Annotated in this window: 55 protein-coding genes, 1 tRNA gene, 1 pseudogene and 2 other annotated features (1 of these 59 only partly in view); of the genes and pseudogenes, 46 read left to right on the top strand and 11 right to left on the bottom strand. The window is 27.3% G+C overall.

The window, feature by feature from the left end; translation table 11 throughout:
- From CSBG_RS10315 to CSBG_RS10295, 5 genes are all read left to right on the top strand, one after another.
- Positions 1-832: the 3' portion of an FAD-dependent oxidoreductase gene (locus CSBG_RS10315; RefSeq protein WP_008679281.1), read on the top strand. The gene continues 392 nt to the left of window position 1, outside the view; only the last 832 of its 1,224 coding nucleotides appear in the window; the start codon falls outside the window, past its left edge; it ends in the stop codon at positions 830-832.
- 23 nt (positions 833-855) lie between these two features.
- Entirely contained in the window at positions 856-1,806 is a 951-nt protein-coding gene (locus tag CSBG_RS10310) for a TDT family transporter (RefSeq protein WP_008679278.1), read from the top strand.
- A gap of 247 nt (positions 1,807-2,053) precedes the next feature.
- Positions 2,054-3,004 (top strand): TDT family transporter, encoded by a 951-nt coding sequence (locus CSBG_RS10305; RefSeq protein WP_008679277.1) that lies wholly within the window; start codon positions 2,054-2,056, stop codon positions 3,002-3,004.
- 154 nt (positions 3,005-3,158) lie between these two features.
- On the top strand, positions 3,159-4,085 hold the full coding sequence (cysK, locus tag CSBG_RS10300) for a cysteine synthase A (protein WP_008679276.1): 927 nt from the start codon (positions 3,159-3,161) through the stop codon (positions 4,083-4,085).
- Positions 4,086-4,348: 263 nt separating this feature from the next.
- Positions 4,349-4,780 carry an Rrf2 family transcriptional regulator gene (locus tag CSBG_RS10295; protein ID WP_008679274.1) on the top strand — a complete coding sequence of 144 codons (432 nt, stop codon included), beginning with the start codon at positions 4,349-4,351 and terminating at the stop codon, positions 4,778-4,780.
- 25 nt (positions 4,781-4,805) lie between these two features.
- Here CSBG_RS10295 and CSBG_RS10290 read toward each other — a convergent pair whose 3' ends face one another.
- The gene (locus CSBG_RS10290) at positions 4,806-5,429 is read right to left on the bottom strand and encodes a biliverdin-producing heme oxygenase (protein WP_008679273.1); all 624 of its coding nucleotides are present in this window, start codon (positions 5,427-5,429) and stop codon (positions 4,806-4,808) included.
- 494 nt (positions 5,430-5,923) lie between these two features.
- On the opposite strand from CSBG_RS10290, the gene CSBG_RS10285 reads away from it, so the two are divergent.
- Both CSBG_RS10285 and CSBG_RS10280 read left to right on the top strand, forming a co-directional pair.
- Positions 5,924-6,298, top strand: coding sequence for a hypothetical protein (locus CSBG_RS10285; protein WP_147568004.1), 375 nt, complete (start codon positions 5,924-5,926; stop codon positions 6,296-6,298).
- Between the two features lie 123 nt (positions 6,299-6,421).
- A complete protein-coding gene (locus CSBG_RS10280; protein ID WP_161956076.1) occupies positions 6,422-7,036 on the top strand; it encodes a peptidoglycan recognition family protein in 615 nt (204 codons plus the stop codon).
- Positions 7,037-7,052: 16 nt separating this feature from the next.
- Here the strand turns inward: CSBG_RS10280 and CSBG_RS10275 are convergent, their stop codons facing one another.
- Positions 7,053-7,301 (bottom strand): TIGR03905 family TSCPD domain-containing protein, encoded by a 249-nt coding sequence (locus CSBG_RS10275; protein WP_008679269.1) that lies wholly within the window; start codon positions 7,299-7,301, stop codon positions 7,053-7,055.
- A 206-nt stretch (positions 7,302-7,507) separates the two neighbouring features.
- Between CSBG_RS10275 and CSBG_RS10270 the strand changes: the two genes are divergently transcribed.
- Positions 7,508-8,404: a YncE family protein gene (locus CSBG_RS10270; RefSeq protein WP_008679267.1), complete on the top strand. Its 897-nt coding sequence runs from the start codon at positions 7,508-7,510 to the stop codon at positions 8,402-8,404.
- Here CSBG_RS10270 and CSBG_RS10265 read toward each other — a convergent pair.
- Positions 8,401-8,934, bottom strand: a complete 534-nt coding sequence (locus CSBG_RS10265) for a DUF4364 family protein (RefSeq protein ID WP_008679265.1) — start codon at positions 8,932-8,934, stop codon at positions 8,401-8,403. The genes CSBG_RS10270 and CSBG_RS10265 overlap by 4 nt on opposite strands.
- Positions 8,935-9,107: 173 nt before the next feature.
- Between CSBG_RS10265 and CSBG_RS10260 the strand changes: the two genes are divergently transcribed.
- Both CSBG_RS10260 and CSBG_RS10255 read left to right on the top strand, forming a co-directional pair.
- Positions 9,108-9,815: a polysaccharide deacetylase family protein gene (locus CSBG_RS10260; RefSeq protein ID WP_051005318.1), complete on the top strand. Its 708-nt coding sequence runs from the start codon at positions 9,108-9,110 to the stop codon at positions 9,813-9,815.
- 111 nt (positions 9,816-9,926) lie between these two features.
- Positions 9,927-10,592 carry a single-stranded DNA-binding protein gene (locus tag CSBG_RS10255; RefSeq protein ID WP_008679262.1) on the top strand — a complete coding sequence of 222 codons (666 nt, stop codon included), beginning with the start codon at positions 9,927-9,929 and terminating at the stop codon, positions 10,590-10,592.
- Between the two features lie 50 nt (positions 10,593-10,642).
- Here CSBG_RS10255 and dapD read toward each other — a convergent pair whose 3' ends face one another.
- Positions 10,643-11,356 carry a 2,3,4,5-tetrahydropyridine-2,6-dicarboxylate N-acetyltransferase gene (dapD, locus tag CSBG_RS10250; RefSeq protein WP_008679260.1) on the bottom strand — a complete coding sequence of 238 codons (714 nt, stop codon included), beginning with the start codon at positions 11,354-11,356 and terminating at the stop codon, positions 10,643-10,645.
- Between the two features lie 153 nt (positions 11,357-11,509).
- Between dapD and CSBG_RS10245 the strand changes: the two genes are divergently transcribed.
- From CSBG_RS10245 to CSBG_RS10215, 7 genes are all read left to right on the top strand, one after another.
- A complete protein-coding gene (locus CSBG_RS10245) occupies positions 11,510-12,046 on the top strand; it encodes a cob(I)yrinic acid a,c-diamide adenosyltransferase (protein ID WP_008679259.1) in 537 nt (178 codons plus the stop codon).
- Between the two features lie 231 nt (positions 12,047-12,277).
- On the top strand, positions 12,278-13,414 hold the full coding sequence (locus CSBG_RS10240) for an aminotransferase class I/II-fold pyridoxal phosphate-dependent enzyme (protein ID WP_008679258.1): 1,137 nt from the start codon (positions 12,278-12,280) through the stop codon (positions 13,412-13,414).
- A 472-nt stretch (positions 13,415-13,886) separates the two neighbouring features.
- Entirely contained in the window at positions 13,887-14,804 is a 918-nt protein-coding gene (locus CSBG_RS10235) for an ABC transporter permease (RefSeq protein ID WP_008679257.1), read from the top strand.
- A 14-nt stretch (positions 14,805-14,818) separates the two neighbouring features.
- Entirely contained in the window at positions 14,819-15,778 is a 960-nt protein-coding gene (locus tag CSBG_RS10230; protein WP_008679256.1) for an ABC transporter permease, read from the top strand.
- 12 nt (positions 15,779-15,790) lie between these two features.
- Positions 15,791-16,798: an ABC transporter ATP-binding protein gene (locus tag CSBG_RS10225; protein ID WP_035285300.1), complete on the top strand. Its 1,008-nt coding sequence runs from the start codon at positions 15,791-15,793 to the stop codon at positions 16,796-16,798.
- Positions 16,798-17,781, top strand: coding sequence for an ABC transporter ATP-binding protein (locus CSBG_RS10220; RefSeq protein ID WP_035285297.1), 984 nt, complete (start codon positions 16,798-16,800; stop codon positions 17,779-17,781). The genes CSBG_RS10225 and CSBG_RS10220 overlap by 1 nt, the downstream gene beginning before the upstream one ends.
- A gap of 56 nt (positions 17,782-17,837) precedes the next feature.
- Positions 17,838-19,484, top strand: a complete 1,647-nt coding sequence (locus tag CSBG_RS10215) for a peptide ABC transporter substrate-binding protein (RefSeq protein WP_008679254.1) — start codon at positions 17,838-17,840, stop codon at positions 19,482-19,484.
- A 36-nt stretch (positions 19,485-19,520) separates the two neighbouring features.
- Here CSBG_RS10215 and CSBG_RS18560 read toward each other — a convergent pair whose 3' ends face one another.
- The 4 genes from CSBG_RS18560 to CSBG_RS10200 form a co-directional block, all read right to left on the bottom strand.
- Positions 19,521-19,685, bottom strand: coding sequence for a hypothetical protein (locus tag CSBG_RS18560; RefSeq protein WP_008679252.1), 165 nt, complete (start codon positions 19,683-19,685; stop codon positions 19,521-19,523).
- Positions 19,686-19,842: 157 nt separating this feature from the next.
- The gene (gene dapB, locus CSBG_RS10210) at positions 19,843-20,598 is read right to left on the bottom strand and encodes a 4-hydroxy-tetrahydrodipicolinate reductase (protein WP_008679250.1); all 756 of its coding nucleotides are present in this window, start codon (positions 20,596-20,598) and stop codon (positions 19,843-19,845) included.
- A gap of 10 nt (positions 20,599-20,608) precedes the next feature.
- The gene (dapA, locus tag CSBG_RS10205) at positions 20,609-21,487 is read right to left on the bottom strand and encodes a 4-hydroxy-tetrahydrodipicolinate synthase (protein WP_008679249.1); all 879 of its coding nucleotides are present in this window, start codon (positions 21,485-21,487) and stop codon (positions 20,609-20,611) included.
- A complete protein-coding gene (locus CSBG_RS10200; protein ID WP_008679247.1) occupies positions 21,487-22,479 on the bottom strand; it encodes an aspartate-semialdehyde dehydrogenase in 993 nt (330 codons plus the stop codon). The genes dapA and CSBG_RS10200 overlap by 1 nt, the downstream gene beginning before the upstream one ends.
- Before the next feature lie 375 nt (positions 22,480-22,854).
- Between CSBG_RS10200 and CSBG_RS10195 the strand changes: the two genes are divergently transcribed.
- The 3 genes from CSBG_RS10195 to hslO all read left to right on the top strand — a co-directional run bounded on the left by CSBG_RS10195 (position 22,855) and on the right by hslO (position 24,950).
- Positions 22,855-23,106, top strand: coding sequence for a small, acid-soluble spore protein, alpha/beta type (locus CSBG_RS10195; RefSeq protein ID WP_008679245.1), 252 nt, complete (start codon positions 22,855-22,857; stop codon positions 23,104-23,106).
- A 214-nt stretch (positions 23,107-23,320) separates the two neighbouring features.
- Entirely contained in the window at positions 23,321-24,055 is a 735-nt protein-coding gene (locus CSBG_RS10190) for a class I SAM-dependent methyltransferase (RefSeq protein WP_008679242.1), read from the top strand.
- 13 nt (positions 24,056-24,068) lie between these two features.
- Positions 24,069-24,950, top strand: a complete 882-nt coding sequence (gene hslO / locus CSBG_RS10185; protein WP_008679240.1) for an Hsp33 family molecular chaperone HslO — start codon at positions 24,069-24,071, stop codon at positions 24,948-24,950.
- A 36-nt stretch (positions 24,951-24,986) separates the two neighbouring features.
- Here the strand turns inward: hslO and CSBG_RS10180 are convergent.
- Positions 24,987-25,061 (bottom strand) — tRNA-Cys (locus tag CSBG_RS10180).
- Positions 25,062-25,159: 98 nt separating this feature from the next.
- On the opposite strand from CSBG_RS10180, the gene CSBG_RS10175 reads away from it, so the two are divergent.
- Both CSBG_RS10175 and CSBG_RS10170 read left to right on the top strand, forming a co-directional pair.
- Positions 25,160-25,834: an HD domain-containing protein gene (locus tag CSBG_RS10175; RefSeq protein WP_008679239.1), complete on the top strand. Its 675-nt coding sequence runs from the start codon at positions 25,160-25,162 to the stop codon at positions 25,832-25,834.
- Between the two features lie 215 nt (positions 25,835-26,049).
- Complete coding sequence (locus tag CSBG_RS10170) at positions 26,050-26,568, top strand: hypothetical protein (RefSeq protein WP_008679238.1); 519 nt, start codon at positions 26,050-26,052, stop codon at positions 26,566-26,568.
- A gap of 219 nt (positions 26,569-26,787) precedes the next feature.
- Here the strand turns inward: CSBG_RS10170 and CSBG_RS10165 are convergent, their stop codons facing one another.
- Positions 26,788-27,489, bottom strand: coding sequence for a DUF6873 family GME fold protein (locus CSBG_RS10165; RefSeq protein ID WP_008679237.1), 702 nt, complete (start codon positions 27,487-27,489; stop codon positions 26,788-26,790).
- A 137-nt stretch (positions 27,490-27,626) separates the two neighbouring features.
- On the opposite strand from CSBG_RS10165, the gene ytxC reads away from it, so the two are divergent.
- The 16 genes from ytxC to CSBG_RS10090 all read left to right on the top strand — a co-directional run bounded on the left by ytxC (position 27,627) and on the right by CSBG_RS10090 (position 46,389).
- Entirely contained in the window at positions 27,627-28,517 is an 891-nt protein-coding gene (gene ytxC / locus CSBG_RS10160) for a putative sporulation protein YtxC (protein ID WP_008679236.1), read from the top strand.
- Positions 28,518-28,557: 40 nt separating this feature from the next.
- Positions 28,558-28,692 (top strand) — a sequence feature (ribosomal protein L20 leader region).
- Between the two features lie 257 nt (positions 28,693-28,949).
- Entirely contained in the window at positions 28,950-29,147 is a 198-nt protein-coding gene (rpmI, locus tag CSBG_RS10155; RefSeq protein WP_008679235.1) for a 50S ribosomal protein L35, read from the top strand.
- A 20-nt stretch (positions 29,148-29,167) separates the two neighbouring features.
- A complete protein-coding gene (gene rplT / locus CSBG_RS10150; RefSeq protein WP_008679234.1) occupies positions 29,168-29,527 on the top strand; it encodes a 50S ribosomal protein L20 in 360 nt (119 codons plus the stop codon).
- Positions 29,528-29,719: 192 nt separating this feature from the next.
- Positions 29,720-31,060, top strand: coding sequence for a TrkH family potassium uptake protein (locus tag CSBG_RS10145; RefSeq protein ID WP_008679232.1), 1,341 nt, complete (start codon positions 29,720-29,722; stop codon positions 31,058-31,060).
- Positions 31,061-31,073: 13 nt separating this feature from the next.
- The gene (locus CSBG_RS10140) at positions 31,074-31,742 is read left to right on the top strand and encodes a TrkA family potassium uptake protein (RefSeq protein WP_008679230.1); all 669 of its coding nucleotides are present in this window, start codon (positions 31,074-31,076) and stop codon (positions 31,740-31,742) included.
- Positions 31,743-31,755: 13 nt separating this feature from the next.
- Positions 31,756-32,538: an RNA methyltransferase gene (locus CSBG_RS10135; protein ID WP_008679229.1), complete on the top strand. Its 783-nt coding sequence runs from the start codon at positions 31,756-31,758 to the stop codon at positions 32,536-32,538.
- Positions 32,539-32,605: 67 nt separating this feature from the next.
- Positions 32,606-32,833: a binding site (T-box leader), on the top strand.
- A gap of 46 nt (positions 32,834-32,879) precedes the next feature.
- Positions 32,880-33,899, top strand: a complete 1,020-nt coding sequence (gene pheS, locus CSBG_RS10130) for a phenylalanine--tRNA ligase subunit alpha (RefSeq protein WP_008679226.1) — start codon at positions 32,880-32,882, stop codon at positions 33,897-33,899.
- An 18-nt stretch (positions 33,900-33,917) separates the two neighbouring features.
- Positions 33,918-36,296, top strand: coding sequence for a phenylalanine--tRNA ligase subunit beta (gene pheT / locus CSBG_RS10125; RefSeq protein ID WP_008679224.1), 2,379 nt, complete (start codon positions 33,918-33,920; stop codon positions 36,294-36,296).
- 159 nt (positions 36,297-36,455) lie between these two features.
- Positions 36,456-37,265: a DUF368 domain-containing protein gene (locus tag CSBG_RS10120; RefSeq protein WP_008679222.1), complete on the top strand. Its 810-nt coding sequence runs from the start codon at positions 36,456-36,458 to the stop codon at positions 37,263-37,265.
- A 206-nt stretch (positions 37,266-37,471) separates the two neighbouring features.
- Positions 37,472-38,329, top strand: coding sequence for a cell division protein ZapA (zapA, locus tag CSBG_RS10115; protein ID WP_008679220.1), 858 nt, complete (start codon positions 37,472-37,474; stop codon positions 38,327-38,329).
- Between the two features lie 168 nt (positions 38,330-38,497).
- Positions 38,498-40,849 (top strand): U32 family peptidase, encoded by a 2,352-nt coding sequence (locus CSBG_RS10110; protein ID WP_008679219.1) that lies wholly within the window; start codon positions 38,498-38,500, stop codon positions 40,847-40,849.
- Between the two features lie 10 nt (positions 40,850-40,859).
- Positions 40,860-41,219 (top strand): hypothetical protein, encoded by a 360-nt coding sequence (locus CSBG_RS10105; RefSeq protein ID WP_008679218.1) that lies wholly within the window; start codon positions 40,860-40,862, stop codon positions 41,217-41,219.
- Positions 41,220-41,239: 20 nt separating this feature from the next.
- Positions 41,240-43,597 (top strand): endonuclease MutS2, encoded by a 2,358-nt coding sequence (locus CSBG_RS10100; RefSeq protein WP_008679216.1) that lies wholly within the window; start codon positions 41,240-41,242, stop codon positions 43,595-43,597.
- Between the two features lie 91 nt (positions 43,598-43,688).
- Entirely contained in the window at positions 43,689-44,138 is a 450-nt protein-coding gene (locus CSBG_RS10095; protein WP_008679214.1) for a DUF523 domain-containing protein, read from the top strand.
- A gap of 2 nt (positions 44,139-44,140) precedes the next feature.
- Positions 44,141-45,187 carry a hypothetical protein gene (locus CSBG_RS17745; RefSeq protein ID WP_008679212.1) on the top strand — a complete coding sequence of 349 codons (1,047 nt, stop codon included), beginning with the start codon at positions 44,141-44,143 and terminating at the stop codon, positions 45,185-45,187.
- A 74-nt stretch (positions 45,188-45,261) separates the two neighbouring features.
- The gene (locus CSBG_RS10090) at positions 45,262-46,389 is read left to right on the top strand and encodes a D-alanyl-D-alanine carboxypeptidase family protein (RefSeq protein WP_008679210.1); all 1,128 of its coding nucleotides are present in this window, start codon (positions 45,262-45,264) and stop codon (positions 46,387-46,389) included.
- 136 nt (positions 46,390-46,525) lie between these two features.
- On the opposite strand, the gene CSBG_RS10085 is transcribed toward CSBG_RS10090, so the two are convergent.
- A complete protein-coding gene (locus CSBG_RS10085) occupies positions 46,526-47,989 on the bottom strand; it encodes an aminotransferase class I/II-fold pyridoxal phosphate-dependent enzyme (RefSeq protein WP_008679209.1) in 1,464 nt (487 codons plus the stop codon).
- Between the two features lie 205 nt (positions 47,990-48,194).
- Here CSBG_RS10085 and CSBG_RS10080 point away from each other — a divergent pair, with 205 nt between their 5' ends.
- The 8 genes and pseudogenes from CSBG_RS10080 (at position 48,195) to CSBG_RS10045 (ending at position 57,668) form a co-directional block, all read left to right on the top strand.
- Positions 48,195-48,791 (top strand): 50S ribosomal protein L25, encoded by a 597-nt coding sequence (locus CSBG_RS10080; protein WP_008679208.1) that lies wholly within the window; start codon positions 48,195-48,197, stop codon positions 48,789-48,791.
- A gap of 120 nt (positions 48,792-48,911) precedes the next feature.
- Positions 48,912-50,640: pseudogene (locus CSBG_RS10075) on the top strand (phospho-sugar mutase).
- A 380-nt stretch (positions 50,641-51,020) separates the two neighbouring features.
- Positions 51,021-52,055, top strand: coding sequence for a tetratricopeptide repeat protein (locus CSBG_RS10070; RefSeq protein WP_051005317.1), 1,035 nt, complete (start codon positions 51,021-51,023; stop codon positions 52,053-52,055).
- Between the two features lie 265 nt (positions 52,056-52,320).
- Positions 52,321-53,055, top strand: coding sequence for a WecB/TagA/CpsF family glycosyltransferase (locus CSBG_RS10065; protein ID WP_008679205.1), 735 nt, complete (start codon positions 52,321-52,323; stop codon positions 53,053-53,055).
- Complete coding sequence (murJ, locus tag CSBG_RS10060; protein WP_008679204.1) at positions 53,048-54,580, top strand: murein biosynthesis integral membrane protein MurJ; 1,533 nt, start codon at positions 53,048-53,050, stop codon at positions 54,578-54,580. Before CSBG_RS10065 ends, murJ begins: the two co-directional genes overlap by 8 nt.
- Before the next feature lie 9 nt (positions 54,581-54,589).
- A complete protein-coding gene (locus tag CSBG_RS10055) occupies positions 54,590-55,870 on the top strand; it encodes a glycosyltransferase (RefSeq protein WP_008679203.1) in 1,281 nt (426 codons plus the stop codon).
- 2 nt (positions 55,871-55,872) lie between these two features.
- Positions 55,873-57,021, top strand: coding sequence for a glycosyltransferase (locus tag CSBG_RS10050; RefSeq protein ID WP_008679201.1), 1,149 nt, complete (start codon positions 55,873-55,875; stop codon positions 57,019-57,021).
- A gap of 2 nt (positions 57,022-57,023) precedes the next feature.
- Positions 57,024-57,668 (top strand): cyclodeaminase/cyclohydrolase family protein, encoded by a 645-nt coding sequence (locus CSBG_RS10045; RefSeq protein ID WP_008679199.1) that lies wholly within the window; start codon positions 57,024-57,026, stop codon positions 57,666-57,668.
- Positions 57,669-57,671: the final 3 nt, after the last annotated feature.

Genomic DNA, 57,671 nt, shown 5'->3' with positions numbered 1-57,671 from the left:
TATAAAAATTAAAAATATTGCGAGAAAAGTGAAAAATATTGTAATTTTAGGTGCTGGACTTGTTGGTGTTGATGCGTTAGCAGGATTGTTAGATTACAATGTAAATATAACATTGATTGAAATGGGTGATAGACTTCTTCCTCTCCAATTAGATAAATATGCTGCAAATATATATGAAGAAAGATTAAAAAAAGAGGGAGTAAATTTAAAGTTTGGTGTTAGGGCGGAAAAAGTAATTGTAGATGATGAAAATAATCCTATTTCTATAAAACTTAATACTGGAGAAGAAGTACCATGTGAGTTAATAATCGCTTGCACGGGAGTTAGATCAAATATAGGATTTTTGAAAGATAGTGGAATAGAATGCGATAAATTTGGCCTTATAATAAATGCAAAAGGTGAAACAAATGTTAGAGATGTTTATGGTGCAGGGGATATAACAGGAAGAAATCCAATATGGCCAACAGCAGTGAAAGAAGGGATGATAGCTGCAAATAATATGGTTGGTAAAGAAACATTTATGGAAGATTATTTTGGAAGTAAAAATACAATGAATTTTTGCGGAGTAGCTACTATGTCATTAGGTATGGTTGTAAAGCCAGATGAAAGCTATGAAGAAATAACTGATATTGATGGAAAAGATTATAAAAAGATAATTTATAAAGATGGAGCAATTTATGGAGCTATAGTTCAAGGGGATTTATCATACGTTGGAGTTTTGACGCAACTTATAAAACAAAAAATAAATGTGGATAGAGTTAAAAAACCTTTATTTGATATTGATTATTCAGACTTTTTTAATGAAACAGAAAATTTAGAGTTTGTATACTAAAGATAAATAAAAAGGAGTATATTATGGAGAATAAATCTCTGTTAAAAAAGATAAAAAATATGCCTGTACCAATTTTGCCAACAATGGTTGGAGCAGCTACCTTATCTAATGTGTATCAGACTTTGGGATATACATGGATAAGGCACATAACAATGGTATGTGCAACTATAATATTAATTGCTTATGTTATAAAGATAACAATTTATTTTGACACATGTAAAAGTGAATACAGTAATACAGTTCCTTCAAGTTTATATGCAGGATTTACTATGATATTAATGATATTAGGATCTTATTATTTTGATTTTAATGAAATAATAGGAAAAGGGCTTTGGTATATTGGTATAATATTACATGGAATACATATAATAATTTTCACATATAAAAATGTATTTTCAGGAGTAGATAAAGAAACATTTGTTCCAAGCTGGTTTGTAACATATAATGGTATAATGGTTTCAACAGTGGTGGGAATTCCTATGAATGAACCTTTTATTTGTAAGATTATAGTGTATTATGGAATTGTAGTTTTTTTATTAATAATGCCCTTTATGATTTCTAGATTAAGAAAAGAGCCTATAAATGATGCATTATTTCATACTCAAGCTATTTTATTAGCACCATCTAGCCTTTGTTTAGTAGGTTATTTAAATTTTATAGATAATCCTAATAAGATATTTGTATATATTCTTTACTCAATAATATTTTTAACATTATTATTTATTTTATATATGTTACCTAAGTTTTTTTCTTATAATTTTACGCCTGGGTTTGCAGGTTTAACATTCCCTATGGCAATAGGTATAGTTGCATCAATTAAAGCATCATCATTTTTTATAAAATTGAATAATGATTTTTTAGGGTATACTATAAAAGAAGTAAGTGGAATACAAATATATATTACTACAACCATAATAGCATATGTTTTGTATAAATTTATACACATACTATTTAAAAGTTTAAAAACTAATTAAATAAGAATATTACACTTCATTAAGCTAGATATTATTATAGTTAAAAGAAGTGTAGTATTTTTTTTGTTTTAACAAAAATGATACTTTGTGATAAATATCACGGAAATTATATTTATTAGTGATATAATGCTAGTGTTGAATTATGATAAAAGATCTTTTATACATATATAAGTGAAAAAATTAACAATAAGTATTGAAATTAAAATGTGAATTTAACAGAATAATTAAAACTAGCTTAGGAGGAATTATGAAAAATAATTTAATTTTTAGAAAAATAGAAAATTTACCTATTCCAATAATACCTACAATGGTAGGAGCAGCAACATTATCAAACATTTACTCATCGTTAGGATATACTTGGGTAAGGCATTTAACGATGTGGATAGCAACTGGTATTTTAATAGCATATTTAGTTAAAATTTTAGCATTTTATCCTACTTGTAAAAAAGAGTATTCAAATACAGTTCCAGCTAGTCTTTATGCAGGAATAACTATGATAACTATGATATTAGGTGGATATTACTTTGACTATAATAATTCTTTTGGAAAAATGCTATGGGTTATAGGTGTTCTATTACATACAGTACATATAATAATATTTACATATAGAAATGTTATTAAGGGAGTAAATAAAGATACATTTGTTCCAAGTTGGTTTGTAACTTATAATGGGTTAATGGTTTCAACAGTAGTAGGTTCTGTAATGAAAGAACCTTTAATAAGTAAGATAGTACTATATTATGGGATAATGGTATTATTAGTAATATTACCATTCATGATTATAAGATTAAAAACTATACCTTTAAAAGAGACATTTTTTCATACACAAGCAATATTATTAGCACCATCAAGCCTTTGTGTAGTTAGCTATATAAATGTTGTCGAAGAGCCTAATAAAATTTTATTATATTTATTATATATTTTAGTGTTTAGTACACTTTTATTTGTAGTGTACAAGCTACCCAAATTTTTCTCTTATAAATTCACTCCAGCTTTTGCAGGATTAACATTCCCAATGGCAATAGGTACTTTAGCTTCAATTAAAATGTCAGGCTTCTTAATTAATGATGGATATGAAATGATAGGAAATATTATAAAGCAAATATCAGGAATACAGATATATATTACTACAGGAATAATAACATTTGTTCTATTTAATTTTTTTACTATGTTTATGAAAAGTATTAAAGAAAATTAAAATATGTTTAATTTAAAAGAAATTGTATAATAATAATGATACAATTTCTTTTTTTATAATTTAAAAAAGATATTCACAAATTAATGAAAATAGAGTATTATATAAGTATAAAATAAACATATCGGAATAGTGGGATATATAAGGAGAGGTTAAAATGAAAATAGCAAAAAGTTTAGTTGAATTAATAGGGAACACGCCATTACTAGAATTATCTAATTATAATAAGGAAAATAACACTTTAGCAACTATTATAGGTAAATTAGAATATTTCAATCCAGGTGGTAGTGTAAAAGATAGAATTGGATATGGAATGATAATTGATGCAGAAATAAAAGGGATTTTAAATAAAGATTCAGTAATTATAGAACCAACAAGTGGAAACACAGGAATAGCTTTAGCATTTGTTTCTGCTGCAAAGGGATATAGATTAATATTAACTATGCCAGAAACTATGAGTTTAGAAAGAAGAAATCTTTTAAAGGCATTAGGGGCTGAATTAGTTCTTACTCCTGGATCAGAAGGAATGAAGGGAGCTATAGCGAAGGCAAATGAACTTAAGGGCACAATAGAAAATTCAGTTATTCTACAGCAGTTTGAAAATCCATCTAATCCTGAAATTCATAGAAAAACTACTGCTGAAGAAATATTAAGAGATACAGAGGGAAATGTTGATATATTTGTAGGCGGAGTTGGTACAGGTGGAACGATTACTGGAGTAGGAGAAGTTTTAAAAGCTAAAAATCCTAATGTAAAGATAGTAGCTGTTGAGCCGACAAATTCTCAAGTTATTGCAGGGGGAAAGCCAGGACCACATAAAATACAAGGAATAGGGGCAGGATTTATACCACAAAACTTGAATATTTCAATAATAGATGAAGTAATTGCAGTAGAAAATGAAGCTGCCTTTAAAGCATCTAAAGATATTGCTAGGACAGAAGGACTGTTAGTTGGAATTTCAGCAGGAGCAGCTATAGTAGCAGCTACAGAGCTTGCAAAGAGAGAAGAAAATAAGAATAAAAATATTGTTGTTTTATTACCTGATACAGGAGAAAGATATTTATCAACTGATTTATATAAATAATTATAATAAAGTCATTGCTATTTATAGTAGTGGCTTTTATTATTAAATATATGAGTTATAGTAAAGATTAAGTTCTTAACTAAAAGCTGCAATAATGGATAGAATTTAGATAAAGATATTATTTAGTAATAGGAAATTATAATCTATGCTTTCAATTGTACTATTTGAATTGAATAAATTTAATAACTATTTATTTGATATTATATTTTTGTTTGGATATATATTAATTGAAATATATAAAATAAAAAGAAAAAGGTGATTATGTGAAAATTTCAACTAAAGGAAGATATGGTTTACGAGCATTAATTGATTTAGCTATAAATATAGATTCTGAAAATGTAAGTATAAAGACAATATCTGAAAGACAAAATATTTCAGAAAGATATTTAGAACAAATATTTTCTTTATTAAGAAAAGGTGGGATTATAGTTGGTCGAAAAGGAGCTCAAGGTGGATATATATTGGGAAAAAATCCAAGTGAATTAACAATTAGTGAAATTTTAAAAGTTTTAGAAGGTGAAAATATATTTATAGATATAAATGAAGAAGAAGAAAATGAATTAGAAAATTTTATAAATAAAAATTTATGGAAAGATATAAATTGTTTAATAAGTAAATATTTTTCTGCTATAACATTAGAAGATTTAGTAAATGAGTATAAGAAATCAAAAGATACAATTATATACTATATTTAAAAAGAAGTGGCTTTGCCACTTCTTTTTAAAAGCATTTAGAATCTAGCTCATTTGAAATTGCCATATTATAAATATATGAATTACAAATTTCAATGATAAACTCTTCTTTTTCCTCGACAGTAAGAGTAAGGGTATTTAGCATATTGTGATAATTCATAACATAAGCTTTCATATCTCCAAGATCCTTATAAGAGTAATAATTTAAACCATCATTATTTATATTATAATGATCTTTTAGTAAACTATAAAATATTCTACCACCAAATAAATCTGCTAAAAATCTTGTATATGCATGAGCAATTATTAATTTAGGATTTTTTGCACAAGCGTGATTAATTTTATCTACATATGCTATAGTAGAGGATAGAGGTTTAAATGATGTAGTTGATATAATATTTTTTAAATCTTCTTTAATAAAGTCAGATCTATATAATTCTGGTGTTGCAAATGGAGCAATAGTTTCTATATCCTTTAAATTCTCTAGATTATTTTCAATAGCTTGATATACGTAATATAAGTTGTAGATATATTCGGCATAACTTTCAATAGTAGCATTTTTATTAAGAAGTCTTTTTGTGAAACCGGTATTTTCGGTTGCTTTGTGTAATACATTACTTCTGTCTCTAATTTCCATCATTAAATTATTCATTATAGTCACTCCTTTAAAATAACAATTAAATAAAAATTATTATTAATTAATTCTTTATATTAATAATAATTTTTAATGGTTAAAATATCAAACTCTTTATATCCTTATAATCCTTTAGATTTTTTCTTGAAAAGCGAAATTATGGAATTAGCATTTTATATCTTGAACATAGTTCATAATAGTCAATATATGAACCGTGTTCATATATATTGTGAAAAATTTTAAAAAGTAGTATTTCTAATTAAAAATTTATTTAATTGTTATAGAAGAAAACTTTTAAATTATATAAATATATTTATATGATAATACATTTATAAATATATTAAATTATAAAAAATTATATATGCAATAAATGTTAATTTCTTTAAAGATAATTGTAAAATTTTATAATATTAATAATTTAAATAAAGCCTAGGAGTTTAATAGTATATTGTAAAAAATGGTTAAAATGCTATAATGTAATTGATTTCAAAGAAGGGTGGATGATGATTCTTATGATTAAAAAGAATTCAAAAACTTTATCAAAATTTATAACTATTTGTATTATTAGCTTGATGGTTACTTTTAGTTTAGGAGAAATTATTTCTAGTTTTCAAGGGTATAATTTTAGAGATGTGATTTTTGTTGAAGGCATAATAATATTAATGATGGGTATATTTTCTGCGGTAGGAGGAAATCCTATGAGTTTATCTCTTCAAGATTTTGGTCAAATTAATCCACAGTGGCTAGCTAATATAAGCTTAGAAACAAACGAAATCGATAGAGGAAGAATAATTGATTCATGTAAAGTTAATATAAATATTGATATTACAACTATATCTTTAGTAATTGTAGGATCAATATCTTTACTAATAAGTTTTATTTTGTAGAAGTGTATAAAGTTAAGGTGAATATTCTAGTTTTAGAATATTTACCTTTTTTTTATAATAATATAATAATGAAAAATAATATATGATTATAAAAAGGTAATAAATTTGAAATTAAATAAGATTTTGTTATTAATAATTATTCAGATTAGTTCTTTAGTTATATTAGTATTATTTAAAGAAAATTTAAGAAGCTATTTTAAGATAAGCTATAGAACTTTTTATAATGTAAATATTAGTTATGATGATATAAAATTATTAGAAAAAGATTTAAATATTATATATAGAGATTATAAATGGAAAGAAAGATTAGAATTAACTAATAATCCTAATAAGATAATATATCATCATTCTGCAAGAGGTGAATGGAGTCCTGAAGAAATAAATGAATATCATAAATCTAAAGGATGGAAAGGAATTGGATATCATTATTATATAAGAAAAGATGGAAGTATATATTCTGGAAGACCAGAAAACGCCGAAGGTGCACATACAAAAGGAGAAAATAACAGTTCAATTGGAATTTGTTTAGAAGGAAATTTTGAAGATGAGTATCCAACAGAAGAACAATTAGAAAGCTTATATAAACTATCATTATATACATCATTAAAATATGATATTTATAAAATAATAGGACATAGAGATGTTTATAAAACTCTTTGTCCAGGTGAAAATTTTCCGATTGAAGATATTAGAGACAAAGTAATAACTTTGATTGAAAATTATAATAAGAAGGAGTGATTTACACTCCTTCTTATTATGCAGATTTTTTATATTCTTCTAATGCTTTAGATAATTGATCAGGACAAGATGTACCTTTGCCTTTACAATCAATTCCTTTTAATTTATCAATGGCTTCATCAATTTTCATGCCTTTTACTAAAACTGATATACCCATAAGGTTACCAGCACATCCTCTAACAAATTCAACATTTTTAATAATATTATTTTCTACATCTAAATGTATTTCTGTAGAACAAACCCCATTAGTCTTATAAACAAACATTGTATATCCCTCCTAAATATTGTACAAGTAGTATTATATATCTATATCAAGTAGAAATGAAGAGAAAATGTGGAAATTTGAAATAAAAGATAAAAAGTTGTCCCGTTTAACTAAATAAATCATATATTGTAAATGTACATAGTATTTATGGAAATTATTATAAAATATATTAATCTATATTTAATTTCTAGAAAGGAAGGTGCTATATGAACTCTTTAATTGTATGCAATACAGGTAGTGATTCTATAAGTAAAGTATCTATAGATGAAGATTTTGGTAAAGAAGAATTAGTAACTGAAGAAATGTTCTTAAGAAAGATAGACAAGCCTTTAGGGCCTAGTAGCATTTGCTTAAATGATAATATAGCTTATACTGCCAATAGTTATAGTAACTCAATATCTTTAATAAATATGAATACATTTAAAGAGGAAAATAGTATTTACGTAGGAGCTCATCCAAATGACTTGGCTATTGACAAAAATTATTTATATATTGCATGTTCAGAATCTAATTCAGTTGTCATTTATGATATAAAAGAAAAAAAGATAGCACTAGATATAGCTGTTAATAGTTGGCCTCATAATATAGAAATATGTAAGAGTTTTAATTTATTATTTGTTTCAAATTTTCAGAGTAATAATGTATCTATTATAGATGTGACTACAAATAAGGTTATAAAGGAGTTAAGCACATTAGAATATCCAACAAAGCTTAAAGTTTCTAATGATAAGAAGTTATTATATGTATGTGAAAGCTGTATGGGTGATGATAAAGAGGGATATATTGAGGTATTTAATATAAAGACATTTGAATCTTTAAATAGAATAAAGGTCGGGAAATCACCTGTAGATATTTTAGAAGATGAAGAAATTATTTATATTTGTAATTTTGGGGACGGAACTCTTACTATAATAGATAAAAGCAACTATAAGAAATGTAGAAAAATGAGCTTAGGTGGTATGCCTAAATCAATAATTAAATTTGGTAAAATAGCTTTTGTATCTGATTATTTAAATGGAAGAGTTATATGTATAAACTTAAATGAAAATAAAATAAAAGTCATAACAGTAGGTAAGGAACCTAATGCTATGACTTTGTATTAGTCGTCATCACTAAATAAAGAGTTCATGATTTTAGTATAAATATCAGAAGGGTTGCTTTTCCATCTATTGCATAATGATAATGCTTGTTTTTTAGAAGGAACAGATACCTTTAAAGAAATTAAAAGATTTTCATTTTCTAATGCTTGTAAATCTACTATAAAAGCATTATCTTTACCTAATGTATAATCACTATGAATAGTTAACTCCTTTTTTATAGAGTCAATCATGGAAAGAAGATAGTCATCGATTATCTTCTTTTTCATAGTTGAAATTCTATCAGAAAAGAAAGAAAGAACATTTGATCCTTTTTCAGTTATATAAATTAAATTTTTATCATTTACCATGTCATATCTTAAAAATTCTGACGAAACAAGTTCACTAATATATTGTTGAAGAGTGAAATAATTTATAAAGTTATTTTCTAATATAATTTCAGTAAGTTGAGTATTAGTAATGGGAGACTTTAAAGATTCCATTACATATAAAACTAGTAATTTGTTTTCTGCTAATTCTGCTGAGTTTTCGTACATATTAAACCTCCATTTTAGAAAGTATAAATTAATTATATCATAAATTTTACTAAGTTGTTATTATAGTCATTAATATTATTTTTCAGAATATAAATAAGTGATAGCAATTTAAGGAGTTTTTTGTGAAAAGGAGATATAGAGTAGTAATAAGTTTATTATTATTATTATGTACAATGGTTTTGTCTATTTTATTTAAAGAGGATTTTAGGGAGGTTTCTTTAGAAGCTTCTAATGATAAGCCCATTTATAGAGTTAATAAGGATGAAAAGGTTATATCATTAACTTTTGACATAAATTGGGCTGAAAAAGATGAAATTTATAACATATTAGAGGTACTAGATAAATACAATGTAAAGGCAACCTTTTTTATAATGGGAGGTTGGGTAAATTATAGTGAAGAAAATAGAGAAAAGCTTGTGAAGATAAAGGAAGGGGGGCATGAAATAGGAAACCATAGTTATATTCATCCTATGTTTACAAAGATAAATGAAACGAGGATGAAAGAAGAACTAGATAAAACAGATAAAATAATAGAGGAAACTGTAGGAGTTAAGCCTAATTTATTTAGATTTCCAAGTGGCGATTATAGTAAAAAATCTTTGGACTTTGTAAGTAGCCAAGGATATAAATGTATTCAATGGGATGTAGACTCAGTTGACTGGAAGCAAGCTAGTGCAGATGAAGAGTATAATAGAGTTATGAAGAGAGTAACTTCAGGATCTATTTTACTTTTTCATAATAATGCAAAGTACACACCAGGAAATCTAGATAGAATAATAAAAAAACTAAGTGAAGATGGATATAGCTTTGCTCAAGTTGGTCAAATGATATATGAAGATAATTACTATATTGATGATAAAGGTGAGCAAATAAAAAAATAAATTAAAAAATATTGAAAAATGATGATATAATGTATTATAATGGAAATATATCCAGTGGGGTTAAAAAGTATAACTAACTAAAATTATTACTAAGGGAGAGAGGGGTTAGAGATGGACAACTTGATGTTAAATAACAAGATTTATTTAGAGGGAAAAGTAATATCAGAACTAGAATTTAGCCATGAAATGTATGGGGAAGGGTTTTATACATTTTCAATGGAGGTTATGAGACTTAGTGATTCAGTTGATGTTTTAAACATAACAGTATCAGAAAGATTAATAGCTAATATGGATTTATCAATTGATAAGGAAATAATAGTAGATGGACAATTAAGATCATATAATAAGTTTGTTGATGGATCAAATAAACTTATTTTAACTGTATTTGCTAGAAATATAGAACCTTGTATTGAAAGAAGTAAGAATCCAAATGAAATTTTCTTAGATGGATATATATGTAAGGAACCTGTTTATAGAACAACTCCGTTTGGAAGAGAAATCGCTGATGTATTATTAGCTGTAAATAGAGCATATAATAAATCAGACTATATTCCTACAATTGCTTGGGGAAGAAATTCAAGATTCTGTCAAACTCTAGAAGTTGGAGACAACATTAGAGTTTGGGGAAGGTTACAAAGTAGAGAATACCAAAAGAAAGTTAGTGATACTGATGTAATTAAAAAAATTGCTTATGAAGTATCAGTATCAAAAATGGAAAAGGTTCAAAATGATCATTTAGAATCAGATCATGAAAGTAATGAACAAGAAGTTATGTAATATAAAATAAAGGTGAAAAGCTTTGCTTTTCACCTTTTATTATGTAGCAGCTATTTTCTAAGATCATCTAAAAGTTTTGTTTTATCTTTTGTTTGATCATCAACTATTTTAATTATTTTAGCGGGGCTACCAGCAACAACAACACCAGAAGGAACATCTTTAACTACTACGGATCCAGCTGCAATAACAGAACCATTACCTATTTTTACTCCTTCTAATATAACAGAATTAGCACCTATTAAAACATCATCTCCAATTTCACAAGGGGATTTACTTGGAGGTTCTAAAACTCCAGCAACTACGGCACCAGCTCCTAAATGTACTCTTTTACCTAGCTTTCCTCTAGCGCCAACTACTGCATTCATATCTACCATAGTGCATTCGCCTATTTCAGCGCCTATGTTAATTACAGCACCCATCATAATAACAGCATTTTTGTCAATTTTCACCTTATCTCTTATTATTGCACCAGGTTCTATTCTTGCATCTATATCTAAAAGGTTTAGCATAGGAATAGCTGAGTTTCGTCTATCATTTTCAAATCTATAATGATTTATAAGGTGCTTATTTTCTTTTATAAATTCATTAACTATATTAGCTTCACCAAAAAGTATATAAAAGTTATTGGTACCATACCATTCTAGATCTTTTAAATCAGCATTACTTAAATCTCCATTAATATATGCCTTCACTGGCGTTGTTTTTTGTGTATCCTTTATGAATTTTGCAATTTCATAAGGATCTGTTAACTCATTATAGTTCATATTATACCCTCCTATACTATAAGGTTAGAATGAAGAAATTATATCAATATATTCAATGTATATCAATAGGAAAGAAGTAAAAATATGTTAAAATATATTTAGTTTACAATAGAGTTGTACATAATGTACAATTTATGAAAAGGAGTTGATAGTATGAAATTAAATAAAGGACTAGTTCAGGTTTATACAGGAAATGGTAAAGGAAAAACTACTGCAGCCATAGGACAAGGTATGAGAGCTTATGGAAATGGGTTAAAGGTATATATGATTCAATTCTTAAAAGGAGGTCCAACTGGGGAGCTAAAAACAATTGACGAACTTGGTGATAACTTTAAATTATTTAGATTTGAAAAACAAAGAGACTTTGTATGGAATTTAAATGAAGCTGAAAAGGAAGAGTTGAAGCTTGAGATTAGAGAAGGTTATAAATTTATTTTGAATACAATAAAAGAAAATAAATGTGATATTTTAATAATAGATGAAATAATGGGAGTTTTATATAATAAGTTTTTAACAGTAGAAGAGGTCATATATATTATTGATAATAAACCTGAAACTATGGAGCTGATACTTACAGGAAGAGATATACCAGAAGAAATTTTAAAAAAGAGTAATTTAGTTACAGAAATGAAGTGTATTAAACATTATTTTGAAGAAGGTGTTGAAGCAAGAAAAGGAATTGAATATTAGTTATATTTTGCGAAGCAAAAAAATTAAAAAATTAAAAAATGAAGGAATGAAAAAAATAAGGTGAAAATACTACAGGATTTTAGAATGGAAAGTGCTTGGCACCTATAGTTTAAGTTTTGCGTAGCAAAACAACCTTAATCTTTCATTTTTTTAATTCTTTCATTAATAAATTGCTTCGCAATTTACAACAATTAATTTCATCAATAATTAATTATAAAATGGGGTATTAGAATGAATGAGAATTTAAATAATGTTAAAATATCAGGCATAAGAAGATTCTTCAATAAAGTAAAAAAAGTAGATGGGGCGATTTCATTAACTTTAGGTGAGCCAGATTTTAAAACACCAAAGGAAATAAAGTATGGTATGATAAAAGCTATTGAAGAAGATAAAACGGTTTATACCGATAATTTTGGACTTTTAGAATTAAGAAAAGAAATTTCTACTTATTTAAATAGAAGGGGCATTAATTATTCAATGGAAGAAATATGTATTACAGTTGGTGGAAGCGAAGCCTTATACTCATCTATTTCTTCATTAATAAATAAAAATGATAAAGTACTTATTCCTAATCCAAGTTATCCAGCTTATGAAAATATAGTGAATATTTTAGGCGGAGAAGTTATTAGTTATAATTTAAATAATGATTTTTCTATAAATTTTAACGAGTTAAATGAGTTATTAAAAAAAGAAGATATAAAATATATGGTATTATCATATCCATGTAATCCTACAGGAGCAGTTCTTAAGAAAAATGAATATAATAAGTTAATAGATTTAATAAGAAGATATAACCTAATTGTTGTTACTGATGAGATATATGAAGCTTTTTGCTATGACAATTATTATAGTGTAGCAATGTGTAATGAAATAAAAGAAAATATCATTTATATAGGAGGATTTTCAAAAATGTTCTCTATAACTGGTATTAGGATAGGATTTATTGCCGCAGCTGAGAAATATTTAAAAGAAATAGCAAAAGTTCATCAATATAATGTATCTTGTACTAATTCAATTGGGCAGTATGGTGTTTTAGAAGGATTAAAGTATGGTTTGTATAATGTAGAAAAAATGAAAGAGGAATTTATAAATAGAAAAACCTATGTGGAGAATAGATTGACTGCTATGGGATTGGAATGTTTCTCGCCTAGTGGAGCTTTTTATATATTTCCATCTATAAAGCAATTTAATATTAGTTCAGAAGAATTTTGTGAAAATCTATTAAAAGAAGAAAAAGTTGCATGCGTTCCTGGAAGTGCTTTTGGGAGTGGGGGAGAAGGATACGTTAGAATATCATATTGCTATTCTATTGAAGAATTAGAAATTGCATTAAACTCTTTGGAGAAGTATATTAATACTTTATATTAAAGAAAGAATTCTAATAAAATAAAAATTAGTAAAAGCTGATTAATATAATTATAAATGTTATATTAATCAGCTTTTGATTTTGAATAAATATTCTTATTTTATTATATAATATTTCAATAAAATGCATAAAATCTTGTTCATGGTAAACGAACATATTTTAATAAATGTCCGCAAAATGAAAAGATTGAAGAAATATATTATGTTAAAAAAATTATAGATTAATAATAATTAGAAAAATGAAGGATTAATAATTATACTTGCATAAAACAAGAAAAAATGCAAATGTAAGCGTTTACTAATAACAGAAATATTCTTTTGCGGATTTTGAAAAAAACTTTAACTTTTTTGATATATTATTAAAATACTCGATGTAAAATTAAAATGTTAATTGACAAATTTCAATAATATAATATAATTATTAATATCTACAAAATGGAATGTGCGTAGAATCATGAATGGGGGTTGAAAACAAATGGTAAAGTATATAGGAAAGAGGCTTTTAACTAGTATAGTTACTGTTTGGGCAGTTGTAACTATAGTATTCTTTCTAGTAAGAATGATGCCGGGTGGTCCATTTGATGGAGAAAAAATAACACCGGATATGAAAGCCCAACTAAACGAAAAATATGGGTTGGACAAACCTGTTGGAGAACAATATACGATTTATATGAAGAATCTTTTAAAAGGTGACTTTGGTAAATCAATGAAGTATAAAGGAAGAGAAGTTTTAACAACAATAAAAAAGAGTTTTCCAAACTCAGCAAAAGTTGGTACGGCATCAATAATATTCTCAGTTGTAGCTGGAGTTTTACTTGGAATAATAGCTGCTTTAAAAGCGGACAAGTGGCCGGATAGAGTTTGTATGGTACTAGCTACTTTAGGAATAACAATACCAAGCTTTGTAATGGGAACATTTTTAATTTATATATTTACAGTTAAGTTGAAATTATTACCGGCTACGGGATTAGGTAAGCCAAGCAATTATATCATGCCAGTTTTAGCTCTTTCAGGAAGTTCAATGGCATTTATAACAAGATTAACAAGAAGTAAATTAATAGAAGTATTAAAGTCAGATTATATAAGAACTGCAAAGGCTAAAGGGTTAAGTGGAAAAACAATTATATTTAAACATGCATTAAGAAATTCATTAATACCTGTTGTTACATATTTAGGACCATTAGTAGCAAGTGTATTAACAGGATCATTTGTAGTTGAAAAGATATTTGCAATACCAGGTCTTGGAAATGAGTTTACATTATCTATAACTAATAGAGATTACACATCATTATTAGGGGTTACAGCATTCTATTGTACGCTAATAGTTATATGTAACTTATTAGTAGATATAGTATATGTATTAATAGATCCAAGAATTAAGTTAGAGGCATAAGAGGGGGTAAAGACATGGAAGATTTAAAAATGAATTTAGACATAGACAAAGAATTATTTACTCCTTTAAGTGAAGAGGAAAAGAATTTTGAACAAATAGTAAGACCAAGCGTTGGATATTGGGCAGATGCTTGGAGAAGATTAAAAAATAATAAAGTAGCATTATTTTCATTAATTATGATAGTAGTAGTGGTATTATTTGCATTCTTAGGGCCAGTAATAATGGAAAAAGTAATGGGATATACTTATTATGATACAAATTTAAGTGGAACAGATTTAAGACCAAGTGCACAGCACTGGTTTGGTACAGATAACCTTGGTAGAGATTTATTTGTAAGAGTTATGTATGGATCTAGATACTCTCTTATAATTGCTATTTCTGCAGCAGCTATAAACTTAGTTATAGGTGTATTATATGGAGGAATAGCAGGTTTCTTCGGCGGTAAAGTAGATAATATAATGATGAGAATAGTAGATGTGTTATATTCTATTCCTACACAAATATATGTAATAATTTTAATGGCTACATTTAAAAAGGAAGGATCAACAGGATTAACTACTATTATATTAGCAATGGCAATTTCTTATTGGGTTGGTATGGCAAGAATAGTAAGAGGAGATATCCTTTCATTAAAACAACAAGAATTCGTTCTTGCAGCAAAAGCTCTTGGAGCTTCAAAAACAAGAATTTTATTTAGACACTTAATTCCTAACTGTTTAGGATCTATATTAGTAACATTAACTTTATTCGTACCACAAGCAATCTTTACAGAAGCATTCTTAAGCTTTATAGGTTTAGGTATAAATGCACCACTTGCATCTTTAGGTACTTTAGCAAATGATGCTAGTGGATTATTAAGCACTGCTGCATATCAATTATTATTCCCAGCAGGAGCTATTTGTATAATTATTTTAGCATTTAACTTATTTGGTGACGGATTAACAGAAGCTTTAGATCCAAAGAATAAGAGATAGGAGGAATTACAGATGAGTAGATTATTAGAAGTTAAAAATTTAAAGACCTCCTTTAGAACACATATAGGTGATGTACAAGCGGTAAGAGGAGTATCCTTATACTTAGATAAAGGGGAAGCACTGGGAATTGTTGGAGAATCTGGTTGCGGAAAATCAGTAACTATGATGTCTTTAATGAGATTGTTAGCTGATAATGCAATTATAGAGTCAGATAACATTATGTTTGATGGTCAGGATATAACAAATCCTACTGAGAAAGAAATGCAAAAAATAAGAGGAAATGAAATGGCAATGATCTTCCAAGATCCTATGACTTCATTAAATCCTTTATTTACAGTGGGACAACAATTAACTGAGCATTTAATAAAACATAAAAAAGTTTCAAAAAAAGAAGCAAACGATTTAGCAATAAAAATGCTTGATATGGTAGGAATTCCAAGTCCTGAAAAGAGACTTAAACAATATCCACATGAATTTTCAGGTGGTATGAGACAAAGAGTTATGATAGCTATGAGTCTTATTTGTGAACCTAAACTTATAATAGCAGATGAACCAACAACTGCTTTAGATGTAACAATTCAAGCACAAATTTTAGATTTAATGAAGGGTTTAAAAGAAAAGGTTAATAGTTCAATTATATTAATTACACACGATTTAGGAGTAGTAGCTGACCTTTGTACAAGAATAAATGTTATGTATGGTGGATTAGTAGTAGAAGAAGGATCGGATGAAGATATATTCTATAATGGAAAGCATCCATATACATGGGGATTATTAAATAGTGTTCCTAATCCAAAAAGTGAGATTAAAGAAAAGTTAACTCCGATTGAAGGGCAACCACCAGATCTTTTAAAACCACCAGTAGGATGTCCATTTGCGGCAAGGTGTAAATATACAATGAAAGTTTGTATAGAAAAGCAACCACCGTTATTTGAAATATCAGAAGGACATAGAGCAGCTTGCTGGTTATGTCATGAAAATGCACCAAAGGTTGAATCACCAGTAAGGAGGGAAGAATAATGGAAAAGAAAAATGATGTTATTTTAGAGGTTAAAAACCTTTGTAAATACTTCCCTGTAAATAAAGGAATGTTTGCTAAGAAAAGCTTTGTAAAGGCTGTTGATAATGTTTCTTTTAGTATAAAAAGAGGAGAAACATTAGGATTAGTTGGTGAATCAGGTTGTGGTAAAACTACAACTGGAAGAACTATATTAAAGCTATACGAGCCAACTTCTGGACAAATAATTTTTAATGGTGAAGATATAACTAATTTTAGTGAAAAGAAAATGGTTTCTTTAAGAAAGAATATGCAAATGATATTCCAAGATCCATATGCTTCATTAAATCCAAGAATGACTGTAGGGGATATTATAGGTGAAGCTATAGATATTCATGGATTATATAAAGGTGAAGAAAGAACTAAGAGAATAAGATACCTTTTAGATAGGGTTGGCTTAAATGGAAGCCATATAAACAGATATGCTCATGAATTTTCAGGTGGGCAAAGACAAAGAATAGGTATTGCAAGAGCACTTGCAGTACAACCAGATTTTATAGTATGTGACGAGCCTATATCAGCACTTGATGTTTCAATTCAAGCTCAAGTTATCAATATGTTAGAAGAGCTTCAAGAAGAATTTGGGTTGACTTATTTATTTATAGCTCATGACTTATCTATGGTTAAGCATATTTCAACTCACATAGGAGTTATGTATTTAGGAAAAATGGTTGAAAAGGGACCTGCTGATGATGTTTATTTAAAACCTAAACATCCATATACACAAGCATTACTTTCTGCAGTTCCAATTCCAGATCCTAAGGAAGCTAAATCAAATAAAAGAATTGTTTTAGAAGGAGATATTCCATCACCAATAGATCCACCACCAGGATGTAGATTTAAAGGTAGATGCAAATATGCCAAAGCAATTTGCGGAGAAGTTGATCCGGAACTTAAGGAAGTTGAACCAGGTCACTTTGTAGCGTGTCATTTATTCAATGATTAGATATCTATTGCATACAAGCAATTAGTATAAATTTCATATATTAAGGGGGACTAACAATGAAGAGCAATAAGCTTAGAAAAATTTGCGCAGTTGCACTAACACTTACGCTTGGAATGTCTGTTTTCGCAGGTTGTGGAAATAGTGATTCAGCTGATAGTGGAAGAAAATTAATTTATAACTTAGGAGAAGATCCAGAAACAATCGATCCTACATTAAATACTTCTTCAGGAGCAGGATCAATTATTGAAAATGCTTTTGAAGGATTAATGAGGCTTGATGAAAATGAAAAAGCTGTACCAGGTGTAGCAGAAAAAATGGATATATCTGATGATCAATTAGTATATACATTTACTTTGAGAAAAGATGCTAAATGGACTGATGGTGAGCCAGTTACAGCAAAAGACTTTGAATATTCATGGATCAGAGCTTTAACTAAGGAAACAGCATCTGAATATGCATACCAATTATTCTATATTAAAAATGCTGAAAACTTCTATGAAGGAAAAGCTACTAGAGAAGAATTAGGTATTGAAGTTGTAGATGATCATACATTAAAAGTTACTTTAGAAGCACCAACAGCTTACTTTGCTGAACTTACTGCATTTACAACATATTTCCCATTAAGAGAAGATATAGTTTCTGCTAATCCAGAAGGATGGGCAACTGAACCAGAAACTTATGTTTCAAATGGACCTTTCAAATTAACTCAATGGGACATGAAAGATCAATTAATATTTGAAAAAAATGAAAATTACTGGAATAAGGATGAAGTTAAGCTTCCAGGAGTAGTATTTAAGTTAGTTACTGATCAAAATACTGCATATGCTTCATTAAAATCTGGAGATTTCGATATGGTTGATACAGTTCCACCAGCAGAAATTGAAGGTGGAAAAAAAGAAGGTTTAGTTACAATTTATCCAAACCTTGCAACATATATGTTAGTATTAAATGTTGGTAAACAAGATACATTATCAGCAGATGTTAAAAAAGCATTAAGCAATCCAAAAGTTAGAAAAGCATTAAGTCTTGCTATTGATAGAAAAGGTATAGTTGAAAATGTTACCAAGTCAGGACAAATTCCAGCATATAGCTTTGTTCCTAAAGGAATTTTAAATGACAAGGGTGAAGAATTTGCAAATAAAGAATACTATGATGCAAATGTAGCAAATATAGAAGAAGCTAAAAAATTATTAGCTGAAGCAGGATATCCAAATGGAGAAGGTCTTCCAACATTAGAATTTATGTATAACACTGAAGGAGACCACAGTTTAATAGCTCAAGCAGTTCAACAAGACTGGGCTAAGATTGGTGTAAAAGTTGAATTAGCTAACCAAGAATGGAAAGTATTCTTAAACTCAAGACAACAAGGGCAATATCAAATTGCTAGACATGGTTGGTCAGGAGATTATGTTGATCCAATGACATTCTTAGATTTATGGGTAACTGGCGGAGGAAATAACGATGCTGGATATTCAAATCCAGAATATGATAAGATAGTTGCAGCAGCTAAGAAAGAAGCTGATCAAACTAAGAGATGGGAATTAATGAGACAAGCAGAAGACATGATTATGGAAGATATGCCTATCATCCCATTATACTACTATACTAAAGTAAAAGGCGCTAAGCCAGAAGTTAAGGGTGTTAGAGTTTCAGCTTTAGGACATGTATTCTTTGATAAAGCATATATCGAAGGTGAAGAATAATTTTAATAAAAAGAAGAGTCATATGACTCTTCTTTTTTAATTACCGGCTCTATTAAAATGCTGACTTGAAAAACCTTCTCTTTTTATAGATTTATGTTTTGCATTAGGATTATGATTATGTCCTTCTTCAGTTAAAGGAGTTTGATAATTGCATTTTTCCATTCTAGCTTTTTTATTATCGGGTTGACTATCTTTAGCCATAATATTACCTCCTTATAATTAGTGATATTATAGTTTTACACTATAATAGATTTTTAAACTGGAAAAAGATTCTTAAAGAAAAAGAGATGAGAAGTATTTAAAATTCTCATCTCTTTTTATATTAAATAATATTTAAAATTCTAATTTCTTTATATATTTAAATTCCTAATACATCGTCCATATTATATAATTTAGGTTCTATAACATCACTCATAAATTCACATGCTTTCAATGCACCAACTGCAAAAACTTCTCTTGATATTGCCTTATGAGATAATTCGATTATTTCTCCAGAACCTGCAAATATAATATCATGATCTCCAACTATTGATCCGCCTCTAATTGCATGAATTCCAATTTCATTTTTTTCTCTTTTTCTTTTTCCACTTCTTCCATAGATATAATTTGATTCATTTGGAATAGAATCCTTTATTGTATCTGCAAGTAAAAGAGCAGTTCCGCTTGGTGAGTCTACTTTTTGATTATGATGTTTTTCGATTATTTCAATATCATAATTTTCATAAAGGGTAGGAACTATTTTCTTTAGCAATGAATTTAATAAGTTTACACCCAATGACATGTTAGCTGACCTAAATAAAGGTATAACTTTACTTTTTTCTGAAATAAGTAGCAATTCTTCATCAGTATATCCAGTAGAACATAATATAGCAGGTTTATTATTCTTTGTTGATAATTTTAAAATATCAGTAAGTGCCTCAGGTCTAGAAAAGTCCAATAAAACATCATAATTTATATCAACATCATCAGAATTAGTATATATCTTAAAATTAGATTGATCATTTGGATATTTATCAATTCCTGCTACTATCTCTATATTAGGAAAGTTTTTCACTGCTTCTATAATTACTTTGCCCATTTTTCCACAACAACCATTTAATAAAACTTTTATCATAGTAAACTCCTTAAATTAAATTATATTCTTTTAAAGAATATTTCAGTATTTCAAGATTTTTATCATCCATATCGCATAATGGCAATCTAAATGCACCAACATCTTTTCCCATTAAGTTTAGTGCTGTTTTTATAGGGATTGGATTAGTTTCTATAAACAATTTATTAGCTATATCTAAAGTGTCTAATTGAATTTGTAGAGCTTTTTTAGTGTTGCCAGATAAAAATGTTGTAGCCATATCATGAACCGCTTTAGGCATTATATTAGCTAAGACAGAAATAACTCCCAAACCTCCAAGGGCCATAATAGGAACTACTTGGTCATCATTTCCAGAGTAAATATCTATATTATCTTTACATAAAGCCTTCATTTTAGCTACTTGGCTTATATTTCCGCTAGCTTCTTTTATAGCAACTATATTTTTAAGCTTAGATAATTCTAAAAGTTGAATAGGTGTTATATTTACTCCAGTTCTACTAGGAACATTATATAATATTATAGGAGTATCTACTGCATTATTTATTGATTCAAAATGCTTGAAAAGACCTTTGTTGTTTGTTTTATTATAATAAGGTGTTATAACTAAAAGAGCGTCTACGCCTACACTTTGGGCATATTCACTCATTTCAACAGATGCTTTAGTGTCATTAGTGCCTGTTCCAGCAATTACAGGTATTCTTTTGTTTACTACATCAACGGTAAATTTTATAGCTTTTTTTCGCTCTTCATTAGTCATTGTACTAGCTTCACCGGTTGTACCACAAATTACAATAGCATCTGTTCCTTCGTCTATATGCCATTCTATTAATTCTTTAAGTTTTCCATAGTTTACACCGGAATCATTAAAAGGTGTAACTATTGCAACAGCAGAGCCTTTAAAAATTGACATTACATATCACTCCTTATTAATAGTTCAGCTATTTGAACTGCATTTAAAGCAGCTCCTTTTCTAATATTGTCAGCAACTACCCATAGATTTAATCCATTATCTGTACTAAAATCTCTTCTTATGCGACCAACAAAAACATCATCTTTTCCAGATGCCATTAAAGCAGTAGGATATTCGAGCTCGTTTATATTATCATAAACAGTAAGTCCTTTAGCATTTATAAATAAATTAATTATATCATTTAACTCATAAGGCTTTTCAAGTTCAACATTTATACTTTCACTATGACTATTAAGAACTGGTACTCTTACTGCAGTTGCTGTAATTTTTAAATTACTATTATGAAGTATTTTTTTTGTTTCCTCAATCATTTTTATCTCTTCCTTTGTATATCCATTGTCTAGGAAAACATCTATATGAGGTAGGCAATTTCCTGCTATTGGATAAGGAAATTTTTTAGGTGCAAGTCCTTTAATTCCGTCTTCTAAATCAGCTATACCTTGCATACCAGCACCTGAAACTGCTTGGTATGTAGAATATACAATTCTCTTAATACCATAATTCTCTAATAGAACCTTTAATGGTATCATAGCTTGTATAGTAGAGCAATTGGGATTTGCTATAATACCATTGTGCCAAGTTATATCTTCAGGATTAACTTCAGGAACTACTAAAGGAACATTTTTATCCATTCTAAATGCACTGGAATTATCAATTACAATAGCACCATAAGATGCAAAAATTGGTGAAAATTTTAAGCTTATATCTCCACCTGCTGAAAATAAGGCAAAATCTATTTTCTTATTTTTAATGTTTTTCTCTAAGGTTTCTTCAACTAATATCTCATTTTCTTTAAATTTTAGTTTAGAGCCTGCTGATCTTTTTGAAGCAAAAAGATATAGAGTTTTTATAGGGAAATTCCTTTCCTCTAAAATTTCTAAAAACTTTCTACCTACGTTACCAGTAGCCCCAACTATAGCAACATTGTACATAAGTTTGTCCCCCTTTTCATTAATGTAAATATATATGTTTCAATAGTAATCTACTTAATTCAAATTAGTAGTATATTAAATGGTTAATATACTTGCTTTTTAAGTAAAATAGAAAATTTGAAATCATATATATTATTTAATTTTTACATAAGTTATTAAGATGCAAATTGTCATTTATAGGTTAGCTTAATACTAATCAATATAGTAACTTATATAAAATATACTTACTAATACTATAGTTAAATATTTGAATAAATTCAATACTTTATTATAATATATAAAATTTTGAAGTATATAGTGAATAATTAATTTTGATAGTATATTAGAAAAACTTTTGGAAAAAATATAAATATCATATTTATAGGGGGTATTAAAATGAGTAAAACACCATTAAAAAAAATAATAAAATCAAAAATTAAATCAAATAAGGAATTATCTGAAGCTGAAATTTTAAGAGAAAAAATAAAGTATGAAATAGCTGATGAACTAGGTTTAAAGGATAAAGTAGATCAATATGGATGGGGAGGATTAACAGCAGAAGAAACAGGGCGTATAGGTGGTATAATGACAAAAAGAAAGAGAATGTTAAAGATACCAACAAATGAAGAAATTCTAGGAAGAAAATAAAACTATTTTTGATTAATTATATAAAATTATTATGAATATAATCTTAAAGGCTAATTTTACTTGAAAATATAAAATAAAACTACATTCAAATTGTATATAAAAACGTACATTGAAACCATTTAAAAATTTTATTTTTTTCTATAGATTGACTAAAGGAAATTTTACATTTAATATAGTTTTAGAAAACTCTATTAAAAAGGGGGAGGGAAATTTTTTGACATATGGAGAGTTTGCTAAAATATATGATGAGCTAATAAATGAAGATATAAATTATGAAGAAATGTGCTCAAGAATTATTGAAATTTGCAATGGTGAAAATATAAACTTTAATAATTATTTAGATATAGCATGCGGGACTGGGAATGTTACAGTGAAGTTAGCTAAAAGTTTCAAAGAATCTTTTGCTGTAGATTTATCAGATGATATGCTTAGAGAAGCTTTTGATAAATTAAAGAAAGAAAAAATTAAATGTAAGTTAATTTGTCAAGATATGAGTGAGCTTAGTCTAAATAGGAAATTTGATTTAATAACATCAGTTTTAGATTCATCTAATTATATAATAGAAGAATCTAAATTTGTTGATTACTTAACAAGAGTTAAAGAGCATTTAAATGATGATGGTATTTTCATATTTGATATAAACTCATATTATAAGCTTTCAGAGATATTAGGTAATAATATATATACATATAGTGAAGAGGATGTATTTTATACTTGGGAAAATACTTTTGAAGATGATCTTTTAAGTATGTATTTAACATTCTTTGTTAAAAAAGGTGAATTGTATGAAAGATTTGAAGAAGAGCATTTAGAAAGAGCATACAAAGAGAGCTTTATAGAAAATAAACTTAAAGAATTGGATTTAAAAGTAATAGGTAAATTTGATGGATATTCAAATAGAAAAGTAGAAAATCAAACAGAAAGAATAATGTACGTAGTTAAAAAGTGATGGAGGAATATAAATGGATAAAATTATAAGAGCAACAGCAAAAGATGGAATGGTAAGAATTATTGCTGGAGAAACTACTGATTTAGTTAATACAGGAAGTAAAATACATGAATGTACACCAGTTGCAGCAGCTGCACTTGGTAGAATGCTTACTGCAGGAGCTTTAATGGGTACTACATTAAAATCAGAAAAGGAAGTAATGACTTTAAGAATAAATGGTGGCGGGGAAGCGAAAGGAATTACTGTAACAGCATATGAAGGTGGAAATGTTAAAGGATTTATCGGAAATCCATATGGAAATCTTCCTTTAAATGCAAAAGGGAAATTAGATGTAGGTGGATACGTAGGTGTAAATGGTGAATTTACAGTTATTAAAGATTTGGGAATGAGAGATCCTTATGTAGGTCAAGTTCCTATATATACAGGAGAAATTGGTGAAGATTTAGCATATTACTTTACAGTATCCGAACAAACACCATCTGCAGTAGCTTTAGGTGTTTTAGTAGATAGAGATTATTCAATAAAGGTTGCAGGTGGATTTATAATTCAAATGATGCCAAATGCCGATGATTTATTATCAGATTTAATAACATATAGATTGGAAGAAGTTCCTTCAATAACTCAAATGTTACAAGAACATGGAAGTATAGATAAGGTATTAGAGTATATATTTGAAGGAATGGATCTGAAAATTTTAGAAGATGTTACACCAGAATATACTTGTAATTGCTCAAGAGAAAGAGTTGAAGCAGCTTTAATATCTATAGGAGAAAAAGAACTTCAAGAAATATATGATGATGGTAAAGAAGAAGAAATTAAATGTAATTTCTGTAATACTGCATATAATTTTTCAAATAAAGAAATTGGTAAAATATTAGATAAAGCAAGAAAATAAAAAATTAAAGCTTAGATTAATCTAAGCTTTTTTGTTTGGAGGCGCCACCCAGATTTGAACTGGGGAATAAAGGTTTTGCAGACCTCTGCCTTACCACTTGGCTATAGCGCCAAACTTTATAATTATATTTTATGTTATAACATTTATTTTGATACTAAATTAAAATAAAAAGATTAATTAATACAAATAATAAACTAGGAGGTGAAAGTATGCAAGTAGAAATATTTAATAAAATAAATAAAATATTACTTGAAAATGAGAAACCATCTATAGAAATAGATAAACTAATGAAAAATGAAGAATTTAAAAATAGTGACTTTAGTATAGTTTCAAAGCTTAAAGATATACCTCAAGAAAAGAAGTTCCATCCAGAAGGAAATGTCTGGAATCATACTAAAATGGTAATAGATGTGGCAGCTAGGATAAAAGATTTTTCTAATGACAGTAAAAAATTTATGTGGTCTGCATTATTGCATGATATTGGTAAGATACCTACAACTAAATTTATTAAAGGAAGATACAGATCTTATGAGCATGATATAGAAGGAGCAAAAATGGTATATGAGCTTCTAGAAAGATATGAAGATATTAGATTTGTAGAAAATGTAAGTGAAATTGTAAGATTTCATATGCATCATATTTATATATTAAAAAATTTACCTTTTTCAAATATTAATAAATTATTGAGTAGTAAAAATTTTGATGATATAATATTACTTTTCATTTGTGATAAATTAGGTAGAGGAAATCAACAAATGCATGAAAATAGGAATAATATAAATGAGGTTATTACTATATTAGATATATTAGAAAAAGAAAATAATAAAAAGTATTATAAGTTAAGAGAAGATATTATAGAAATAGAAAAAATTATATTAAATTAAAAAATGAATTTTAAGTAAGGTATAATTTAAATAAGATAATCTTCTATAAATAGTTTTTACTTATAATACTAATATCGCTAAATTAATCACTTCTATAAGGTTTGAATAATAAGTCCAACCTTATTGTAGGTTATATATAATGATAGTATGTTTATTAAAAAATAGTGTTATATAAATATATACATAAATAAATTACTTTAAGGAGGATATTTATAATGAAGTACATATCAATATCTGGAGGGGCAGGACATGGAAAAGATACTCTTGCAAATAAATTGAAAAATATACTTGAGAAAGAAGGAAAAAGAGTATTTATAATTCATTATGCCGATTATTTGAAAATGGTTGCAACACAAGTATACAAATGGAACGGCTTAAAGGATGCAAAAGGAAGGGATTTACTTCAAAAATTAGGAGATCGAATGAGAGAAATTGATGAAATGTTTTTAATAAATGAACTACTAAAAATACTCAGTTTAGTAAAAGATGATTTTGATGTAGCAATTATACCTGATGCAAGGTTTCCAAAAGAAATAGAATGTTTGAAATCAATAGGAAAAACTATATCGATACATATTACTAGATTAGATTATAATAGTATTTTAACTAAAGAACAAAGTAACCATAATACTGAAACAGCTCTTAATAATTATGCATATGATTATAAGCTTTATTCTTATACAGATAAAGAAATTGATTCAATAGATTTAATCATAAAAGATATACTGCATTAAATTTTTAATTCAACTATATAATTTCTTAGATTACTTTATAGCTATATAATATTAAAAATTATATAGCTATAAAAGGTAAAAAGCATATCTACTTTTTATAACTTTCTTATCTTATTTATTCACATGTTAAAAAATTTTATAATAAACAAAGAATTATAAATTAAATTGTTAAATCAATATTAGAAACATTTATATATATAAAACGTATTATATAAAAGGCTATAAAACAAGTAAGCTTCCTCTATCATGAAGTTTTTCATTCATTAGATAAATAGGGGTTATTCCATACTTTTTTAAAAAAGATTTTACTTTATCGCCATAAAGATATAAATCTAAATTACCATAGAAGGCCATTAAATCTTTATTAATAAGGCCACCTACGCCACCAATAAAGCCATAATCTAAACCTTCTAGTATTATATCGCCTGGAGGTAATAGCAGGATATCAAAACCATGATTTTTTAATGTGTTATATATTCCGGTATCGTTAGTTATAAAGGCTTTATCATTTACTGGTAAGCAAGAACATTTGGTATATCCTTGTTTAACATTAATTAAATTTTTGTGGCTTTGAGTTGAAAGTAAATTTTCGTCAGTATATTTTAAGTTATGTATAAAATGATTTTCTAGAATCAATGCATTTAAAAATATATTTTCAGGATAAGAATAGTTTAAGAATTTTGAACTTTCTATATAGTTTATATTAAAAATATCAAGTTTTTCTTTGAAAATTTTTGATATATCTTTATGAATTATTACTTTTTTCGACTTTTTATCTATTATATTTAATTGTATGTCCACATGACCATCAATAGCTTTGTACAAATTATTACACTTTGGTATTTCTAATATTGATAAATTAAGAGATTTAAGTACTTTTTTTTCTAATTCAGTAATTCTATAATCAACAAAACAAATCATAAATAGGCTCCTAAAAATTAATAATAAATATGGATTAATTATAGATTAGTTATGTATCTTTGTCGATTGTTAAGAAATATTTTTTGAATATAGTTTTAAAATTTATACATACTATTACTAGAAAGGGAGTGAAATCCATGCTTGTACTAAAGCTTGTTTATAATGACGATCTAGATTTTGTAGGTGAAATTCAGGAGTTAAGGACTATTCTAAGGAAAAAAGACATAAAAATTGGGATAGTAGAAAGTGTGGAACTTGATAATCATATAGTAAAGATATTATGTGATGATGATAGTTATAATGAAAGAATAAAAGATATCATAAATTTATATATAAGTAATGTGTTATATAAAATTGTTATAGAACAATATAAAGAAAAAGAAATGTTTGATTTTTTAACTGAAAATTATTTCTTTCTTAAACAAGAAGAAGTAATAGAAGTTGAAGAAGAAATCATGCAAATATTATTAGGAAAAGAATCTCTAAAATTTGATAATTTAGTGTATTGCATGAATAAAATGAATAATGTAATAGAAAAAATTAAGGGGTGTTTAGAAGAAAATTCAGAAATAAATATAAATGGGTTTATTAGATTTAGAATGAAGGAGCTAAGAGAAGATATAGAAAACATAATAGATAAGGTTATTGAAAGTTATATGGTAGAAAAAGAATACAGAGAGTTTGTTAAACTATTAAAGTATTTTGTAGATATTCAAGAAAGCAAAATAGATGAAGTAAATATACTTATTGATGAAATTGGAAATTACTCAATAAAAGATAAAAATAAAGAAGATATATTTAATGAGTTTATGAAAGAATTAATGGAGTGTAGAATAGATACAGATGCGAAAATGGAAGATATAATAATAAGCGGGTTAATAACTAATGCTCCCAAGAAAGTAATAATACATGGAAAGAAAAATTGCTTAAATAAAGAATTTATAGATACAATAGAAAATGTGTTTGAAGATAAGGTAAGTTATTGCAAAGGATGTTCTTTATGTATAGAAAAACAAGTTAAATTTTAAAATTATGTTGACAAGTTTTTTATCAAATAATATAATTACAATTGTTAAGAAGAAACAAAGCCGTTTCTCACCTTACGGCAGAGCTTAGTAAGGTAGTATATTCTTATTTTAATTTATTATTTAAATTAAACGTGAGTATTATGAGGACGGCATATTGCTGTCTTTTTTATTTTGTTCAAATATAGTAAGTTACAAGATAAAAAAGAAGTTTAATGTTTAGCATTATTAGATATGCATAAAATGCAATTTAAAAGTGATTCTAAATAATTCGATATAGAAGAGTTAATTTAAAATTACTACTTATAATTAAGGGGTTAATCAAGAATGAGAAATTATTATTTAACATATATTTTTGAAATTGGTTTATGATATTTTATAATTATTAGAATTTATGCCCCTTAATAAAGCATAATCTGAGAGGAGGATTTTATTATGCCAAAAATGAAAACGCACAGAGGTGCAGCAAAAAGATTTAAAAAAACAGGTACAGGAAAGCTAAAAAGAGCAAAAGCTTTCAAGAGCCATATCTTAACAAAGAAAAGCTCTAAGAGAAAGAGAAACTTAAGAAAGACTGCTTATGTTTCAACTACTCAAGAAAAAGCAATGAAGAAATTATTACCATATTTATAAGATTGTAGGAGGTTTGAAGCATGGCAAGAGTTAAAAGAGCGGTAAACTCACGTAAAAATCATAAAAAAGTATTAAAGCTTGCAAAAGGTTATTATGGTGGAAAGAGCAGATTATTTAAAACTGCTAATGAATCAGTAATAAGAGCTTTAAGAAATGCTTATGTTGGAAGAAGATTAAAGAAGAGAGATTTCAGAAGATTATGGATAGCAAGAATTAATGCTGCTACAAGAATGAATGGTCTTTCATATTCAAAATTTATAAATGGAATCAAATTAGCTGGAATTGATATGAATAGAAAAATGTTATCAGAAATAGCTATAAATGATCCTAAGGCATTTGCAGATTTAGTAGAAGTAGCAAAAAGCCAACTAAATAAATAATTACTGCGACCTTATGGTCGCATTTTTTGTAGATAGATATAAATAATATAAATATAAATAGTTTATAATAATTAGTATTACTATATAAGTTGTAAAATTATTATATTAATAAGTAATACTGTAATAATATCAATTACTTAGATCATTAATTGAAACTTATATATAAATTTAGTATATCTAAGAGGTGAAGATATGCAGTTTAGTTCGAAAAAAAAATTTAGGTTAAATGGAGTTCAAATATTAGCATTAGGATTCTTGATAGTGATTATAATAGGTGCAATTATATTATCCCTACCTATCTCATCAAGAACTGGTGAGCCAACAAATTTTCTGGATGCTATTTTTACATCTACATCTGCAGTATGTGTAACTGGATTAATAACATTAGATACTAGTACACATTGGAGTGTTTTTGGTCAGACAGTTATTATAACGTTAATAGAAATTGGTGGACTTGGTTTTATGTCTTTTGGAGTTCTTATATCCTTAATATTAGGTAAGAAAATAACTTTAAGAGAAAGACTTGTTATGCAAGAAGCAATGAACACATATTCTATTCAAGGCCTTGTAAAAATGGTTAAATATGTTCTGATTTTTACTATGTCAGTACAATTTTTTGGAGCATTATTGTTATCAACACAATTTGTGCCTGAATATGGTATTGGTAGAGGAATATTTTATAGCATTTTTCATTCGATTTCAGCTTTTTGCAATGCAGGATTTGATTTGTTTGGAACAAGCCTAGTCGGTTATTCAAGTAATAGCGTAGTGATTTTAGTAATAAGTGCATTAATAATAATTGGTGGATTAGGATTTACAGTTCTTTTAGAGATATATGAATTTAAAGGGATGAAAAAGTTATCCCTTCATTCTAAATTAGTACTAATAACTACAGCTATATTAGTATTTGGTGGAGCTATTTTAATGTTAATATTTGAATATAATAACGTTGACACAATAGCAAATATGAATATTAAAGATAAATTATTAAATTCGTTTTTTGCATCTGTAACTCCAAGAACAGCAGGGTTTAATAGTATATCAACCAGTGGCATGACCTTAGCAAGTAAATTTTTAACTATAATATTAATGTTTATTGGAGGATCTCCAGGATCTACTGCTGGTGGTTTAAAGACAGTAACTTTTGGTATCTTAGTATTAACTGTTATTTGTGTAATAAAAGGAAGAGAAGATACGGAAGTATTTGGACGAAGATTTACAAAAGAAATCGTATATAAGTCATTTACTTTATTATTTATAGGAGTATCTTTAGTAATATTTTCAACAATGATTTTATCATACACTGAAGTTGGTGTTAGTTTTATAGATTTATTATATGAAACGACATCAGCATTTGGGACTGTAGGGATAACATTAGGGCTTACTCCTAATCTAAGTTCTATAGGTAAAGTTTTAATTATGCTTATGATGTATTTTGGAAGAGTTGGTCCTCTTACTGTAATGCTTGCATTAACAAGAAAGCGCAAGAAATCTGGTTATAAATATCCAGAAGGGAAAATTTTGATAGGTTAGGAGATGAATTCAATTGGCTAATAAACAATTTGTAATTATAGGGCTTGGAAGATTTGGATCTTCAATAGCAAAAACCTTATATTCTTTGGGAAATGATGTATTAGCAATAGATAAAGATGAAGATATAGTACAAGAAATAGCTGATAGCGTTACACATGCTGTACAGCTAGATGCAACAGATGAAAATGCTTTAAGGGCATTAGGAATAAGAAATTTTGATGTAGCAGTAGTTACTATAGGGGATAATATTCAATCAAGTATTATGGCTACGTTATTAGTAAAAGAACTTGGAGTTAAATATATTATAGCTAAAGGTCATAGCGATTTACATGCAAAAGTTCTTTACAAAATTGGAGCAGATAGAGTTGTACTACCAGAAAAAGATATGGGAGTAAGAGTTGCTCATAATTTAGTTTCAGCAAATATATTAGATTATATTGAACTTTCAGAAGATTACAGCGTTATGGAAATTCAAGTTTTAGATGAATGGTCAGGAAAAACTTTAAATGAATTAAGACTTAGAAGCAAATATGGAATAAATGTTATGGCAATTAAAAGAGGCGATGAAGTTAACTTATCACCATCAGCAGAAGATATAATTGAAGATAATGATGTAATTGTTGCTATAGGATCAGCTGAAGACCTAAATAGATTAGAAGGCATGATAGCTAAATCAAATTAACGAGGTGTAAATTTTGATTTATATAGAAAGTAAAGAAAATAATTTTTTTAAGTCTATAAAGAAACTTAAAGAAAGACGATTTAGGCAAAAAGAAGGTAAGTTCATTTTAGAAGGATTTAGATTAATAGAAGAAGCTGCAAAAGCTAATATGGAAATAGAATATATAATTTTATCTCAAGGTAATGAGGAAAAATTATATAACAGTAGTTTAAAAGAAGTTATTAATGATGATAAAATATATGTTTTTTCAAGTAGTTTATTCCTACAAATATCTTCTACAGAACATCCTCAAGGAGTTATAGCAGTAGTTAAAAATAAAAAAATGACTATTGATTTAGACGGTGGATTTTTCCTAGTATGTGATAAAGTTCAAGACCCGGGTAATTTAGGAACCATAATAAGAACTGGCCACGCAGCTGGAGTTGATGGAATAATATTAACAAAGGGAACAGTAGATATTTATAATGATAAAACAATAAGATCTACTATGGGTTCTATATTTTATGTTCCTATTTTTTATGATGATGAAGATTTTAGTATTATTAAAAAACTTAAAGATAATGGGGTTGCCTTAGTAACAACATCTCTTGAGGAATCTAAAAACTTTTTTGAAGAAAATTTAAAGGGAAAAATAATGCTAGCTGTAGGCAATGAAGGTAATGGGATAAGTAATGAGCTTTTTGAGCTTGCAAGTAAAAAGGTAAAAATTCCAATGCCAGGTGGAGCTGAATCTTTAAATGTAGCAATAGCAACATCCATAATTTTATTTGAAAAAGTAAGACAAAATCTAATATAGAAATAAATAGAAACTTTCTATTGAAATTAATTAAGTTTATTTGTATAATAAATTATAAATTAAATATAAAAAGACAATGAATGAGAAAGTAGATATAAAGGACTTTACAGGGAGAAATAGTCTAAGACTGGAAGCTATTTTAAAGAAGTTTATATTGAAGTTCCCTCAGGAGTCCTAGAAGTGAAGTTAACAGTAGTTTCTAGCGGGTTTAACCGTTATTTAAATTTGAGTTGGGTTATAAAATTATAAAATTTTATAACCAATTAGGGTGGTAACGCGGCACTTCGTCCCTTTTGTTAGGGACGAAGTTTTTTTATTTTAATCAAAAAGGAGGAACAAATATGCAAGAAAAGTTAATGTCTATTAAAGAAAATGCATTTAATGAATTAACAAATGTAAATACTAGCTCAGAATTAGAAGAAATAAGAGTTAAGTATCTAGGTAAAAAAGGAGAGCTAACTACTATATTAAGAGGAATGGGATCATTATCTCAAGAAGAAAGACCAATAGTAGGAAAGCTTGTAAATGTAGTAAAAAAAGAAGTTGAAGATAAGATTGAAGAAATATCAAGAGGAATAAAAGAAAAAGAAAAAAATGCTAAATTAGCATCAGAAGTTATAGATATATCTCTGCCAGGAAATAAGAGTTTAATTGGTAAGAGACATCCTTTAGATTTAACTTTAGAAAGTATGAAGAATATCTTTATATCAATGGGTTTTACAGTAGAAGAAGGCCCAGAAGTAGAATTAGATCATTACAACTTTGAAGCTTTAAATATTCCAAAGGATCACCCAGCAAGAAGTGAACAAGATACTTTTTATATAAATGATAATTTAGTATTAAGAACACAAACTTCACCAGTTCAAATTAGAGTTATGGAAAATCAAGCTCCACCAATAAAAATGATAGCTCCAGGTAAAGTATATAGATCAGATGCAGTTGATGCAACTCACTCACCTATATTCTATCAAATGGAAGGATTAGTTATTGATAAGGGAGTTACATTTGCAGATTTAAAAGGAACTCTAGAGCTTTTTGCAAAGAAGATGTTTGGAGATAAGGTTAAAACTAAGTTTAGACCTCACCATTTCCCATTTACAGAACCTTCAGCAGAAATGGATGCAACTTGCTTCGTATGTGAAGGAAAAGGATGTAGAGTTTGTAAAGGAAGTGGATGGATAGAACTTTTAGGTTGTGGAATGGTTCATCCACAAGTATTAAGAAATTGTGGTATAGACCCAGAAGTTTATAGCGGATTTGCCTTCGGATTTGGCGTTGATAGAATGGTTATGCTTAAATATGGAATAGATGACATCAGACTATTATACGAAAGTGATATGAGATTTTTAAATCAATTTTAATTAGAGGAGGTAAAAGAGATGAAAGTACCATTTAATTGGTTAAAAGATTATGTTGAAGTGAATATAGATGCAAAAGAGCTTGGAGATAGATTAACATTAACAGGTTCAGCAGTAGAAGAAGTTATTACTCAAGGGGATGTAATTAAAAATGTAGTTACTGGAAAAATTGTTGAAGTAACTACACATCCAGATGCTGACAAATTAAAGATTTGTCAAGTTGATATAGGAGCTGATGAAAAAATTCAAATTGTTACAGCTGCAACAAATATGAAGGAAGAAGATATAGTACCTGTTGCTCTTCATAAATCAACTTTAGCAGATGGAACAGAAATTAAGAAGGGTAAACTTAGAGGGGTAGTATCTAATGGTATGTTCTGCTCAGAAGAAGAACTTGGAATAGCTGGTGATGAACCAGTTCATGGGTTAATGATTTTACCTAAAGATGCACCATTAGGAATGGATATTAAAAAATACCTAGGACTTAACAAATCAATATTAGATTTTGAAATAACTTCAAATAGACCAGATTGTTTAAGTATTGTTGGTATGGCAAGAGAAACTGCAGCAACTCTTTCTACATCTTATAAGATGCCAAGTTTTAATTATGAAGTAAAGAATTCTGAAAATATCAATGATAATTTAAAAGTTGAAGTTAAAGATTCTTTATGTAGAAGATACATGGCAAGAGGAGTTAAAAATGTTAAGGTTATGCCTTCACCAAGCTGGATGCAAGAAAGATTATTAGAAGCTGGTGTTAGACCTATAAATAATATAGTTGATATAACTAATTTTGTAATGTTAGAACTTGGAGAACCAATGCATGCTTTTGATGCAAGGGAAATTCAAAGTGGAAAAATAGTTGTAGAAAGAGCTAAAGATGGAGAGACTTTTGTAACTTTAGACGAAATTGAAAGAAATCTTGATTCTAGCTTCCTATGCATAAAGGATGGAGATAAAACTATAGCTTTAGCAGGAATAATGGGTGGATTAAATTCAGAAATTAAAGAAGATACAACTGAAGTTATTTTTGAATGTGCAAACTTTGATGGAACTAATATAAGAGTTAACTCTAAAAAGCTTAATTTAAGAACTGAAAGTTCATCAAGATTTGAAAAAGATATAGATCCAAATCTTGCAAGTCTTGCAATAGATAGAGCTTGTGCTTTAATCTGCGAACTTGGATGTGGTGAAGTAATGGAAGGAACTATTGATGTATATACTCAAAAGAAAGAAGAAGGAAGTATTACAGTAGATTCTAACTGGATAAATAAATTTTTAGGAACAGAAATAGCAAAAGAAGATATGAAAAAATATCTTGATTCTTTAGATTTAAAAACAGAAGTTGTAAATGATGATTTAGTTATAAATATACCAACATTTAGAATTGATATAGCAATTAAAGAAGATATAGCTGAAGAAGTTGCAAGAATATATGGATATGATAAGATTCCAACTACAATATTTAAGGTATCTACTGAAAGAGAGCCTAAATATAAAAATGAAATATTAACTGAAGAAGTTATAAATACTATGATAGGAAGTGGATTAAATCAATCTATAAGCTATTCTTTTGTATCACCTAAAGTTTTTGATAAAATCAATTTACCAGAAAATAGTGAGCTAAGAAATGTTGTAAAGATTAAAAATCCACTTGGCGAAGATTATTCTGTAATGAGAACAACTACTATTCATTCAATGATGGAATCTTTAGGAAGAAACTATTCAAGAAATAATGAATATGCTAGATTATTTGAGGTTGGTAAGATATATATACCAAATGAAGATGAAACTGTTCTTCCAACTGAAAAGAATATATTAACAATTGGTATGTACGGAAACTGCGATTATTTAGATTTAAAGGGAGTTGTAGAAAATATTGTTGAAGCTTTAGGTCTAAATAAAGTAACATTTGCTCGTGAAGCTGAAAATCCTAGCTATCACCCAGGTAAAACTGCTGCTTTAATGATTGGTAAATCAAAAGTAGGGGTATTAGGTGAAGTTCACCTTGACGTTTCAGAAAACTATGGCGTTGATGTTAATTGCTATTTAGCTGAATTAGATTTAGATTTATTATTTAATAGTGCTGAAACAACTAAGAAATATAAGCCACTTCCAAAGTTCCCAGCAGTTACAAGAGATATAGCTTTATTAGTAAATGATGAAGTATTAGTGCAAGAAATAGAAGATACTATTAAAAAAGCTGGTGGAAACTTAGTTGAAAAAGTAAAATTATTTGATATTTATAAAGGAACTCAAATACCAGAAGGTAAAAAGAGTATAGCTTATGCAATTGCATATAGAGATGAAAAGAAGACACTTACAGATAATGATGTTAATAAGGTTCATGATAAAATATTAAGAAGCCTTGAATATAAATTAGGTGCTACTTTAAGATAATAAAAACTTTATATAAAATATTAATAAAGCTGTATGAAGAGAGAATTCTTAAAATACAGCTTTATTATTAATAATATTTGTGTATATATAATATGTTTTTTATAATATAAAATATATGATAAAATAAGACATATTCTTATTTATGTAAAGGAGAAAAATATGAATTATATCATTAATGCATTAAAAGGGATAGTTATAGGAGTATCCAATGTTATTCCAGGGGTAAGTGGTGGAACTATGGCTGTTGTAATGGGAATATACGATAAAATAATATATTCTGTTAATAATTTTTTTAAGGACATAAAGAAAAATATATTATTTTTAGGCTCACTTGGTATTGGAGCTGTAGTAGGAATATTATTGTTTACTAACTTAATTGATTATTTACTTAAAAGTTATAATGAACAAACTAATTTTTTCTTTATTGGATTAATATTAGGTACAGCACCATTATTATTTAAAAAAGCAACAGAAACAAAAGTAAGTGCTGGTAATTGGATAGGATTAGTGATAGGGTTTATAATTGTTGCTGGATTAGGTTTAATAGAAAAAATTAATCCTGATGCTGCGTTTTTAAGTTCAATATTTAAACCTAATGCAATAGGATTCTTTGTAGCTGGATTTATAGCAGCTGCAACAATGATATTACCTGGAATAAGCGGTTCATTTATGTTATTACTAATAGGTTTATATGAGCCAATAATAGAAATAGTAAAAAACTTTGACATCGTAAATATGGCTATCGTTGGAGTTGGAGTTGTTGGTGGATTTTTATTAATGACTAAACTTATAGAAAAAATATTTATCAAGTATCCTCAAACTGCTTTTTGTATAATTTTTGGATTAGTAATAGGATCAGTATTTGTAATTTATCCAGGTTTTACATTTGGATTAATGGGAATAGTATCAATAATTTTCTTAATAGTAGGATTTGTTATTGCTTATGTAATAGGAAAAAATGAAATATAAATAACAAAAGGATATTTTAGGTTTTAATAGTGTTAAGTCTAAAATATCTTTTTATTTTATTCATTCATATAGTTTTTAGTACACATATATGAATTTGTTGTATATTTTTAGTTAAATTTAAATCTTTATTGCAACATATATACATTCTTTGGAATATTTATGTTAGAATAAAATTAGTTATAATTATTATGTTAACGAGGTGTATTATGAATACTGTAACTATAAAGATAAATGGGATTGAATATAATCTAAAGGGAAGAGAAAATGAAGAATACTTATTAGAAGTAGCAAAGTACGTAGATGGAAAAGTGAAGGATATTATGGCAAACAATAGAAAGCTAAGCTCTACAGCAGCAGCTACTCTTGTTGCGTTAAATATAGCAGATGAACTATTTAAAGCAGATATAGAAATAGAAGTATTAATGAAGAAAAATACTTCTTTAGATGAAAGAAACTTAACATTGAAAGAAAGAATAAAAGAAATTAGAGAAGAAGCTGAAGGAATAGAATTTAATACTTCTAGAGAAATTAATAAGCTAAATGAAATAATAGATGAATTAAATAAAAAACTTTTAGAGGCAGAAGAATTAAAAAATAAAGTTACACTTCTTGAAAATGAAAATGAAGAAAATAATATATTAAGAGAAAAAATATCAAAATTAGAGAAAGAAATAAGTGCTAAAGAAGTAGATATAAATGAAAAAGACTCTTTAAAGTTAGAAATAGATTCTTTAAAAGATGAAAATTTAACTTTAAGAGAAGAAGTAGAAAACTGCTACAAAGAAGTGGAAAACTTAAAAGAAACTAATGAGTTATTAAAAACTAATGAAGTAGGATATAAGGAAAAGTTTATTAAACTTAATGAAGAATGCAAAATAATGGAAGATGATTTTAAAAAGACAAAGGCAGAAAAAGATTTATTAAAGCAAAGAAACAAAGAAATAAAATTCCAATTACAAAATTCGAAATATAAAGTTTTAGATTTGGAAAAAAAATTGATTGATATACAAGTAAAGCTAGCTTATGAGAAAAAACAAAAAAATGCTTTGCTTAAAGATGTATAATTATAATGTATCTAATGTTTTAAAGACAGCTTGATTTTTCTTAATTAAGCTGTTTTTATGTATTCAGAAAGTAAGTTATAAAACTATAATAGAAAAAATTTAGAATTTATGATATATATAATTAGGAACGATAAAAGCATAATAAACTAAAGTTTAGGAGAAGTAGTTATGAAGAAAGTAGAAATTTTAGCTCCAGCAGGGAGTATGGAAAGTCTTATTGCAGCAATGAACAAAGGTGCTGACGCAGTTTATTTAGGTGGAAATAAATTTTCAGCTAGAGCATATGCATCTAATTTTGATAATGATAATATGATAAAAGCTGTTGATTATGTACATAGCTATGGAGCTAAGGTTTATGTAACATTAAATACTATATTGAAGGAAAATGAAATTGAAGAAGCTGTTAGATATGTAGGATTTTTATATGAAATAGGTGTAGATGCAATAATACTTCAGGATTTAGGTTTATTTAAAAGAATAAAAGAGGACTATCCTGATTTTGAAATACATGCATCTACGCAAATGACTATACATAATGGAGAAGGTGCGCTATTTTTTAAGGAAAGAGGTTTTCATAGGATAGTTTTATCTAGAGAATTATCTGTAGATGAAGTTAAATATATTTCTAAAGATTTAGGAATAGAAACAGAAATATTTGTTCATGGTGCATTATGTATTTCATACTCTGGACAATGCCTTATGAGCTCCATGATAGGTGGTAGAAGTGGAAATAGAGGTAGGTGTGCACAACCTTGCAGAATGGAATATACATTAAAGGGAAATACATCTGGAGAAAGAAAGGCTTATCTTTTAAGTCCTAAGGATACATGCACAATAGAAGACATGAAAGATATTATAGATTCAGGAACTTATTCATTAAAAATAGAGGGAAGAATGAAAAGGGCAGAATATGTTGCTGGAGTAGTAGAAAATTATAAAAATGCAGTAGAAAAGGAATTATATAATACTGAATATAATGTTAGTAAAGGAAAAAGAGAACTGCTACAACTATTTAATAGAGGAGGATTTTCTAAAGCTTATTTACATAAAAATGTTGGAATGGATATGATGAGCTTTAAGCATCCAAGAAATACGGGAGTACCTCTAGGAAAAATAGAGAAAAATGGAGAAATAGTTTTAAAAGAAGATATTGCTTTAGGTGATGGATTTAGGTTTAGGGAAAGTGGATTTTCAATAAATAAAATTATCACTAATGGAAAAGAAGTAAAAGAAGCAAAAAGAGGAGAAAGAGTTAAAATATTTCCAACTGCTTATAAGGTAGGGGATGAGATATTTAAATCATTAGATAAAAAATTATTTGATTCTTTAGAGGATTCTATAAAACCATATAATAGAAAAATTTCCTTAAAAGCAAATGTTACTTTTAAGGTTGCAGAACCATTAAGAATAAGAATAGAATATAATGATAAGAATTATGAATTTTTAGGCGAAGTTGTTGAAAAGGCAGAAAAAAGACCTTTAGAAAAAGATAGAGTTATAGACTCACTATGTAAATCTGGAGAGAGCGCTTTCAAAATAGATGAAATTAATTTTGAGGCTTTTGAGGATGGATTTATAAGAGTTAGTGATTTGAATAACCTAAGAAGAGAGGCTTTAGAAGGAGTTCAAAAATCTATTACAAAATCTTTTAGAAGAAAGAGACCTAAAAATTTAGATAAAGTTGATAATATTAAGAGCAGTGATATAGGTTTAGATATAATATATCAATGTATTACGAGAGAACAGCTTGATACTTTAATAGAAGAAGGTATTAAGGATATAATAGTTGATGTATTTAATAGGGATAAAGATTCTATTAAGGTTAAAGATTTAATAGAAGTATCTCAAAATAAGGAGCTTAATATATATTTAAAGGTTCCAAATATAATAAAGAGTGAATTTAATAATGTAATAAATATAATAGAAAAGGTAAAAGAATATATTAAAGGAATAGTGACTGTTAATGTTGGGATAATTCGTAATTATCAAGATGAAATGATGATAATAGGTGATTATAAACTTAATATAATAAATTCAGAAGCTTTAAAGTTTTATCAAAATGAAATTGATATTCCTACACTAAGTTTAGAGCTTAATAGGAAAGAAATTAAAAATATGCTAAAAGGAAATAAGGGGAATGTACAAGGAATAATATATGGTAAAACTGAGCTTATGATAAGTGAATATTGCCCTATTGGAAGTACTTTTGGTGAAAAGTCATCTTGCAGTGATTGTAATCTTGCATGTACAAGGGATGAGTTTACACTAATAGATAGAATGAATGAAAAATTTAGAGTTATGACTGATATTTTCTGTAGAAGCTATATTTTAAATCCTCATCCATTGAATCTTATTGAGGAAAAAGATGATTTGAAAAATCTTGGAGTAAATTCTTTTAGAGTTGAATTTAGAGATGAAAGCTCTAATGAAGTAAAGAAGGTACTTAGAATGATAAGAGGAGAGGAAAAAGTTAATACTAATAATTATACAAAAGGTCATTATAGAAGAGGGATAGAATAGAGGAGAAAATATGAGTATTATATTACTAAATTATTTACTTTTAGGCGTAGTTTTATTAAACTTATTAGTTATATTAGGAACAAGAAAATTTAAAAAAAATAATAAAATAATAAATGCAAATGCTGAATATAGAAGAGAAGGTATTAAATTATTACAAGATCTTTGGAAAAAGCAAATTATAATGATTGCTATAGGAGTAACGTTATTTTTATTAGCTATATTAATTAAGGAAAATGATAATAAGATTGCAATTAAAACATTTGCAGTTATAAGTAATTTATATGTACTGATTTCAGCATTATTAGCTACCTATAACTATAATAATTTTAATAGAGGCATAGCTAATTTATTAAGCAAAATTAAAGGCTAAGTTAATGAAGAGGAGATATTATGGAAGAAAGAACTCTTAGAGTATTAGAATTTAATAAAATAAAAGAAAAATTAAAAGAATATGCAATAACACATGGTGGAAAAAATCTTATAGATAATCTTATACCTTATGATACTGTATTTGAAGTTAAAAATAAGCTTAAGGAAAGTAATGAAGCATTGGATTTATTAATAACAAAAGGAAATCCTCCATTCGAAGGATTATTTGATGTCAGAGAGGGAGTGGAGAGAGCTAAAAAAGGAGGAGTACTATCAGCAGGTCAATTATTAAAAATTGGTGGTATGCTTAAATGTTCAAGAAGATTTAAGGAATATATATCTAGAAGAGAAGATGAAGTTCCTCATGTCATTTTAGAAGATTTAGCATATATACTAACTCCTATAAAAAATCTTGAAGACATTATAGAAATGTCTATAATTTCTGAAGATGAAATAAGTGATAAAGCAAGTAGTACTTTAAATGGAATAAGAAGAAATTTAAAAGAAAAAAATTCTTCGGTTAGAGATAAAATAAATTCAATTGTAAGAGCAAATGCAAAGTACCTTCAAGATACTTTATATACAATGAGGGGAGATAGGTATGTTTTACCTGTAAAGGCTGAATATAAGGGAGCAGTTCCAGGTCTTGTACATGACCAAAGTTCAACTGGAGCAACATTATTTATTGAGCCTATGAGTCTTGTAAATTTAAATAATGAAATTAAAGAACTTAAACTAAAGGAAAAAGCAGAAATTGAAAGGATATTAATGGATTTATCTAATAGAGTTTATGAAAATATTGAAACTGTTGAATCTAATTATAAGATTCTTACAGAATTAGATTTCATATTTGCAAAAGGGAAATATGCTTCTAGTTTAAATGCTATTTGTCCAGAAGTTAATGAAGATAGAAGTTTTGATATAATTCAAGGAAGACATCCTTTAATTGATCCTAAGGTAGTTGTTCCTTCTGATATTTATTTAGGTAAAGAATTTAATACTTTAATGATTACTGGACCCAATACTGGGGGGAAAACAGTAACGTTAAAGACAGTTGGATTATTACATTTAATGGGACTTAGTGGACTTTTAATACCAGCAAAAGATGCTTCAAGCATAAGCTTTTTCACAAAGATATTTGCTGATATAGGAGATGAACAAAGTATAGAGCAATCCTTATCTACCTTTTCATCTCATATGACTAATATAGTAAAAATAATGAAAGAAGCAGACGATAGTTCATTAGTTTTATTTGATGAATTAGGGTCAGGTACTGATCCAGTTGAAGGTGCAGCTCTAGCAATAGCTATAATAGATACATTAAGAGAGCAAGAAGCTAGGTTAATAGCAACAACACATTATAGTGAATTAAAAGGATATGCTTTAAGAACAGCTGGGATTGAAAATGCATCTGTTGAATTTGATGTTGAAACTTTAAGACCTACTTATAGACTTTTAATTGGTGTTCCAGGAAAATCAAATGCCTTTGAAATTTCAAAGAGATTAGGACTTCAAGACGATGTAATAAATAAAGCTAAAAGTAATATTTCATCAGAAAATCTTCAATTTGAAGATTTAATAAGGGATCTTCAAGAAAAAAGTATTTTAGCTAATAGAGATGCAAGGGAAGCTAAAAGAATAAAAATAGAAGCAGAAGAGCTTAAAAAGAAATATGATGAAAAGTTTAAAAAATTAGAAGAAGTTAGAGATAAAGCGTATAATGAAGCTAGAAGAGAAGCAAAAGATATTATAGCAAAAGCAAAAGATGAAGCAGATGAAATCTTAAAGGCAATGAGAGAACTTGAGAAGCTTGGAATTTCTCAAGGTGGTAGAGCGAGATTAGAAGAAGAAAGAAAGAAACTTAAGGATAGTTTAGAAAAGAAGGAAGAGTCATTATATAAAATAAGAGAAAATACAGGAGAAGTTATTGAAAAAGTAATTTTAGGAATGGATGCATATTTACCTTCTTTAAATCAAAATGTAATAATTATTACAATGCCTGATTCAAGAGGAGAAGTACAAGTAGAAGCAGGTATAATGAAAATAAATGTTAAGTTAAAAGATTTAAGAAAAGTTAATAATACACCAAATAAAAAAGAAAAGAAGAAGAGAGAGCTTAAGTTAAACTTAAAATCAATAGAAAGTAGAGTTGACTTAAGAGGAATGGATGCAGAAGAAGCTTGTTATAAAACAGATAAATATTTAGATGAAGCATATATGGCTAATTTAGGAGAAGTAACAATAGTTCATGGAAAAGGAACAGGAGTTTTAAGAAAAGCTATAAATGATATGTTAAAAAGGCATCCACATGTTAAAAGCTATAGATTAGGCGAATATGGCGAAGGTGGCGATGGAGTAACAATAGCAATTCTTAAATAAAATAATAATTAAAATACTATTAAGATAAGGAAAGACTCGTGTTTTCGAGTCTTTTTTTATGTTATAATTATATAGGAAAAGAGGTGTATATATGTATCTTATAAGTAGTTGTTTATGTGGGGTTAATTGCAAATATAATGGTAGTAATAACTTAAATAGTAAGTGTTTGGATCTTTTTAAAGAAGGTAAAGCCATTTTGATATGTCCTGAACAACTAGGAGGACTCCCTACACCTAGAACTCCAGCAGAAATTCAAGGAGATTCAGAAGGCGTTTTAAATGGTAACAATAAAATTATAACTAAAAAAGGTTTAGACGTTACCAAAGAGTTTTTAAAGGGAGCATATGAGACTTTACATATAGCTAAATTAAGTAAAATAAATAAAGCTATTTTAAAAGAAGGAAGCCCATCATGTGGAGTTAATTATATTTATGATGGGAATTTTAATGGAACAAAAATAAAAGGCAAAGGTTTGACGGCTACTATTCTAGAGAAAAATGGAATAGATATTATAAGTGATATTGACTTGAAGGGAGAATAATTATGGGGATATTAGATATTTTTAGAAAAAGAAAAAGAAAAAATTACGAAGACGATTATGATGAAGAGTATGAAGATGAATATGAAAAAAAGATAGATGATTTAAAAGAGAATGATTATAAAGAAGAACTTAATTATAAAGAAGAAATAGATTTGAAAGTAGAAAAAAATACTATTGAAAATCTTGAAGAAATAAATTTAAAAGAAGAGGTTAAACTATCAAAGGAAGAAATAGATAACATAATTTCCAGTGAGATTTTAAAGGTAATTGAATTATATGATGATTTCGATCAAGTTAGGATAGTAGCAAGAGAAGCAGCAAATAATATAGGAAGAGAATATTTAAGTGAATTACCAAATTACTTAAATGGAAAAATACATAAGCCAAGTAGGTTTATAGATAAGTATAATGAAATAGGAGAGTGGTCTATAGTTGTTGAAAATTCAGTATTAATGATAATTTACAGCTATAAAGAAGATGCAGTTCCTATTCTAGAGAAAGTTTCACAAAGAAATTCAAATTTAAATTTAAAAGCTACAAATTTATTATGCAAGTTAGCAAGTGAAAATGTAAGAACAGAAGAAATAATTAATTCAATTATGAATAATTTAATTGCGTTTAATGATGAAAATAAAATTATTATTTTAGGATTTATGTCTCAAATTAAAGAAAATAATCAAGTAATTGGATTAATCCAACATTTTTATAAGAGTTTTGTAAAGAATGGAGAAATAGAAAATGCTTATAAGACATTAAAGCATTTAATAAATGCAGCAGAAAGATTTACTAAAGGACATTTGAAATTTCTTAAAGCAATAGCTATGGGCAAAAATGTAATTAACTTAGAAGAAATTATGATGATAGAAGAGGATGATCCAAGGACTCTTTCAATTGATAAAATTGATGATTCTTTAAGAATTGATGCAGCGATGACATATTTTACGTTAGATAATAATGATGCTGATATAAATAGCAAGTTATACTATTTAAGTGAATATTCTTTAGATAAAAACTTAAGAGAAAAAATTAAGATTTTATTAAGTGAGTAGAAAATTTATAAAATATAAATTATATTTAAATTTATGTGCACTAATGAATGCTGAAAAGTAATGGAGGGTGGATTTTGAAAAAGCATAAAACAAGCAGAAGAAGGAAAATGTTAAAACGAAGGATTATTTCGTTAACTATTTTGGGAGTTATAATTGGATTGTTTTTATATACTCCTATTAAAATAAAACACTTTAGTTTATTGAACTCCGAAGCAGAAGCTAGTGAGCGATTTAGTCTTCAAATGGAATCTATAAATGATTATAAATATATCAAAGAGAGTTTTAACAATATATATACTACAGATGAAAATATAAATGAAATTAATAAATTTATAGAAAATATTGAAAAGAATTTATCACAAGGGATAACTGAAGAGTTAGAAAGCTTAATTTCAAACTTAAAATCAAAAATAAATGAATTAAGTGCATCAAATCAAATAGAGCTTGAAAATATGTTTAATGATATAAATGAGGACAACCTAAAAGGTTTTTCAAAAGAAGAAATGAATAAGGTTAATGAACTTACTGATGAATACAATCAATTATTTAGTGAGAAAAAATATAAACAAGCTAAAGAAACATTAAATTCATTGATTAATTATATAAATGAAACTAAAAAGGTTGCCAATGAAAGACGTATAAAGGAGACATATGAAGAAAAGTCAAATGAAGATGCAAGTGTAAGGGAGCCTAAATATATAAATGGAATTTTAATTGTAAATAAAGAGTTTGGATTACCGGATAGCTTTGCACCAGGAGAAGGGGCAGAAGCAAGGCAAGCATTTGAAAATATGAAGGCAGATGCAGCTAACGAAGGCATTTATTTAAATGCATTTTCAACTTATAGAAGTTATTGGAGTCAAAATAGACTATATTGGAATTATGTATCGAATTATGGGCAAGATCCTACAGATACATTTTCTGCTAAACCTGGATTTAGTGAACATCAAACAGGGCTTGCTTTTGATATAGGTGGTGTTGATAGATCACTTTGGGCAGAAGAAGATTTTAAATATACTGATGAAGCAAAGTGGCTTAAAGACAATAGTTATAAATATGGATTTATTTTAAGATATCCGGAAGGTAAGGAATGGAAAACTGGATATATGCATGAGTCATGGCACTTTAGATATATTGGAGTTGATCATAGTAAAAACTTTAAAGATAGTGACTTAACTTTAGAAGAATATTTAGGATTATAATAAAAAGGTAATTTGATTTTAAAATGGACCTTATGTCAAGGACAATTTTATTTATCAAATTACCTTTTTATTATTTATAGAAACTATAAAATATTCTTATTTATTTTATAGTAAATAAATAAAACTTATAGGTGTTCTATTTATTTACAATTTTAATGTTTTCTACAGTTAAATCTTCTGTTCCTTGAACATATAAATTAGCTCTTTTTAAATCATGAACATAATCTACAACTTCTTGAGTTATTTCCTCTCCAGGACAAAGTACTGGAATTCCAGGAGGATAAGCAAGTAAGAATTCACCAGAAATTTTACCTATGCTTTCATTTAAAGGAATTGAAATTTTATCACTATAAAAAGCTTCTCTTGGATTAAGTATTTTTGTTGGTATAGCAGGAATATCTAAAAAGTCTTGAACAGGTTCCTTTTTACCATAATAATCATTAGATATTTCTTTAAGTGCAGATAGTAATCTATCCATACCTTCTTTAGTATCTCCAAATGAGCCAACCGCTAAAACATTATAAAAATCAGATAATTCCATTTGAATATGATATTTATCTGCAAGGATCATATCAAGTTCAAATCCTGTTATTCCAAGTTCTCTAGAAGAAATAGTAAGTTTTGTAGGATCAAATGAATATGAACCAGGCTTTCCTAGAACTTCTTCTCCAAAGCAATAGAATCCAGGAATTTTATTTATTTCATCCCTAGTATACTTGCAAAGTTCTATTGTTTTTTGAAGTAAGTCTTTTCCTTCTAAGGCAATTTGTCTTCTAGCACAATCTAAAGATGCCATTATTATATATGATGGAGAAGTTGTCTGCATTAAATTTAAAATTTGTTGAACTCTTTTAGGATCTACATATTTACTTTTAACATGTAGTAAAGATCCTTGAGTCAATGATCCTATTATTTTATGTGTACTTTGAGCACAAATATCAGCACCAGCTTTTAAAGCTGACATAGGTAATTTTTCTGAAAATGCTAAATGAGGACCATGTGCTTCATCTACTATTAATGGAATATCATAGCTATGGACTATATCAGCAATTTTCTTTATGTCGGTTGCAACACCATAATAAGTAGGATTTATAATTAATACAGCTTTAGCATCTGGATTTTCTTTAAGAGTTTTTTCAACAGTTTCAGGAGTTACACCGTGAGCAATTCCTAATTTCTTATCAATTTCAGGTTCCATAAAAACTGGAACAGCGCCACTTAAAATAATACCAGAAGTAACTGATTTATGTACATTTCTAGGAACGATTATTTTATCACCATCATTTACTACTGCAAGGATCATAGCTTGTATAGCACCTGATGTACCGTGAATTGAGAAAAATGAAGCATGTGATTCATAAGCATCAGCTACTAATTCTTGGGCTTTTTTTATAGGTCCAGTAGGATGATGTAAGCTATCAACTAGTTTAAATACTGTAACATCTATTTTAAATGGATTTTCACCTATAAAATTTTTAAATTCTTTATCTATACCTACTCCCTTTTTGTGTCCAGGAACATGAAATGGTAGCGTGTCTCTATCTACATACTCCTTAAGGGCATCAAAAAGAGGAGTTTCATTTTGATTTAATTTATACAATTTAGAACACCTTCTCTCTTATAACTATTATTGGTTATCCAATAAGTTTTATACAAACAATAATATTATATTTTATTAGTTTAAACTATGCAATAAAATACTCACTTTAATTAAAAGAAATATGTAAAATAGTGAAATTTGAATAAAATATAGTTTTTCTGACAACAATATTTGAAGAGAAGCTGAATAATAGGAGGAATTATCTGTGAATAACTTAAACTTAAATAAGAGAGATTCAAACATATCTAACAATGCAAAGAAGCTAAGAAGAGCTGGAAAGGTTCCAGGAATATTATATGGTAAGAGTTTAAATGATTTTATGTTTGAGGTTGGAGAATTAGAATTATGTAGAGAAATTTCTAAAAATGGAGAGCATGGAGTATTGGACTTCGATTTAAATGGATGTGCTCATAAAGCTTTAATTAAAGATGTTCAAAGAGATCCAGTATCACATAAAATAATTCATTTGGACTTAGAAGAATTACAACAAAATCAAAAAATAGTATCTTCTGTACCAATTCATTATGTGGGAGAAAGTCATTTAGGTAAAAGAGGAATGGTATTACAAAAAGAGAAAGATAGTATAAGAGTAGAATGTACAGCGGATACGTTACCAAAACATGTAGATATAAATATCAATAGAAGTGATGATGGATATGTCTATAGAGTAGGAGATTTAGAAATAGCATCTGAACTTTCAATAATTGATGATTTAAATACTGTAATTGCTTCAGTAAGCTACGAAAGAAAAACTGTAAGTGATGATATGGAAGAAATAGCAGAAGAAAATAGTAAAAAGTAATAAAAATAACCTTGAAAAATGTAAAGAGATGCAATATGTTATCCCTTTACATTTTTTTATTCCATAATTAAACTCTTTAGTGTATAATATTACCTGATTATTAGTTTTAGGAGGGGTAGCATGTTATATAGAGAAAAATATAATGATTGGTTAGAATCAAACATAGTTGATGAAAAGATGAAAGATGAATTAAGAGCTATAAAGGACGAAAAGGAAATTGAAGATAGATTTTATAAGGATCTTGAGTTTGGTACAGGTGGACTTAGAGGTGTAATTGGTGCAGGAAGTAATAGAATGAATATATATACTGTTTCCAAAGCAACTCAAGGATTTGCAAATTATTTAAATACAAGATTTGAAAATCCTTCAGTAGCAATAGCATATGATTCTAGAAATATGTCAAAGGAGTTTTCAAAAGCTGCAGCCTTAACTCTTTGTGCAAACAATATCAATGTATATTTATATGAAGGTTTAAGACCAACTCCAATGCTTTCTTTTGCAGTAAGACATTTAAATTGTACTGGTGGTATTGTTGTTACAGCTTCACATAATCCTAAAGAGTATAACGGTTATAAGGTTTATGATGAGTTTGGTGGTCAAGTTACTGATGAAAAAGCTAACATAATAATAAGTGAAGTTAATAAAATAGATAGTTTTGATAAGATAAATACAGTGGATGAGGAAGAAGCTTTAGCAAAAGGATTGCTAAAATATATTGGAGAAGAAGTAGATAAAGCTTATATTGATTCAGTAAAAGGTTTAACTATTAGAAAAGAACTAGTAAAAGAAAATGCTAGTGATTTAAAGGTTATATATACTCCAATACATGGATCAGGAAACATGCCAGTAAGAAGAATTCTTAATGAACTTGGATACACTGGGGTATCAGTAGTTAAAGAACAAGAAATGCCAGATGGAAACTTCCCAACTGCATCATATCCAAATCCAGAAGAACCAGCAGTATTTAAATTAGCATTAGAAATGGCTAAAACTGAAAATCCAGATGTTATTTTTGCAACAGACCCAGATGCAGATAGAATTGGTGTTGTTGTAAAAGATAGTGAAGGTGAATATAGAGTATTAACTGGAAATCAAACAGGATTATTGTTAACTCAATATATTTTAGATGCTTTAAAAGAAGAAGGAAGGCTACCAGAAGATGGAGTTATAATTAAAACTATAGTAACTACAGATGGTGCTAAGAAAATTGCTGAAGCATATAATATTGAGCTTATGGAAGTATTAACTGGATTTAAATATATTGGTGAAAAGATTCAAGGATTTGAAGTTAATAAAGATAAGACTTATATTTTTGGATTTGAAGAAAGTTATGGATATTTAGCAGGAGATTTTGTTAGAGATAAAGATGCTGTAATAGCAGCTATGCTAATAGCAGAAATGACTTTATTCTATAAGGAAAAAGGAAAAAGTCTTTATGATGGTTTAGTAGAGTTATATGAAAAGTATGGATACTTTAAAGAAACTCTAGTATCATTTGAGTTAAAAGGAAAAGAAGGAAGCGAAAAAATATCTAAGTGTATTGATTCTTTGAGAAATGAAAATCTTGTGGAAGTTAATGGAGTTAAGGTAGTTACAAAATATGATTATAAGTTAGGAACTGAAGAAAATATAAGCAGTGGAGATAAAAAAGAAATCGATCTTCCAAAGTCAAATGTTTTAAAGTTCGTTTTAGAAAATGGTGCATGGTTTGTAGTAAGACCTTCAGGAACAGAGCCAAAAATGAAAGCTTATGTTGCTGTTAAGGGAAATAGCCTAAAAGATTCAAAAAGAAAAACTAGAAAGTTTCAAAAATGAAGTAGTAACTTTAATCAATTCTAAGTTAAATTAAATATAAAAAGTTATATAGTTATGATAGTAGGGTAAGTTATTATGTTAATAGCTTACCTTATTTTATATAACAAAGTATAACCTTAAAACTTATAAAATATGAAAGTGCTTTATATAAAATTTCAAGTATATTTGCTTAAAAATGGCTAGTTTTATTAAAGGGGACGTAGTCATTAATTTGGAATGAATAAAAAGCTGTGCAATAAAAACTTATCAAATTACTTCAAGTTACTGTAAGTAAACTTTGTATATTAACTTTCTTATTTGAAAGCTTTTAAAATATATAGTATTATTTATAATAAAGCTATTTTTAAGGAGGTATCTGTATTGGATTATAATGCAGCATTTAAAGAAAAGTTAGGTAAGTTATTATTTTTAGAAATGGATAAAGAGGGGTTTAAAGAAAGTGTACATATTCCTACTTATGTAGATTTTAAAAATAAAGATTTATATTTACCTATTTCTCCAGAATATATAACATCAAATGTTAATAATGAAGTTAAAATTAAAAATTTACCTATATATTATTTTATAGAAGGAATGTTTTTTGCAATAGGAGCAGATGAAAATTTAAGATTTAATGAAGATTATGAAACTATATTAACATATATTAAGGATACAGAAAATTGTATAAAAAGTATAATTTCTAAAAAAATAAATGATGAGAAATTAATAGATGCTTATTTACTTTTAAAAGGATTTTATAGATATTCAAAAGATATGGATGTTATGAAAAAACTTTTATTAGTTGGTGAAAATTTAAGAGAAAAGGATAGTGCTTTTAAAGATATTTTATTGCAAGATATAGAATATTGTGAAGAAAATTCTTTAAAAGTCCCAGAAGCATATCTTTATAAGACTTTGATATTAAAAGATGATGGGGACTTTAAAGGAGCAAATGTTGCAATTAATGAGTATTTAAATAATGGTGGTAAAAAAACAGAAGAGGTAAGTATATTAATTGATGATATAACTAATATATCAAATTATGAAATTGCAATAGAACATTTAAAAGACGATCCAGTTAAAACAGTAAAATTATTACTTGAATTACTAGAAAAATTTGAAAATAATCCATTGGTTTATTATTATTTAGGTGTTGCTTATAGAAAACTTGAAAATTATGAAAAAGCTATTTATTATTTAAATGAAAGTTTAGGAAGAGAAAGTGGAATATATGAAGTAGTTGTAGAGCTTGGAATAAACTATGCGTGTATAAATGACTTTGAAAGTGCAATTAAATACTTTAAGAAGGCTTTTGAAGTTACAAAAGAAGTAGAAATATGTACAAATATTGTTATGTGCTATATGAATTTAAATAATTTAGAAGAAGCTAAATTGCATCTTGATATAGCTAAAAAATTAGATCCAGAAGATGAAATTGTAAAAGACTTAGAAAAGATGTTAAACAAATAGTTATATTTTGCGAAGCAAAATAGTGAAGAGTGAAATAGTTAATAGGGAAAAAGTTAAGGAGAAAATCCTTACAGGATTTTTTTGAATAAAAGGTGTTTTGCACTTATAGATTAAATTTTGCGTAGCAAAATATCCTAAGCTTTTAACTCTTTCACTCCTAACTTTTCACTAATAAATTGCTTCGCAATTTTTAACTTTAGTAAGTTAGATAAATATGGTATTATAATTATGAATAATTTTACTTATGTATTATTAAGGAGAAAAGATGAAAGATAATGATTTTATTAATGTATTAGGATATAAAGTATATAAAAATAAATTACTAGATGCTTTAAAATATATTGATAAGTTTGATAAGGTTCATATAATATCAGGAAATCCAGAAGTGCTATACACAGGACTTTATAATAAGGAATTATTAGAAAACTTTAAAAGTGATAAAGCATTTATAATACCAGATGGTGTGGGCCTTCAAATTGCAGCTAAATACTTAAAGACTCCTGTTGAAGAAAAAATAGCAGGAATAGATTTAATGAAAGGAATAATAAAAAAGTGTTCAAAGGAGAATAAAGGGATATATTTATTAGGAACAAGTGATGAAAATCTTAATGCTTGTGTTGCAAATTTAATTGTTAAGTATCCAAATATAAATATTGTTGGATATAGGAATGGTTTTTTTGATATAGATAAAGTAAATGAAATATTAAATGATATAAAAGAAAAAGAACCATATGCGATTTTTGTAGCTATGGGCTGTCCAAGACAAGAAGAGTTTATAGTAAGATATATGGAAGAGTTACCATGTAAAATCTTTATGGGAGTTGGCGGAAGCTTTGATGTGATTGCAGAAAAGGTTAATAGAGCACCTAAGTGGATGATAAAACTTGGATTAGAGTGGCTCTATAGGGTTTCAAAGGAGCCATGGAGGATAAAGAGACTTGGAAGTATTCCTAAGTTTTTATTGCTTGTTGCTAAAAATAAAAAGGTGAAGTATGAGTAAAAATAAGATTTTTAAAGCAACTTTTATAGTAATGGCTATGACTTTATTAAGTAGAATAATAGGTTTTGGTAGAGATATGTTAGCAGCATATCACTTTGGGGTAGAAGGTTCTTATGACATATATGTTGCTTCAGTTGCAATACCTGAGTCGGTATTTATGATAGTTGGGCTTGCAATATCAACTACCTTTATACCAATGTTAAGTGAAATTAAACATAATAAAAGTAAAGAAGAGATGTTTAAGTTTTCAAATAATGTTATTACTATTTTAAGTATATTATCAATATTTATAATTATCTTAGGATTAATATTTACAAAGGAAATAGTTAATATTTTTGTGCCTAAGTTCACTATAGAGCAAATTGAGCTAACTATATTTTTAACTAGAATAACTTTAATAAATATAGTTTTATTATGTGTTAATGCTTGTTTTTTATCAATACTACAAGTGTGTGAAGATTTTATTGTCCCATCAATATTAGGATTGTTTTTTAATTTTCCAATAATAGTTTATTTAGCTTTTTTTGGAGAGGTAAGTATTATAGGGTTAACTATTGCAAATATATTAGGAAATTTATTAAGAGTATTAGTTCAAATCCCATCTTTATATAAGCAAGGTTATAAATTAAAGTTATATATAGATTTGAAAGATGAAAAGCTTAGAAATATGATGATTTTAATACTTCCAGTTATAGTTGGAGCTGGAGCAAATTCAATTAATATGTTAGTAGATAAAAGCTTGGCATCAGGATTAACTACAGGTGCAATGGCCTCATTAGAATACTCTCAAAGAATAGTTACATTTGCAAATACAGCAATAACAACATCAATAGTATCAGTAGTTTATCCTTTAATGGCAAATAGATTGAATGCTGGAGATAATACTGGATTTATAAAATATTTAACTAAATCAATAGTAATAATATGCTTATTTTTAATTCCTATAACTTTTGGAATGCTATTTTTAAGTAAAGAAATAGTTGCAGTATTTTATGAAAGAGGAAAATTTGATTCAAGTGCGGTTATTTTAACTTCTATGGCATTGCTTGGATATTCCTTGCAACTACCTTTTGCAGGAATAAGAGATATCTTAAATTCTTCATTATTTTCAATGAAAAAAACAAAACTTACTACCATTAATGGAATAATAGGTGTTGTTATAAATATACTTTTAAGTATAATTTTATCTAAATACATAGGGGTACTGGGGATAGCGATAGCTACATCTGTATCATCTTTAGTAATAGCTTTATTATTATTAAATTCAACTAGAAAGTTAGTTGGAAACTTTAATGTAAAAGAAGTTATTATAAAGATTAGCAAAGTTATACTAAGCTCATCATTAATGATTTTAATTCTTTATTTTGTAAATAATTTATTAGGAATAGAAAGTCCTTTTATTATTATTTTAATTGACGGAAGCCTTGGAGCAATATTATTTATGATTATGTGTAAAATTTTAAAAATAGAAGAATTTGATGAGGCTTTAAATATGATAAAAGGAAAAGTTAAGAAGGAGGTTTAAATTAATAAAATGAAAATATTATTTATTGCATGTTATTCACCATTAATTAACAACTCAGCATCGATTGAAACTCTTCAATATTTAAATAATTTAGCAAAAATTAAGGAGAATACTATTCATTTATTAACTGTAAACTTTCCTTCAAATTCAATTTATTATGATGAACATATATTTAATATGTTAGATAAGAGAATTAAATTACATATAATTTCAGGTGGAAAGTTATTTGAAGCAATAATGCCAAGAAAAACTAAAGAAACAGCAGTTGTTAATGCTAGTTTAGGAAAGATTAAAGTTAAAGGCGCTTTAAGAAAGGTGAAAAAGATACTTGCAGTGCCAGATATGTATTTATATTGGGCTTTTAGAGCAAGTAAATATGGCATTGAGCTTATGAAAAAAGAAAAATTTGATGTTATGTTTTCTATGCATGAACCTCCATCTAGTCATATATGTGCATATAAAATTAAGAAGAAGTTTCCTAGTCTTAAATGGATAACATATTGGAGTGATCCTTGGCTTAAAGATTCTACTAGAGAGTCATCTAGTTTAATAAGAAGAAATTTTGAGGGAAATTATGAAAGAAATATAATTTCTTTAGCTGATAAATATATTTTTGTTACAAATGCTAATAGGGATGATTATATAGAAACCTATAACATAAAAAAAGAAGATACTTACATTATAACAAGAGGCTATGATGAAAAAATATATTCAGATATAAAAGAAAAGGAAAATCCAAAATTAATTGATAATAAGAAGATAAATATAGTTTATACTGGAGAAATCTTTTCAAAGCTTAGGGATGTTAGACCATTTATTAAAGTTATAAATAAACTTAAAGTGGAAAATAATAAGCTATATGAAAGTTTAAATATACTTTTCTTTGGAAATATAGACGATGAAAATATTAAAAATGAATTATCAAGTATAAGTAATGTGAAAGTATCAAATAGAATACCTTATAGAGAAGCACTAGCATATATGGTTAATGCTGATATATTATTGCTTTTTGGCAATAAAAATTCAAAGCAAATACCAGCTAAAATATATGATTACTTTGGTTGTAATGGATATGTTCTAGTTGTTTTAGGTGATAAAAATGATCCTATAACTGATGTAGTAAATAATTTAGATAAGTGTAGTATAGCTTTAAATAATGAACAAGAGATTTATAAAAGTATTTCTGAATTATCACAAAAGATTTTAATGGGAAGCAAATCAAATCCAATTAAAGAGTATGAGTGGGAAAACATATCTAAAAGATTAAATTCCATTTTGAAGGGGGAGTAGTTATGCATGTTATGTTTATACCGTCGTGGTATCATAATAAAAGAAACCCCGTGCATGGAAGCTTTTTTAAAGAACAAGCGATAGCACTTAAGGAACGTGGAATAAAAATTACTATTGCTTATAATGAGATTTGGCCATTAACATTAGCTTTTAAGGTAAAAGAAAAAATAGGGTTAAATTATAGTGTTGAAGAAGGCTTAAAAACATATAGATATAAAAATTTTAATTATCTTCCTAAGAATCCTATGATGTTTAAAGTATTTAATAGGAGATTAGAGAAGTTATATAAAGAAGTAGTGAAAAAAGAAGGTAAAGTAGATTTAATACATTGCCAATCTTCATTTTGGGCAGGAATAAGTGCTAATTATATTTCAAAAAAGTATAATATACCATTAATAATAACCGAACATTCTTCTTTGGAGAAAGCAATATATATAAAAGAAAGTTATAAACCTTTAATAAAAGAATCTTATTTAGAAGCAGATGAATTAATAGCTGTTGGTAATGGGCTAAAGAAAGAAATATCAAAATTTTGTGGAAGAAAAGATATAAAGGTTATACATAACTTAATACCTATAGAAAATTTCTATATAAGTAAAAATAAAAATAAAAATTTCACTTTTTTTTCTTTAGCATTTTTGGAAGGTGAAAAAGGGATGGATACTCTTATAAGATCATATGCTAAATACTTAAAGGAAAGTAATTCTAAGCTTCTAATAGGTGGAGATGGAAGTCAAAAGGATTTTTTAATTAAACTATGCGAAGAGTTGGAGATAAAAAATCAAGTAGAATTTTTGGGCGCTCTGTCTAGGAAAGAAGTTTCGCATTATATGAGTATATGTGATTCTTTTGTATTAGCCTCAAGATACGAAACATTTGGAGTTGTTTATATTGAAGCTTTAGCATCAGGAAAACCAATAATAGGAACTTATAATGGTGGGGCTGAAGATATTATAAATTCTAAAAATGGATTGATTGTTAAAGTTGACGATGTTGATGAATTAGGGAATGCAATGAAATATATAATGGAAAATAGTAATTCTTATAATGCAGAAGATATAAGAATAGACTGTATAGAAAAATTCTCTAAAGAAAAAATAACAAATGAAATACTAGAAATTTATAATTTAGTATTAGATAGGAGAAGTTAATTATGTTGTTTAAAGATTATACTGTAGATAAATTTATATTAGAATTATCTTCAGATGCGCCTTCTCCAGGAGGTGGAAGTACTGCTGCATTAGTAGCGGCGTTATCTAGTAGTTTAAACTCTATGGTTTACTCATTAACAATAGGTAAAAAGGTTTTTGAAAAATTAAGTGACAATGAAAAAAATAAAATGGTTAAACTACAAGAAGAAGCTAAAGAGTTTATTAAGAAAGCTCAAAATTTCATGGAACAAGATAGAGATGATTTTTTAAGTTTAATGGATAGCTATAAATTACCTAAGAATAATGAAGAGGAAATTATAATAAGGAAAGAAAAAATTAAAGAAAACACCATGAAAGCAATGAAAACACCGTTATTATTAGCAGAAGAGTGTATTAAGTTTTATGATAATATTGAATTTGCAATTAAACATGGTAATAAAAATTTGATTTCTGATGCTGGTGTTGCAACTGTTTTATTACACTCAGCAATAGAAAGTTCAATAATTAATGTAAAAGTTAATTTGAACTTTTTAAAGGAAGAAGAATTTTGTGAAGAAATAGAAAATAAATGTAAGAGTATCCTTAATATTTCTTATGTGAAAAAATGTAATTTAATGAATGAAGTTGAAAATATAATATATCCTTAAAAA

This window comes from Clostridium sp. 7_2_43FAA, from assembly GCF_000158375.2.
In the GTDB taxonomy this organism is placed as follows: Bacteria; Bacillota; Clostridia; order Clostridiales; family Clostridiaceae; genus Clostridium; species Clostridium tertium.
The sequence above is the reverse complement of the archived record's forward strand: the minus strand, read 5'-3'. Positions and strand labels throughout refer to the sequence as shown.

Coding starts and splice junctions, on each gene's coding strand:
- pheS (WP_008679226.1), top strand. CDS start 32,880: ATGCAAGAAAAGTTAATGTCTATTAAAGAAAATGCATTTAATGAATTA.
- CSBG_RS10270 (WP_008679267.1), top strand. CDS start 7,508: ATGAACTCTTTAATTGTATGCAATACAGGTAGTGATTCTATAAGTAAA.
- CSBG_RS10055 (WP_008679203.1), top strand. CDS start 54,590: ATGAAAATATTATTTATTGCATGTTATTCACCATTAATTAACAACTCA.
- CSBG_RS10200 (WP_008679247.1), bottom strand. CDS start 22,479: ATGTACAATGTTGCTATAGTTGGGGCTACTGGTAACGTAGGTAGAAAG.
- ytxC (WP_008679236.1), top strand. CDS start 27,627: ATGCTTGTACTAAAGCTTGTTTATAATGACGATCTAGATTTTGTAGGT.
- CSBG_RS10110 (WP_008679219.1), top strand. CDS start 38,498: ATGAAGAAAGTAGAAATTTTAGCTCCAGCAGGGAGTATGGAAAGTCTT.
- hslO (WP_008679240.1), top strand. CDS start 24,069: ATGGATAAAATTATAAGAGCAACAGCAAAAGATGGAATGGTAAGAATT.
- CSBG_RS10215 (WP_008679254.1), top strand. CDS start 17,838: ATGAAGAGCAATAAGCTTAGAAAAATTTGCGCAGTTGCACTAACACTT.
- CSBG_RS10070 (WP_051005317.1), top strand. CDS start 51,021: ATGGATAAAGAGGGGTTTAAAGAAAGTGTACATATTCCTACTTATGTA.
- CSBG_RS10285 (WP_147568004.1), top strand. CDS start 5,924: ATGATTAAAAAGAATTCAAAAACTTTATCAAAATTTATAACTATTTGT.
- CSBG_RS10310 (WP_008679278.1), top strand. CDS start 856: ATGGAGAATAAATCTCTGTTAAAAAAGATAAAAAATATGCCTGTACCA.
- CSBG_RS10100 (WP_008679216.1), top strand. CDS start 41,240: ATGGAAGAAAGAACTCTTAGAGTATTAGAATTTAATAAAATAAAAGAA.
- CSBG_RS10170 (WP_008679238.1), top strand. CDS start 26,050: ATGAAGTACATATCAATATCTGGAGGGGCAGGACATGGAAAAGATACT.
- CSBG_RS10105 (WP_008679218.1), top strand. CDS start 40,860: ATGAGTATTATATTACTAAATTATTTACTTTTAGGCGTAGTTTTATTA.
- CSBG_RS10195 (WP_008679245.1), top strand. CDS start 22,855: ATGAGTAAAACACCATTAAAAAAAATAATAAAATCAAAAATTAAATCA.
- dapD (WP_008679260.1), bottom strand. CDS start 11,356: ATGAACTATAATGAGTTAACAGATCCTTATGAAATTGCAAAATTCATA.
- CSBG_RS10095 (WP_008679214.1), top strand. CDS start 43,689: ATGTATCTTATAAGTAGTTGTTTATGTGGGGTTAATTGCAAATATAAT.
- dapB (WP_008679250.1), bottom strand. CDS start 20,598: ATGATAAAAGTTTTATTAAATGGTTGTTGTGGAAAAATGGGCAAAGTA.
- CSBG_RS10225 (WP_035285300.1), top strand. CDS start 15,791: ATGAGTAGATTATTAGAAGTTAAAAATTTAAAGACCTCCTTTAGAACA.
- zapA (WP_008679220.1), top strand. CDS start 37,472: ATGAATACTGTAACTATAAAGATAAATGGGATTGAATATAATCTAAAG.
- CSBG_RS10175 (WP_008679239.1), top strand. CDS start 25,160: ATGCAAGTAGAAATATTTAATAAAATAAATAAAATATTACTTGAAAAT.
- murJ (WP_008679204.1), top strand. CDS start 53,048: ATGAGTAAAAATAAGATTTTTAAAGCAACTTTTATAGTAATGGCTATG.
- CSBG_RS10230 (WP_008679256.1), top strand. CDS start 14,819: ATGGAAGATTTAAAAATGAATTTAGACATAGACAAAGAATTATTTACT.
- CSBG_RS10165 (WP_008679237.1), bottom strand. CDS start 27,489: ATGATTTGTTTTGTTGATTATAGAATTACTGAATTAGAAAAAAAAGTA.
- CSBG_RS10050 (WP_008679201.1), top strand. CDS start 55,873: ATGCATGTTATGTTTATACCGTCGTGGTATCATAATAAAAGAAACCCC.
- CSBG_RS10045 (WP_008679199.1), top strand. CDS start 57,024: ATGTTGTTTAAAGATTATACTGTAGATAAATTTATATTAGAATTATCT.
- CSBG_RS10265 (WP_008679265.1), bottom strand. CDS start 8,934: ATGTACGAAAACTCAGCAGAATTAGCAGAAAACAAATTACTAGTTTTA.
- CSBG_RS10275 (WP_008679269.1), bottom strand. CDS start 7,301: ATGTTTGTTTATAAGACTAATGGGGTTTGTTCTACAGAAATACATTTA.
- CSBG_RS17745 (WP_008679212.1), top strand. CDS start 44,141: ATGGGGATATTAGATATTTTTAGAAAAAGAAAAAGAAAAAATTACGAA.
- CSBG_RS10120 (WP_008679222.1), top strand. CDS start 36,456: ATGAATTATATCATTAATGCATTAAAAGGGATAGTTATAGGAGTATCC.
- CSBG_RS10245 (WP_008679259.1), top strand. CDS start 11,510: ATGAAATTAAATAAAGGACTAGTTCAGGTTTATACAGGAAATGGTAAA.
- CSBG_RS10305 (WP_008679277.1), top strand. CDS start 2,054: ATGAAAAATAATTTAATTTTTAGAAAAATAGAAAATTTACCTATTCCA.
- CSBG_RS10290 (WP_008679273.1), bottom strand. CDS start 5,429: ATGAATAATTTAATGATGGAAATTAGAGACAGAAGTAATGTATTACAC.
- rpmI (WP_008679235.1), top strand. CDS start 28,950: ATGCCAAAAATGAAAACGCACAGAGGTGCAGCAAAAAGATTTAAAAAA.
- CSBG_RS10065 (WP_008679205.1), top strand. CDS start 52,321: ATGAAAGATAATGATTTTATTAATGTATTAGGATATAAAGTATATAAA.
- CSBG_RS10240 (WP_008679258.1), top strand. CDS start 12,278: ATGAATGAGAATTTAAATAATGTTAAAATATCAGGCATAAGAAGATTC.
- cysK (WP_008679276.1), top strand. CDS start 3,159: ATGAAAATAGCAAAAAGTTTAGTTGAATTAATAGGGAACACGCCATTA.
- CSBG_RS10255 (WP_008679262.1), top strand. CDS start 9,927: ATGGACAACTTGATGTTAAATAACAAGATTTATTTAGAGGGAAAAGTA.
- CSBG_RS10235 (WP_008679257.1), top strand. CDS start 13,887: ATGGTAAAGTATATAGGAAAGAGGCTTTTAACTAGTATAGTTACTGTT.
- CSBG_RS10260 (WP_051005318.1), top strand. CDS start 9,108: ATGGTTTTGTCTATTTTATTTAAAGAGGATTTTAGGGAGGTTTCTTTA.
- CSBG_RS10220 (WP_035285297.1), top strand. CDS start 16,798: ATGGAAAAGAAAAATGATGTTATTTTAGAGGTTAAAAACCTTTGTAAA.
- CSBG_RS18560 (WP_008679252.1), bottom strand. CDS start 19,685: ATGGCTAAAGATAGTCAACCCGATAATAAAAAAGCTAGAATGGAAAAA.
- rplT (WP_008679234.1), top strand. CDS start 29,168: ATGGCAAGAGTTAAAAGAGCGGTAAACTCACGTAAAAATCATAAAAAA.
- CSBG_RS10145 (WP_008679232.1), top strand. CDS start 29,720: ATGCAGTTTAGTTCGAAAAAAAAATTTAGGTTAAATGGAGTTCAAATA.
- dapA (WP_008679249.1), bottom strand. CDS start 21,487: ATGTCAATTTTTAAAGGCTCTGCTGTTGCAATAGTTACACCTTTTAAT.
- pheT (WP_008679224.1), top strand. CDS start 33,918: ATGAAAGTACCATTTAATTGGTTAAAAGATTATGTTGAAGTGAATATA.